Annotated in this window: 60 protein-coding genes (1 of these 60 running past the window's edge); 42 read left to right on the plus strand and 18 right to left on the minus strand. The window is 36.1% G+C overall.

All coding sequences use genetic code 11. The features are described from left to right. Positions 1 to 312 precede the first annotated feature (312 nt). Positions 313 to 1,473: a C40 family peptidase gene (locus tag ACI3K6_RS05735; RefSeq protein WP_435554088.1), complete on the plus strand. Its 1,161-nt coding sequence runs from the start codon at positions 313 to 315 to the stop codon at positions 1,471 to 1,473. A gap of 45 nt (positions 1,474 to 1,518) precedes the next feature. Here ACI3K6_RS05735 and ACI3K6_RS05740 read toward each other — a convergent pair whose 3' ends face one another. The 3 genes from ACI3K6_RS05740 to ACI3K6_RS05750 all read right to left on the minus strand — a co-directional run bounded on the left by ACI3K6_RS05740 (position 1,519) and on the right by ACI3K6_RS05750 (position 3,218). Next, entirely contained in the window at positions 1,519 to 2,091 is a 573-nt protein-coding gene (locus ACI3K6_RS05740) for a hypothetical protein (RefSeq protein WP_435554089.1), read from the minus strand. A gap of 74 nt (positions 2,092 to 2,165) precedes the next feature. Continuing rightward, complete coding sequence (locus ACI3K6_RS05745; RefSeq protein WP_435554090.1) at positions 2,166 to 2,525, minus strand: DUF6114 domain-containing protein; 360 nt, start codon at positions 2,523 to 2,525, stop codon at positions 2,166 to 2,168. A gap of 108 nt (positions 2,526 to 2,633) precedes the next feature. Beyond that, the gene (locus tag ACI3K6_RS05750; protein WP_435554091.1) at positions 2,634 to 3,218 is read right to left on the minus strand and encodes a DUF6230 family protein; all 585 of its coding nucleotides are present in this window, start codon (positions 3,216 to 3,218) and stop codon (positions 2,634 to 2,636) included. A 275-nt stretch (positions 3,219 to 3,493) separates the two neighbouring features. Here ACI3K6_RS05750 and ACI3K6_RS05755 point away from each other — a divergent pair, with 275 nt between their 5' ends. From ACI3K6_RS05755 to ACI3K6_RS05775, 5 genes are all read left to right on the plus strand, one after another. After that, entirely contained in the window at positions 3,494 to 4,681 is a 1,188-nt protein-coding gene (locus ACI3K6_RS05755; protein ID WP_335476005.1) for a helix-turn-helix domain-containing protein, read from the plus strand. A 160-nt stretch (positions 4,682 to 4,841) separates the two neighbouring features. Then, entirely contained in the window at positions 4,842 to 5,087 is a 246-nt protein-coding gene (locus ACI3K6_RS05760; RefSeq protein ID WP_435554092.1) for a hypothetical protein, read from the plus strand. A 2-nt stretch (positions 5,088 to 5,089) separates the two neighbouring features. Next, positions 5,090 to 6,304: a GerAB/ArcD/ProY family transporter gene (locus ACI3K6_RS05765; protein WP_435554093.1), complete on the plus strand. Its 1,215-nt coding sequence runs from the start codon at positions 5,090 to 5,092 to the stop codon at positions 6,302 to 6,304. 170 nt (positions 6,305 to 6,474) lie between these two features. Further along, complete coding sequence (locus ACI3K6_RS05770; protein ID WP_335475994.1) at positions 6,475 to 6,579, plus strand: YjcZ family sporulation protein; 105 nt, start codon at positions 6,475 to 6,477, stop codon at positions 6,577 to 6,579. Positions 6,580 to 6,598: 19 nt separating this feature from the next. After that, complete coding sequence (locus ACI3K6_RS05775; RefSeq protein WP_335475992.1) at positions 6,599 to 6,739, plus strand: YjcZ family sporulation protein; 141 nt, start codon at positions 6,599 to 6,601, stop codon at positions 6,737 to 6,739. A gap of 51 nt (positions 6,740 to 6,790) precedes the next feature. Here the strand turns inward: ACI3K6_RS05775 and ACI3K6_RS05780 are convergent, their stop codons facing one another. The 3 genes from ACI3K6_RS05780 to ACI3K6_RS05790 form a co-directional block, all read right to left on the minus strand. Further along, positions 6,791 to 7,180, minus strand: coding sequence for a YkvA family protein (locus ACI3K6_RS05780; RefSeq protein WP_435554094.1), 390 nt, complete (start codon positions 7,178 to 7,180; stop codon positions 6,791 to 6,793). A gap of 122 nt (positions 7,181 to 7,302) precedes the next feature. Then, complete coding sequence (locus ACI3K6_RS05785) at positions 7,303 to 9,036, minus strand: AAA family ATPase (protein WP_435554095.1); 1,734 nt, start codon at positions 9,034 to 9,036, stop codon at positions 7,303 to 7,305. Between the two features lie 107 nt (positions 9,037 to 9,143). After that, entirely contained in the window at positions 9,144 to 9,404 is a 261-nt protein-coding gene (locus ACI3K6_RS05790; RefSeq protein WP_335475986.1) for a hypothetical protein, read from the minus strand. Positions 9,405 to 9,675: 271 nt separating this feature from the next. Here ACI3K6_RS05790 and ACI3K6_RS05795 point away from each other — a divergent pair, with 271 nt between their 5' ends. The 4 genes from ACI3K6_RS05795 (at position 9,676) to ACI3K6_RS05810 (ending at position 14,509) form a co-directional block, all read left to right on the plus strand. Continuing rightward, positions 9,676 to 11,256, plus strand: coding sequence for a peptide chain release factor 3 (locus tag ACI3K6_RS05795; RefSeq protein WP_435554096.1), 1,581 nt, complete (start codon positions 9,676 to 9,678; stop codon positions 11,254 to 11,256). A 134-nt stretch (positions 11,257 to 11,390) separates the two neighbouring features. Then, positions 11,391 to 12,488: an SDR family oxidoreductase gene (locus ACI3K6_RS05800; RefSeq protein ID WP_435554097.1), complete on the plus strand. Its 1,098-nt coding sequence runs from the start codon at positions 11,391 to 11,393 to the stop codon at positions 12,486 to 12,488. Positions 12,489 to 12,695: 207 nt separating this feature from the next. Further along, a complete protein-coding gene (sigI, locus tag ACI3K6_RS05805) occupies positions 12,696 to 13,442 on the plus strand; it encodes an RNA polymerase sigma factor SigI (RefSeq protein WP_335475980.1) in 747 nt (248 codons plus the stop codon). Further along, positions 13,439 to 14,509 carry an anti-sigma factor domain-containing protein gene (locus tag ACI3K6_RS05810; protein WP_435554098.1) on the plus strand — a complete coding sequence of 357 codons (1,071 nt, stop codon included), beginning with the start codon at positions 13,439 to 13,441 and terminating at the stop codon, positions 14,507 to 14,509. The genes sigI and ACI3K6_RS05810 overlap by 4 nt, the downstream gene beginning before the upstream one ends. A 44-nt stretch (positions 14,510 to 14,553) precedes the next feature. Here the strand turns inward: ACI3K6_RS05810 and ACI3K6_RS05815 are convergent, their stop codons facing one another. Together ACI3K6_RS05815 and ACI3K6_RS05820 are read right to left on the minus strand one after the other, a co-directional pair. Next, positions 14,554 to 14,757 carry an alpha/beta-type small acid-soluble spore protein gene (locus ACI3K6_RS05815; RefSeq protein ID WP_335475976.1) on the minus strand — a complete coding sequence of 68 codons (204 nt, stop codon included), beginning with the start codon at positions 14,755 to 14,757 and terminating at the stop codon, positions 14,554 to 14,556. A 109-nt stretch (positions 14,758 to 14,866) separates the two neighbouring features. Next, a complete protein-coding gene (locus ACI3K6_RS05820) occupies positions 14,867 to 15,214 on the minus strand; it encodes a DUF3905 domain-containing protein (protein WP_435554099.1) in 348 nt (115 codons plus the stop codon). Positions 15,215 to 15,346: 132 nt separating this feature from the next. Here ACI3K6_RS05820 and ACI3K6_RS05825 point away from each other — a divergent pair, with 132 nt between their 5' ends. Together ACI3K6_RS05825 and ACI3K6_RS05830 are read left to right on the plus strand one after the other, a co-directional pair. Next, on the plus strand, positions 15,347 to 15,508 hold the full coding sequence (locus ACI3K6_RS05825; protein WP_335475972.1) for a hypothetical protein: 162 nt from the start codon (positions 15,347 to 15,349) through the stop codon (positions 15,506 to 15,508). Next, a complete protein-coding gene (locus ACI3K6_RS05830) occupies positions 15,509 to 15,667 on the plus strand; it encodes a hypothetical protein (RefSeq protein ID WP_435554100.1) in 159 nt (52 codons plus the stop codon). Here the strand turns inward: ACI3K6_RS05830 and ACI3K6_RS05835 are convergent. Further along, positions 15,657 to 17,399, minus strand: a complete 1,743-nt coding sequence (locus tag ACI3K6_RS05835) for a B12-binding domain-containing radical SAM protein (RefSeq protein WP_435554101.1) — start codon at positions 17,397 to 17,399, stop codon at positions 15,657 to 15,659. The two genes, ACI3K6_RS05830 and ACI3K6_RS05835, sit on opposite strands and share 11 nt — an antisense overlap. A gap of 358 nt (positions 17,400 to 17,757) precedes the next feature. Between ACI3K6_RS05835 and ACI3K6_RS05840 the strand changes: the two genes are divergently transcribed. From ACI3K6_RS05840 to ACI3K6_RS05890, 11 genes are all read left to right on the plus strand, one after another. Further along, complete coding sequence (locus tag ACI3K6_RS05840; RefSeq protein ID WP_335475967.1) at positions 17,758 to 18,771, plus strand: 2-oxoacid:acceptor oxidoreductase family protein; 1,014 nt, start codon at positions 17,758 to 17,760, stop codon at positions 18,769 to 18,771. Continuing rightward, entirely contained in the window at positions 18,771 to 21,065 is a 2,295-nt protein-coding gene (locus tag ACI3K6_RS05845) for a thiamine pyrophosphate-dependent enzyme (protein ID WP_435554102.1), read from the plus strand. Before ACI3K6_RS05840 ends, ACI3K6_RS05845 begins: the two co-directional genes overlap by 1 nt. 364 nt (positions 21,066 to 21,429) lie before the next feature. Further along, the gene (locus ACI3K6_RS05850; RefSeq protein WP_335475965.1) at positions 21,430 to 21,672 is read left to right on the plus strand and encodes an aspartyl-phosphate phosphatase Spo0E family protein; all 243 of its coding nucleotides are present in this window, start codon (positions 21,430 to 21,432) and stop codon (positions 21,670 to 21,672) included. A gap of 528 nt (positions 21,673 to 22,200) precedes the next feature. Next, a complete protein-coding gene (locus tag ACI3K6_RS05855) occupies positions 22,201 to 23,025 on the plus strand; it encodes an electron transfer flavoprotein subunit beta/FixA family protein (protein ID WP_335475963.1) in 825 nt (274 codons plus the stop codon). 33 nt (positions 23,026 to 23,058) lie between these two features. Continuing rightward, entirely contained in the window at positions 23,059 to 24,090 is a 1,032-nt protein-coding gene (locus ACI3K6_RS05860; protein ID WP_335475961.1) for an electron transfer flavoprotein subunit alpha/FixB family protein, read from the plus strand. Then, positions 24,083 to 25,378 carry an FAD-dependent oxidoreductase gene (locus tag ACI3K6_RS05865; protein ID WP_335475959.1) on the plus strand — a complete coding sequence of 432 codons (1,296 nt, stop codon included), beginning with the start codon at positions 24,083 to 24,085 and terminating at the stop codon, positions 25,376 to 25,378. The genes ACI3K6_RS05860 and ACI3K6_RS05865 overlap by 8 nt, the downstream gene beginning before the upstream one ends. Further along, positions 25,378 to 25,662: a ferredoxin family protein gene (locus ACI3K6_RS05870; protein WP_335475957.1), complete on the plus strand. Its 285-nt coding sequence runs from the start codon at positions 25,378 to 25,380 to the stop codon at positions 25,660 to 25,662. The genes ACI3K6_RS05865 and ACI3K6_RS05870 overlap by 1 nt, the downstream gene beginning before the upstream one ends. 581 nt (positions 25,663 to 26,243) lie before the next feature. Then, complete coding sequence (locus tag ACI3K6_RS05875; protein WP_435554103.1) at positions 26,244 to 27,725, plus strand: type I restriction-modification system subunit M; 1,482 nt, start codon at positions 26,244 to 26,246, stop codon at positions 27,723 to 27,725. Next, positions 27,718 to 28,944 carry a restriction endonuclease subunit S gene (locus tag ACI3K6_RS05880; RefSeq protein WP_435554104.1) on the plus strand — a complete coding sequence of 409 codons (1,227 nt, stop codon included), beginning with the start codon at positions 27,718 to 27,720 and terminating at the stop codon, positions 28,942 to 28,944. The genes ACI3K6_RS05875 and ACI3K6_RS05880 overlap by 8 nt, the downstream gene beginning before the upstream one ends. 64 nt (positions 28,945 to 29,008) lie before the next feature. Next, complete coding sequence (locus ACI3K6_RS05885; RefSeq protein ID WP_435554105.1) at positions 29,009 to 29,599, plus strand: hypothetical protein; 591 nt, start codon at positions 29,009 to 29,011, stop codon at positions 29,597 to 29,599. Further along, complete coding sequence (locus ACI3K6_RS05890; RefSeq protein ID WP_435554106.1) at positions 29,596 to 32,535, plus strand: type I restriction endonuclease subunit R; 2,940 nt, start codon at positions 29,596 to 29,598, stop codon at positions 32,533 to 32,535. The genes ACI3K6_RS05885 and ACI3K6_RS05890 overlap by 4 nt, the downstream gene beginning before the upstream one ends. A 35-nt stretch (positions 32,536 to 32,570) precedes the next feature. On the opposite strand, the gene ACI3K6_RS05895 is transcribed toward ACI3K6_RS05890, so the two are convergent. Then, the gene (locus ACI3K6_RS05895; protein ID WP_435554107.1) at positions 32,571 to 33,302 is read right to left on the minus strand and encodes a M48 family metallopeptidase; all 732 of its coding nucleotides are present in this window, start codon (positions 33,300 to 33,302) and stop codon (positions 32,571 to 32,573) included. 1,502 nt (positions 33,303 to 34,804) lie between these two features. Here ACI3K6_RS05895 and ACI3K6_RS05900 point away from each other — a divergent pair. The 10 genes from ACI3K6_RS05900 to ACI3K6_RS05945 all read left to right on the plus strand — a co-directional run bounded on the left by ACI3K6_RS05900 (position 34,805) and on the right by ACI3K6_RS05945 (position 43,803). Then, entirely contained in the window at positions 34,805 to 36,553 is a 1,749-nt protein-coding gene (locus ACI3K6_RS05900) for a hypothetical protein (protein ID WP_435554108.1), read from the plus strand. Positions 36,554 to 36,921: 368 nt separating this feature from the next. Then, positions 36,922 to 37,725: a sce7726 family protein gene (locus tag ACI3K6_RS05905; RefSeq protein WP_435554109.1), complete on the plus strand. Its 804-nt coding sequence runs from the start codon at positions 36,922 to 36,924 to the stop codon at positions 37,723 to 37,725. Between the two features lie 11 nt (positions 37,726 to 37,736). After that, on the plus strand, positions 37,737 to 38,672 hold the full coding sequence (locus ACI3K6_RS05910; RefSeq protein ID WP_435554110.1) for a sce7725 family protein: 936 nt from the start codon (positions 37,737 to 37,739) through the stop codon (positions 38,670 to 38,672). Between the two features lie 12 nt (positions 38,673 to 38,684). Then, the gene (locus ACI3K6_RS05915; RefSeq protein ID WP_435554111.1) at positions 38,685 to 39,773 is read left to right on the plus strand and encodes an RES domain-containing protein; all 1,089 of its coding nucleotides are present in this window, start codon (positions 38,685 to 38,687) and stop codon (positions 39,771 to 39,773) included. Positions 39,774 to 39,804: 31 nt separating this feature from the next. Further along, positions 39,805 to 40,149 carry a lipid II flippase family protein gene (locus tag ACI3K6_RS05920; RefSeq protein WP_435554252.1) on the plus strand — a complete coding sequence of 115 codons (345 nt, stop codon included), beginning with the start codon at positions 39,805 to 39,807 and terminating at the stop codon, positions 40,147 to 40,149. A 250-nt stretch (positions 40,150 to 40,399) separates the two neighbouring features. Then, positions 40,400 to 40,900, plus strand: coding sequence for a YxiJ family protein (locus ACI3K6_RS05925; protein ID WP_435554112.1), 501 nt, complete (start codon positions 40,400 to 40,402; stop codon positions 40,898 to 40,900). Positions 40,901 to 41,300: 400 nt separating this feature from the next. Continuing rightward, positions 41,301 to 41,732, plus strand: a complete 432-nt coding sequence (locus tag ACI3K6_RS05930) for a DUF3888 domain-containing protein (protein ID WP_435554113.1) — start codon at positions 41,301 to 41,303, stop codon at positions 41,730 to 41,732. Positions 41,733 to 42,090: 358 nt separating this feature from the next. Then, positions 42,091 to 42,576: a hypothetical protein gene (locus ACI3K6_RS05935; protein WP_435554114.1), complete on the plus strand. Its 486-nt coding sequence runs from the start codon at positions 42,091 to 42,093 to the stop codon at positions 42,574 to 42,576. A 33-nt stretch (positions 42,577 to 42,609) separates the two neighbouring features. Continuing rightward, a complete protein-coding gene (locus ACI3K6_RS05940) occupies positions 42,610 to 42,753 on the plus strand; it encodes a hypothetical protein (protein WP_435554115.1) in 144 nt (47 codons plus the stop codon). A gap of 210 nt (positions 42,754 to 42,963) precedes the next feature. Beyond that, complete coding sequence (locus tag ACI3K6_RS05945; protein WP_435554116.1) at positions 42,964 to 43,803, plus strand: hypothetical protein; 840 nt, start codon at positions 42,964 to 42,966, stop codon at positions 43,801 to 43,803. A gap of 178 nt (positions 43,804 to 43,981) precedes the next feature. Here ACI3K6_RS05945 and ACI3K6_RS05950 read toward each other — a convergent pair whose 3' ends face one another. Then, entirely contained in the window at positions 43,982 to 44,395 is a 414-nt protein-coding gene (locus tag ACI3K6_RS05950; RefSeq protein WP_435554117.1) for a hypothetical protein, read from the minus strand. Between the two features lie 538 nt (positions 44,396 to 44,933). Here ACI3K6_RS05950 and ACI3K6_RS05955 point away from each other — a divergent pair. From ACI3K6_RS05955 to ACI3K6_RS05975, 5 genes are all read left to right on the plus strand, one after another. Next, positions 44,934 to 45,506, plus strand: a complete 573-nt coding sequence (locus ACI3K6_RS05955) for a tyrosine-type recombinase/integrase (RefSeq protein WP_435554118.1) — start codon at positions 44,934 to 44,936, stop codon at positions 45,504 to 45,506. A 345-nt stretch (positions 45,507 to 45,851) separates the two neighbouring features. Next, positions 45,852 to 46,331: a hypothetical protein gene (locus ACI3K6_RS05960; RefSeq protein WP_435554119.1), complete on the plus strand. Its 480-nt coding sequence runs from the start codon at positions 45,852 to 45,854 to the stop codon at positions 46,329 to 46,331. A gap of 266 nt (positions 46,332 to 46,597) precedes the next feature. Next, on the plus strand, positions 46,598 to 47,743 hold the full coding sequence (locus ACI3K6_RS05965; protein ID WP_435554120.1) for a tyrosine-type recombinase/integrase: 1,146 nt from the start codon (positions 46,598 to 46,600) through the stop codon (positions 47,741 to 47,743). 98 nt (positions 47,744 to 47,841) lie between these two features. Continuing rightward, entirely contained in the window at positions 47,842 to 48,126 is a 285-nt protein-coding gene (locus tag ACI3K6_RS05970) for a ferredoxin family protein (RefSeq protein WP_335475957.1), read from the plus strand. A gap of 137 nt (positions 48,127 to 48,263) precedes the next feature. Further along, on the plus strand, positions 48,264 to 48,512 hold the full coding sequence (locus ACI3K6_RS05975; protein WP_335475955.1) for a hypothetical protein: 249 nt from the start codon (positions 48,264 to 48,266) through the stop codon (positions 48,510 to 48,512). A gap of 19 nt (positions 48,513 to 48,531) precedes the next feature. On the opposite strand, the gene ACI3K6_RS05980 is transcribed toward ACI3K6_RS05975, so the two are convergent. Beyond that, positions 48,532 to 48,807: a hypothetical protein gene (locus ACI3K6_RS05980; protein ID WP_335475953.1), complete on the minus strand. Its 276-nt coding sequence runs from the start codon at positions 48,805 to 48,807 to the stop codon at positions 48,532 to 48,534. Between the two features lie 3 nt (positions 48,808 to 48,810). Further along, on the minus strand, positions 48,811 to 49,011 hold the full coding sequence (locus tag ACI3K6_RS05985; protein WP_435554121.1) for a hypothetical protein: 201 nt from the start codon (positions 49,009 to 49,011) through the stop codon (positions 48,811 to 48,813). A gap of 179 nt (positions 49,012 to 49,190) precedes the next feature. Between ACI3K6_RS05985 and ACI3K6_RS05990 the strand changes: the two genes are divergently transcribed. Then, a complete protein-coding gene (locus ACI3K6_RS05990) occupies positions 49,191 to 49,697 on the plus strand; it encodes a hypothetical protein (RefSeq protein ID WP_435554122.1) in 507 nt (168 codons plus the stop codon). A gap of 18 nt (positions 49,698 to 49,715) precedes the next feature. On the opposite strand, the gene ACI3K6_RS05995 is transcribed toward ACI3K6_RS05990, so the two are convergent. Together ACI3K6_RS05995 and ACI3K6_RS06000 are read right to left on the minus strand one after the other, a co-directional pair. Continuing rightward, on the minus strand, positions 49,716 to 50,102 hold the full coding sequence (locus ACI3K6_RS05995) for a hypothetical protein (protein ID WP_335475946.1): 387 nt from the start codon (positions 50,100 to 50,102) through the stop codon (positions 49,716 to 49,718). Positions 50,103 to 50,264: 162 nt separating this feature from the next. Then, the gene (locus ACI3K6_RS06000) at positions 50,265 to 50,612 is read right to left on the minus strand and encodes a hypothetical protein (RefSeq protein ID WP_335475944.1); all 348 of its coding nucleotides are present in this window, start codon (positions 50,610 to 50,612) and stop codon (positions 50,265 to 50,267) included. A gap of 225 nt (positions 50,613 to 50,837) precedes the next feature. Between ACI3K6_RS06000 and ACI3K6_RS06005 the strand changes: the two genes are divergently transcribed. Beyond that, positions 50,838 to 51,359 carry a hemerythrin domain-containing protein gene (locus ACI3K6_RS06005; protein ID WP_435554123.1) on the plus strand — a complete coding sequence of 174 codons (522 nt, stop codon included), beginning with the start codon at positions 50,838 to 50,840 and terminating at the stop codon, positions 51,357 to 51,359. Between the two features lie 24 nt (positions 51,360 to 51,383). Here ACI3K6_RS06005 and ACI3K6_RS06010 read toward each other — a convergent pair whose 3' ends face one another. After that, positions 51,384 to 52,625, minus strand: a complete 1,242-nt coding sequence (locus ACI3K6_RS06010) for an MFS transporter (RefSeq protein WP_435554124.1) — start codon at positions 52,623 to 52,625, stop codon at positions 51,384 to 51,386. Between the two features lie 110 nt (positions 52,626 to 52,735). After that, positions 52,736 to 54,238: an ATP-binding protein gene (locus ACI3K6_RS06015; protein ID WP_435554125.1), complete on the minus strand. Its 1,503-nt coding sequence runs from the start codon at positions 54,236 to 54,238 to the stop codon at positions 52,736 to 52,738. 185 nt (positions 54,239 to 54,423) lie between these two features. Here ACI3K6_RS06015 and ACI3K6_RS06020 point away from each other — a divergent pair, with 185 nt between their 5' ends. Continuing rightward, the gene (locus ACI3K6_RS06020) at positions 54,424 to 54,864 is read left to right on the plus strand and encodes a MarR family winged helix-turn-helix transcriptional regulator (RefSeq protein ID WP_335475935.1); all 441 of its coding nucleotides are present in this window, start codon (positions 54,424 to 54,426) and stop codon (positions 54,862 to 54,864) included. A 100-nt stretch (positions 54,865 to 54,964) separates the two neighbouring features. Further along, on the plus strand, positions 54,965 to 56,659 hold the full coding sequence (locus ACI3K6_RS06025; RefSeq protein WP_435554126.1) for a M3 family oligoendopeptidase: 1,695 nt from the start codon (positions 54,965 to 54,967) through the stop codon (positions 56,657 to 56,659). Positions 56,660 to 56,700: 41 nt separating this feature from the next. Here the strand turns inward: ACI3K6_RS06025 and ACI3K6_RS06030 are convergent, their stop codons facing one another. Then, positions 56,701 to 57,671: the final stretch of an ATP-dependent Clp protease ATP-binding subunit gene (locus ACI3K6_RS06030; RefSeq protein WP_435554127.1), read on the minus strand. The gene runs 1,180 nt beyond the window's last position; the window shows 971 of its 2,151 coding nt (coding positions 1,181-2,151); its start codon lies off the right edge, out of view; the stop codon is at positions 56,701 to 56,703.

A 57,671-nucleotide genomic window follows, 5' to 3' on the forward strand; every position in this document is an offset into this window, starting at 1 on the left:
GGGTATGAAAGACAAAACCCAGTTGAGCAAGAAAAAAACTGTCTTTCATCAAGGGTATGAAAGACAAAACCCAGTTGAGCAAGAAGAAAACTGTCTTTCATCGAGGGTATGAAAGACAAAATACAGTCGAGCAAGAAGAATACTGTCTTTCATCGGGTAAATAATAGATCTGCATATAAATATGTAACACATAAATGTAACATGGATACTACCAATCTAACAAAAAAAAATGATATACTTTTAATATGATAAATTGGAAAGTTTTGGTTTATTCGTCATTTCATGTTAAACCATAAAGGCAGGGGGTACAGGTTGAAAAAACAATTACTCACTCTTGGCGCGACAACTCTATTGGGAATTGGCACCATTTTGGCAAGTCCAATTGGTAAGGCAGAAGCTGAAAATAGTAAGAACAATCAGGATCAGCAGTCAGATATCAGTAAGGAAATATCTCAAAAAAATGCAGAAATTCTCCAAGTTCAGGATGAAATGATTAGATTAGCTGAACAAATCAAGAGGTTAGAACAAGCAATTATTGATAATAACAATAAAATCATGGAAACAGAAACGAAAGTGAAAGAAACTGAGGCTAGTATTGCCTTTCTTCATCAAGAAGTTACTAACATAAATGAAAAAATCGAAAAGCGTAATGAAATTATCAAGAGACGAGCTCAGTCTCTCCAAGCAAGCGGTGGTAAGGAAAGTTATTTTGATGTTCTGCTTGGGTCGGAAAACTTTAGTGATTTTGTAGGAAGACTCAGCGCTGTAGCAACAATGGTTCAAGCAGATCAGGATCTTGTTAAACAGCACGAGGCAGATAGAACAGCGGTGCAACAAAAACAATCTGAAGTTGAATTGAAGCTTTCTGAATTGAAAGTGATAAAAACAGAGCTCGAGGGTATGCAGACGCAAATACTAGAACAAAAGGATGAAATTGATGCCCTTAAGATAGAATTGCAAAAAAAGGAACAACAAAAGCTCACAGAAAAAGCTATCCTCCAGCAGCAAGGTGAATATCAAGGGACAGGAAATATAACCAGCATGGCAACTAGTGCATACTTAATTCCTGAGTCCTCCAATAAAGCAATCAATATAGTGATACATGCAGGTGAGAAATACATTGGAAATTCTGTGTATGTGTTTGGCGGTGGCAGAAATGCTTACGATGTCGCTAATGGCAGATTTGATTGTTCCGGATTTGTTGCTTGGGCATTTGAGCAGGCAGGGGTAAAGGTAGGGGCTTATACGGAGATGTTAAAAAATACTGGTACAAGAGTACCTTTTAGTGAAGCCAGGCCAGGGGACATCGTGTTCTTCGATACCTATAAAATAGACGGGCATGTCGGTATATACCTTGGTGGTGGGCTATTCATCGGTTCCCAGAGCAAAACAGGAATAGCGATTGCTGACCTTACAAAAGGATACTATGCAGAGAAATTTAATGGTAGGGTTATGAGGATCATCAATGATTAAATGGCCATCATTTACATAGAGTAACACTAAGTTTAAGCGATGCTATCATTCAGCATCGCTTTTTTGTATAGAGGATAATAACTGTTCTAAAGAACCTTTCAATTGGATGAGCTCTTGTTCGCTTTTAGGCTGTAATTCAATTTCCCCGCCTGATTGAAAGTCCATATGAAACAGTGGTAAATTTGAATCAACTGCTGACACATCATGAGCTAACAATTTAACCTTTTTTAGGCCGATATTTCCTTTTTTAGGTAAATAGTATTGTCCGAATTGCGCATTTGTTACCTTAAGGGTTAAATTTTTAAATAGAACAGTGTCCTTTGAAGTAATGTTGGTTGTGATCAGTCCTTTCGGAGATTGTACAAGTTTTTTAATAGTTAGCCCTAAAACGGCAGCTGAATCAAACTTCATTTCGAGCATAGGAACATCCTTTGCATAAGGAGTTTCTCCAGTCGTCATGGCAAGTCCGGTAATGCTACCTTCCATTTGTTCAGCGTCAATTATAAACCCAATCAATTGGGGAGTTTCTGCATTACTATCTTTGGTAACCATAAATAAAGTGCTAACAGTTAGAAATAATATAATTAATAGTTTGTAAGTAATATGAATACGTCTCAATGTGACCACCATTTTTCTGTTTACTAGTAAATTACGGAACACAGCTGATGCTAGTTCCAGTGATGCAAATGTTTTTATTTTTCAGATAGGAGTTCTTTTCCGGAAGCAATTTCTTTTTGTACAGTTTGGTCTGGTTCTATTGAATGAGGGGCATATGTCGGTTTCCAGGCAATGGCTATTGAACCGCCAATAATTCCTAAGATCGTGCCGATTAAAAATCCTCCGAGTGCACCAAAAACTGATAATACAGCCGAGAATATAGCAAGTACACCTAACAGGGTTGAAAGCTTTGGCATAAGATAAGCCAGCACCCCCAATAACAATGTCAGACCTCCCAAGAAAAAGCCAACAACAAGCATATTCCCAGGGACAGCTGAAACTTCATAGAGTTGTACAGGTACATATAAAATAATAAGTCCAGAAAGGATACACAAGGTCGCCCCCCAAAAAGGGCGCCTTGCTCTCCAATTCTTGAACCTTTCACGTTTTGTAGAAGAAGGGTTCATTTTGATCATCCTTATCAATTAATCTATGATGCTTTTTTATTTAATTTTTTCAAAGTATACTTTCATGCCAGGTAAACTTACCTTTTGTTGGAATAAATATAAAGTCTTGAGGTCTCCGTTTTCAATGGTAATCGTGTCAGCACCTTGAGTGAATTCTTTAGCAACTTTTTCAAATGGATCTTTGATATCAGCAACATAGTTTTCTTTCATTTCCATATTTGAGAATGAAGCGTTACCATTGATTAAAGTGGCTTTTTGAATAAGACCATCAATATTAACTGTACTATCAGAAGATATGACTACTCTAATCCCGAGAGCTTTAATTTCTTTTGAAATTTCTAATCCATCAATTTTAGCATGCTTGATAACGTTTACAGCAACAGGGTTATTTTTCGTTTCGGCCCCATCAGCAAGTCCACCATAAAGTTGGAAGCCGTCACCAACCATCTTGTCAAACTTAACGGTAAATTCACCAAATCCACTAAGTGGTGCTGCCACTGCTACACCGGTTATACCAAAAATACTGAGCAGTGTCCCTAAAAACACAAATCCCCCTAATAATGCAAATAATAATTTCTTTTTGACTGTCTGACCTCCAATGATGATGGATTCTGCTGTCATTCAAATTCCTCCCTTTTTTTTGTCAATGCATCAAATTGAAATGAAATGCATCGCTATTCGTCACAATTTTATGATAAATCAGTAAAATCTTTAATCCCTACATTTGTAGGAATTTAATCCAATATTTCCCTAATTTTCAACACGTTTCATCAAAATCTATTAATTGCATAAAAAGAGGCAGGAATTTTAGCTTATATAAAAGAAATAAATATATAAAAATACCTATTGAAAAATGTAAGCATTTACACAACTTAGATGTTTTGAGCGGGGAGTGAGTGTTTTTGTCTAAAACATTAAGTGATCATTTGGATAGCCTGTTGAATGATGCGGTTAAATTGTTAAGTAACTATCAAGATGAACTTTTACAAGAATGGGGGAATACACTCGATTCTCTAAAAAATACAAAAAAGAAATCCGTTTCCGTTTATGAATTTATAAGTGAGTTTCTTGTTACATTTTTAATTTCTGTTCGAGGCGGAAAAGCAGATATTTATCACATGTTAAATGAAATACGAGCAGCATGGCATAGCCATTTTAACCGTGATCCTGAACCCGATTCATTAATATTTCATCTAAATTTAATAGAAAATTCTGCGCACAAAGTTCTAAAAGAGCGAGTAGCTTACTCTTCTAAATTGCATCCTTCGATTCATTATCTATTTTCAAAGATTAATGAAGTAATGCTTTTTGACTCAACTAAGGACCGTTATAGTGTTTGGAAGGATTCAGTTATTCTATTTAATGAATGGATCTTGCGCTCTCAAACTTTAGAGGAATCAGTTGAAAATATCTGTTTTGGATTTGGATATTTTCTGCCATTTAAACGATGCGCCTTATTTAAATTTGCCAATAAGGAAAGTGTGGGTATAGGGCTTTACGGGCATCATATGAATACAGAAGACATACAAGCAATTGCTGAAAAAATTACAAATATTCCAATTTTAAATGAGAGCATTGTAAAATTGAAGTCACAGGGGCATGAAATGAAAAATTTTCAGCCTATCTATATTCCCTATGCAGATAGGGAACTTCCAGAGAAATATGTTCAGAAATTCCAACTCTCTTCTTTAATGATTGTTCCCATTTATGTGCCTGAGGAAGGTAAAATTATTGGAGGAGTGGTATTAGATCAAGGACCAGACAAGTTCTTTACAGTGGACACTAGTCTTTTTCCAGCTTTAATGAAATTTGGGCAAAGTTCGGGGGAACTACTTTTAAAATTTATTAAAGCTGATGTGGATAAACCGGTAACTGCTGCCGTAAGTCCGATTTCCTTAACTCCAAGGGAGATTGAAATCATTAAGCTTTTGGCAGATGGAGCTTCCACCCAAGAAGCAGCTTCTAGACTTTATCTAAGTGAATATACAGTTCGGGATTATATCTCAAATATAATGAAACGATTGAATGCTCAAAATAGAACAGAAGTGGCCGTCAAAGCCATTCGTCTTGGTATTATTGATTAAAAAAAATATTTGGGATATTTATGAATGATGATGCTAACTTGTTAAAAGCATAAAACGCCACTCAAAACGTCAGAAAGTGTTTTGAGTGGCGTTTTTTTTTAGGGGATAAGAACGGTTTTGTTTTGGTAAAATAAGGTTTAACTGTATTGGGGTAGGAAAAATGATCACAATGGCTTTCTTGTTCATCAGCATTTTATTATTTTTACTTCTTGCCTTATTTGATGCACACCTTTTTCATTTATCAATTATAGAATCTTTACGGAACCTCCTCATTTCGGAAATTTCGGCAGGCCGTTATATTGTCTTTGCTGGAGCCATTTTTGGGCTGATTGGTGGTTTTATCATAGATATTCGCCTATTTCTTAATAAAAAAAGAAGTAAAGATATGCAAGGGAACCAGGAGTAGATATGCAAAAGGAAAATATATCCCTAAGCCAGCTTCTCACTCTTTTAATTAATTTTCTGCTAGGAAGTGCCGTTGTCGTAGGTGTAGGAACTGAAGCTAAAAATGATGCATGGATTGCGATTTTTTTGGGAGGATGGCTTGGGTTTGGTGTTCTCTATTTTTATCATTTTTTAATGAGTCGGTTGGATACGGAAAATTTATTTCAATTATTTGAGTATTGCATTGGTAGAAAAGCTACCATCCTACTGTCGTTTCTTTACGTTATCTATTTTCTGTATATTTCCAGTGTGGTAGTCAGGGATTTTGGAGAATTAATAGCTTCCGCCATTATGCCCAATACTCCGATAGAAATCATTTCTTTAACATTCAGCCTATTGATGGCGTATGTTATATATTTAGGAATTGAGGTGTTGGCAAGGACTTCAGAAATATTCACCCCTTATGTGTTACTTTTTTTTATCTTACTGACTATTTTTTTATTTGTCAGCGGTAATGTACATTTTCACCAAATACAGCCGATCCTTTGTGAAGGATGGAAGCCAGCATTAAAAACTTCATTCAAATTATTAATTTTTTTTCCTTATGGAGAAATGATTGTTTTTACAGTATCGTTGACAATTAAAGGGGATCCTGAGAAAGGCGGCAATGTTAATAACATGAATGATGTAACCCCAAAAGCATTAGTTGTCCTGGATTCGTTGGCTATTTTTAAAAAGGATAGGCTTAAAGGCTTTCTTCCTCTCAGTGGTGCTCGTAATTATCTTATTATTGTCGATAAGTTAAAGAAAACAGTAGTATCTGTACCTTGTGGAAAAAATAAATATTTTGGTATCCGCATTTATAATTCGAAAACTAGAACAAGTGCCAAATTAATCAAGGGAATTCCTGTCATTAATTTAAAGATTAGAACAGAAGCTTATTTGGATGGTATGCAATGTGAAGATGATCTGACCAGTCTCGATACCTATGATAAATTTGAAAAAAAATCAGAACAACAACTAAAGCATAATCTTGAGTCAACCATAAATAAGATGCAAAATAAATACAAATTGGACATTTTCGGTTTTGGAGAGGCATTATATAGGCAGGATTATCAGAATTTCAAAAAAGTAAAAAATAAGTGGGATCAAGTATTTCAACATGCGATTGTACATGTTGATATTAAAGTACAATTACGAAGATCAGGCATTAGGACGAAAAGTTTAATTTTAAAATGATATAGCAATATCGACTGCGGTTGGAGGTTCATTTACCAACCGCATATTTTTGTTCTCAAAATATGGGCTAATCCCTTTTTTGGAAAGTTAGGCAATAGGGATAAGTGTCTATTGCACATTTGTATCTAGGTGAATAGGATATATAGAAATTACAAAAGGAGGTAGTAATAATGACTGGTGCTGCAGGTGGCTATGGTGCAGGCTTTGCTCTAATAGTTGTTCTGTTTATTTTGTTAATCATCGTTGGAGCTTCTTGGGTTGGAGGATTTTATTAATAAATAAGGAGGTAAGCATATGTTTGGATATGGTGGATTCGGAGGCTACGGCTTTGGTGGCTGCGGATATGGCGGAGGTTTTGGCTATGGCGGTGGCTTCACTTTAATCGTTGTATTATTTATTCTTCTGATTATTGTAGGAGCAGCTTGCTACTATTAATTAAACAGCAATAAAAGGCAGAATAAAACCCGCTTGAGATTCAAGCGGGTTTTATAAGTTGCTGGAAATTTTCCATTCTTCATATTTATCCAGTTCAGTGGAGAGTCTCTTTATCGTAAAACCAATGACGGCAGAATCATCAAGAATACCTAATCCAAGAATAAAATCGGGAATAGCATCTATAGGAGATACAAAATAAATAATGGCTCCAATCAAAATGAGCATCGTACTCTTCGAGAAATTTTTATATTCACCCTTAGAATAAGAGCTTACTAATTCTATAAGCAATTGCAGCTTATCCCAGGCTCCTCCTAAAATTCCTTTTTGTGACTGTCCCTTTATGATCGCTTTCTCGAGCAGGCTTTCCGTTTTTTGCTGATTCCCAAGGAAACTCTTAGCTTGATTCAAATATTTTTTTTGGTCTTTTTCTAGATTAAACAAATTGACCACTCTCCTTTTTGAGCACTTCTCACTTTAGTTTCTGCAATTAGGAGGAAATCATGAAACAAAAGGTGAAGAAAACCAGATGCCTTCTTGACATCTGGTTTTGATAAATAGACAAATTAAACGGCTTGATTGCTTGGTGCTTTCCCCCAAACAATTTCTTCTACTTCAATGCCCTCTAAGGTTTCATTTTTTAATAAAGCATCCACTAATTGTTGATACTGTAATTGATGGTTTTGAATTAAGTCTTCTGCCTTTTTGAGACCTTTTGTAAATAAATCCTGCATTTTTGCTTCTTTATCCTGTTTATTAAACGTTAACGAAAAACCATCCTCAAGCATTCCGATATCCACCATTTGCTCGATGATTTGTTTAGCTTGTTGGACATCGCCGCTAACACCAATACTATGCTCACCTAGGATCATTCTTTCTGCTACCCCGCCAGCCAATACCATCGCGACACGGTCAAGCAGGTCGCTGGTGGTTGATAAATGAAGTTCCTTAGGTATTGGTGCTACATAGCCTAACGCTTCTCCCCGTGGTATGATCGTGGCTTTTCTTACCGAGCCAGGCTTTGTTAAAGAGGCAATAATGGCATGTCCCGCTTCATGGATAGCAACACGACGTTTTGTTTCTTGATCTTTTAAAGAACGTGAGGTACTGCCTAATATGGTTCGATCAAGCGCATAGTCAAGGTCTTGTTTTTGAATCATTTCATGCCCATTTTGGACGGCACGGCGACTTGCTGTTTCGAATAAAGAATGTAACTCTGCACCTGAAAAACCGGAAGTGCTTTCGGCCAACCCATCTAATGAAGTAAGGACTTCTGGCGCTAATGACTTACCTTTAGTGTGAATATCAATGATTTCTTTCCGACCTTTTGTATCAGGAAGGGGAACTTGGAACGTAAAATCGATTCTTCCCGGCCGAAGAAACGCTTCATCCAACATGTCTTTTCTATTTGTAGCTGCAACAAATAATATACCATCGTTCTTATTGCCACCATCAAGTTGAACAAGCAATTCAGTTAATGTTTTTTCTCCTTCTTCTCCACCATGTGCTTTCCTTCTTCCTGCTAGGGCATCAACTTCATCAATAAAGATGACCGCAGGGGTTTGTTTTCTGGCCGCTTGAAAGAGGGAACGAACACGACTGGCGCCGACACCTACAAATAATTCATTAAATGCTGAACCACTTGATGAAAAGAAGGAAGCATTTAATTCATTGGCAATCGCTTGAGCAAGCAAGGTTTTTCCTGTTCCTGGTGGTCCGTATAACAAAATACCTTTCGGAGGTTTGATACCTAGCTTAGTAGCCCGTTCTGGCTCTTTTAATGTGGATAAAGTTTGTAGAATTTCTTCCTTCATTTCCTCTCCAAGTCCGCCAACATCTTTTAGGGTGATGGACGGAAGCGGACGCGGTTTAGCGACACTGTTTTTCATGGAGTTTAACCCAGTACCGCCTTTTGATTTGTAAAGGGCAAATGCACTTCCAAACATTAATAAGAGTACTCCGCCCATAATCCAAATACCATAACGGCTGCTGGTAGTATAGGAATAGTCAATATTATATTTTTCTACAAGCTTATCTACCATTTGACTATTGGGGGGGACATGTGAAATATAATGAGCATCTCCTGCTGTAATATAAAGGCTGCCATTGGAATGCTCAGTTAATGAAACGGTTTTGCCTTGCTGTTCTTGAACAATTTTTTCAACAGAAGAGAATGGAATGGAGACTTGTGTTTTTGTTGACTGAACCGTCCAAATAATTCCTGAAATTATGATAATAAACGCTGCAACAAGCGGTATAAATTTTGCTACTTTCTTTTTACTTTGATTCAATATTGTCATCCTCCTCTAACAGAGTACGTAACTATTATAAGGTAATTCCCAGAAAAATGGATATGGGAACTGGTGGAAGAATGGTATAAAAAAAGAAGTGCAGCTGCACTTCTGTTTTAGGATAATAATCGGAGATGGGGAATGATTGGCATTAATACACTTTGTGCAAGAACCCCAATGCTAACACCAACACTGGATGCTTTGCTCCATTTAAAAACATGAACTTTTTCGTCGTTTGTTTCATACAAAAATAATAGCTGATCTCCTTCTTCCGCAATACCAATTTTTTTATATGAAATCTTATTTTGTTCAAGGACTATTTCGAATGCTTTTTGCAAATAATTAAGGGTCTCTTGGTCAATTTTTATAACGTCCATAAATCCTCCTAGGCACTTACTATATGGAATATATCTCAGCTATATTATAGTCTTTATGACTCCCTGATAAAAGAAAATTATCAAACTCCTCCACTTGAAATATTGCAAAGTTTGCATTTGCAAGATAAGATTGAACTTATGGACAAAATTTTTTCGTTGGCCGATAGGAAAGTATAAACTTTCCTATCAGGCATAAGTGCAACTACGCCTCTGTCATTGCCTTTTAGGCTTGCCAGTCGGCGAGTTTTCTAATCAAAGAGAGGAAGACATGATGGGTAATAATTTAAAAGAAGAAGTATTATCACGCCGGACATTTGCGATCATTTCTCACCCGGATGCCGGTAAAACCACATTAACTGAGAAATTGTTATTATTCGGTGGCGCGATTCGTGATGCAGGTACCGTAAAAGCGAAGAAAACAGGGAAATTTGCTACGAGTGACTGGATGGAAATTGAAAAGCAGCGCGGCATTTCGGTTACCTCCAGTGTTATGCAATTTGACTATAATGGATATCGGGTTAACATTTTGGATACCCCTGGCCACCAGGATTTCAGTGAGGATACCTATAGAACTTTGATGGCTGTAGATTCTGCAGTTATGATTATCGATTCTGCAAAGGGGATCGAGGAACAAACCCTAAAATTATTTAAAGTATGTCGGATGCGTGGAATCCCGATCTTTACTTTTATGAATAAATTAGATCGTCAAGGGAAACCGCCTCTTGAACTGCTTGCAGAGTTAGAAGAAGTGCTGGGTATTGAATCCTACCCGATGAATTGGCCAATTGGGATGGGAAAAGAATTTTTGGGAATCTATGATCGCTTTTATAATCGGGTCGAACAGTTTCGGGTAGATGAAAATAACCGTTTTATTCCATTAAATGATGATGGAGAAATTGAGGGTGACCATCCACTGAAGTCCTCCGGATTATACGATCAAACCCTTGAAGAGATAATGTTGTTAAATGAGGCAGGCAATGAATTTTCTGCTGAAAAAGTTGCCTCCGGAGCGTTGATACCAGTTTTCTTTGGAAGCGCACTAACAAACTTTGGAGTTCAGACATTCCTTGAAACCTATTTACAATTTGCACCACCGCCAAAGGCACGTAATTCCTCGATTGGTGAAATTGACCCACTTTCAGATCAATTTTCCGGGTTTGTCTTTAAGATTCAAGCAAATATGAATCCGGCACACCGTGACAGAATTGCCTTTGTTCGGATCTGTTCAGGAAAATTTGAACGAGGAATGACCGTGGCGATTCCTCGATTGGATAAGCAACTGAAGCTATCCCAGTCAACCTCTTTTATGGCTGAGGAAAGGAACACGGTTGAAGAGGCAGTCAGTGGGGATATCATTGGTCTTTATGATACGGGAACCTATCAAATAGGCGATACCTTGACAGTGGGAAAAAATAATTTTCAATTTGAACGATTACCACAATTTACTCCTGAACTGTATGTCAGAGTTTCAGCTAAGAACGTCATGAAGCAAAAATCGTTCTATAAGGGACTTCAACAACTAGTTCAAGAAGGAGCTATTCAGCTATTCAAAACTGTGAAAACAGATGAATATTTATTGGGTGCTGTTGGACAGCTTCAATTCGAAGTATTTGAACACAGAATGAAAAATGAATATAATGCTGAAGTATTAATGGAACGCATAGGGTCTAAATTAGCACGCTGGATTGAAAATAATGAAGTGGATGAAAACCTATCAAGCTCGAGAAGCCTGCTCGTAAAAGACCGTTACGATCAATACGTATTCCTATTTGAAAATGACTTTGCATTAAGATGGTTCCAAGAAAAAAATCCAGAAGTAAAACTGTATAACCCAATGGATCAGCATGAGTAGAAAGAGGCAGATTTAGCTCTGCCTCTTTTTTTTCACATAATACAGAAAATTCAGACTAATTACCTATAGACGAATCATTTTTGAGGAACTTACAATGGAAACAACCATGGAAGCTAAATAAGGGGGAGACAAATTTGGAAAAAGGTTATTTTTTCACAGGTTTTCCAGGATTTATTTGCAACCAATTGATTCGTGAGGTTTGGAAGAAAAATCAATTGCAAGGAGAAGTATTTGTTCTAGTCCTTCCAAATATGTTTGAAAAGGCCAATCAGGTGAAGAATGAAATCATCACAGAACTTGGAGTGAATGAATCCGCTTTCACGATTGTTGAAGGAGATATTACAAAAAAAGGGCTCCTGCAACATGTGAATGAGCAGGAACAGCTATCCAAGCGAGTGACACATGTTTTCCATTTAGCCGCTATTTATGATTTGGCCGTTCCGCGGGATATTGCTTACAAAGTGAACGTAACTGGGACGAACAATGTCAATGAATGGGTGCAGAATCTTCCCAAGGTACAACGGTATACTTACTTTAGCACAGCGTATGTTGTTGGAGTACGAGAGGGTACTCTTTATGAAGCAGAACTAATTAGGCCACCGAGATTTAAAAATTATTACGAAGAAACGAAATATGAGGCTGAGGTATTAGTAGAAAAACTGAAAAAGGAAGTCCCGATTACCATCATTCGACCGGGGATTGTGAAGGGGCATTCCCATACTGGAGAAACCATTAAGTTTGATGGGCCTTACTTTATTATGAATTTCTTAGACCGATTAAAATTTCTTCCCATAATTCCCCGAATGGGCAAAGGGGAAGGCTTTGTCAACCTTGTCCCCATTGATTATATAATCCAGGCGACGGCATATCTTTCCTTTTTTGAGCAGGGTGCAGGTAAGACCTATCATTTAACCGATCCAACTCCTTACAGAACTTCAGAACTATATGAAATGATTATGAAAGAGTTACTAAACAAGAAACCGAAGGGAATCATTCCATTAAACTTAGGAAAATGGTTACTTTCGATGAAACCTATGCGGAAATTCCTGGGTGTTGAAAAAGAAGCATTAGATTATTTTACTTGGAAGGGCCGTTTTGATTGCACTCAAGCACAAAATGACTTAAAAGATTCAGGAATTAGCTGTCCTGATTTTAAAGATGGGATTAGGCCTATGGCCAAATTCTATTTACAGCATAAGAATAATCCCAATTATCAGGTTACTATTTTATAATCAATATTCGTTATAGTACTTCCACTAAAATGAGGTGGAAGTTTTTTTGCGGAATAATAAAATAATAACCCCCACAATCAGTTCCGTTGATACGTAATTTTTAAGTGATAGCGAGAACTATCCAATAGTTTCTAACTTTCAAATGCTTATCCCATAAAGACCAAACTAACATCATTATGTTATAATTGGTCGAATAGAGGTGAGCAAATGCTAGGTTTATTGTTTATGGCGAAGAAGACCAAGAGATCATTAGAAGAAACTGTAGCGTTAATCCAGCAGGGTGACCGGTCACTGCTGAACGAACTGATTGAACAATATAAACCGTTCATTGCTAGAACAGTATCTTCTGTTTGTCGAAGGTATATTTATGAAACCGATGATGAATTTAGCATTGGTCTTATCGCTTTTAATGAGGCAATTGAGAAGTATTCAACTGAACGTGGTAGTTCCTTATTAAGTTTTGCTGAAGTGATTATAAAACGCAGAGTAATAGACTATATACGCAAGCAAACTAAAAATCAGCATCTAAGTATTGATATCACAGATTCCCAATATGATGAAGAATCCGCTGGTCTTGCCGTAGTAAATGATTTGTCTCTTGAAGATTACCATAAAAAAAATGACGAACAGTTAATGAAAGAGGAAATCATCCAGTTTCAACAATTACTGGCTAAGTTTGATTTAAGCTTTAGCGATTTGGTTGAAAACTCTCCAAAACATGCTGATGCAAGAAAAAACGCCATCATGACGGCGAAAATGCTAATTGAAAATCAAGATTTAAGGGATGTTCTTTTGGAAAAAAAGCGCCTTCCAATTAAAGAATTAGAGAAATTGGTCCATGTCAGTCGAAAAACGATTGAGCGAAATCGTAAGTATATTATTGCGATTGCCCTTATTTTATCAAGTGATTATATGTATTTAAAGGAGTATTTAAAAGGGGTGTTAGAAGAATGAAAAAAGGCATTGTGATGGAAATAGATGAAGCATTTCTGACATTGTTAACCCCTGATGGAGAGTTTTTGCGAACAAAAAAACTCGAACAGCCCTATTCAATTGGTGAAGAAATATACTTTTTCCCCCTTGAGCAAACTGCTGATGCTAAGGCGCTAAAAGTGAACCGATTTTTTAAGGCAAAACCTATTTGGTTATCGGCTGCTGCTTTATTGGTTTTTCTAAGCACGTTTATTCCATTTTATCAAAATAACAAAGCCTATGCCTATATGTCCATTGATGTGAATCCTAGTATTGAACTTGGATTAAATAAAAAGATGCAAGTAGTGGAATTAACTGGCTTTAATAAGGAAGGGAAGCAAGTTATTTCTCATTTGAAGGACTGGAAAAAAGTGGATGTTTCTTCCTTGACGGAAAAAATCCTGACAGAAATCAAAAAAGAGGGTTATTTGAAAAAAAATAATCACATTATTATTTCAACAGTCAGAATGGAACATCCAGAAACAGAAGTAGAGAAAAGACTTCAAGATAATATCAAAGAAATTAAGACAGCTGTCAATGATGAAGAAGTTAATTTGACCTATGTTTCCGGTACGGAAAAAGAATTAGAAAAAGCCCACAAACTTGGCATCACTGCAGGAAAATTACAAGTAAAAGATTCAGAGAAAACCAAGGACAAAGAGAATTCGAATATAAATAAGAGAAATGAGAATACAAATATAAAGAAAAAGAACTCTGTTCCTAGTTCTACGAACCAAACAGATTCACCAGGAGAAAAGAACAAGAAGCAATCAGGACAAATTAAGGTGCCAGGCACAACAAATCAGTCTGAAAAAACAATCAATAAGGTTCCAGCTGATCAAATGAAAAAAGAAAAACCTTTGGCTCCACAAGATAAAACAAATGGCTTGGCAAAAAGCAATAAGGTATATCACCAGGACGAAAAGGATAAACTAGCCCTTCCACCTAGTCAATCTAAAAAAATGGATGAAGAAAAAGTAAAACATCATCCAGGGAAGAAGATAGAGCCGTCTAAACAACCTTCAAAACACGAGCATATATTTAAATAAGAAAAATAAGTCCGGCAACTGCCGGACTTTTTCCATTATATTCATTATTGTTGATTAGAATTTCCAGATAGTTGAACTTGCGCTTGCTGCACGAGTCTTTTGGTAATTTCGCCGCCTACAGATCCATTTGCTCTTGAAACGGTATCGGATCCCAAATTCACGCCAAATTCTTGGGCAATTTCATATTTAACTTGATCTAAATATTGTTCAATTCCAGGTACCAATAATTTATTTCTGCTATTAGCCATTAGTTTCATCTCCTTTCTATCTACAGAGAATATATAACCCCCTGTACTACTATTATTTAATTTTTTTATTGTTTCATTAATGGTAATCTTTATCGGAAATGGATTTTAATTAGTCGCTGCATTTACTGACATCCTTAGTTGGATGCATAAATGGTGATGCCTGAGGTCTGCGTTTGCTTTCGAGCAGTTCACGATTCTCGGTAGTATTCCAGCCAATATCATTCGTTGGATGGACCCATTCCTCTCCCGCCATGACAGCAGGATCCGTTTCCTTTGACCAATTTTCTAATGGGGAATTGCTAGAAGCATATTGACTGTCTCCAATAATAACTCCATGTTGATTAACAAAAGGAGCTTCCATTTTTATGCCTGTTCCTTTAAAGCTTGGAGCATTGGCTTGATGTGGTATTGTTTCATCTAAAATGACCTCGTCCTTTTCTGGCTTCTCTTGTTTCATCCATTGTCACCCCTGCTTTTTTCTTTATTTTTTACGGTAAATGCTTTTTTAATTTAAGAAAAATAAGGAAGAGAATATTACAGCTGAAATGTTTAAGACTATAAGTGTAAATATTTTTTGGAGGGATGACCAATGGCTAAACGAAAAGCTGAGTTTGATGCAGTAGAAAAATATACAAAAACCCCTAAAAGCAATATTCAGGAAAGCGAATTTTCAGCAGAATTTACTGATAATAATAATGCGATCCGGTTTCAAAATCGTAATTCAAAATTAGGGAAAAAAGGAAGAAGTTAAATGAAAGCCCGTCGAAAAACCCCCCCACGCATACCTGTTGAAGAATTCAGCGTTGAGTTCGGTGATGTAAATGGGGTGCCACTAAAAGAAAAGTATTTGGAAAAAAAGGCAAAAGGATTAAAAATAAGCCGGCTCTGCCGGCTTATTTTTAACCCTTAAAAGGAAAAAGAAGTGTTTGATTATTAGATGGGTCAAAGAAGGCTAATAAACAAGATGCTTGGTTAACGACTTCTCCTGTTAACATGTACTTCGACAAATCAAAGGATAACTCTTCAAGCATGGTATGTTTATATAACTCCTTTTCATCCAACTGTAATTCAAGAAAAGTTGGACCTAACAGTTCAGGTGTTTCAAGTATCTGTTTATATATGGCTGTTCGTTTACCCTTATCGTGGCTTGCTTCCCACCATGGTTTTCTTGGCTTATATTTATGATTTTTAAAATAATCATATTTCATTAAGCCAACAATCACATCCAGTTGTTCAGCGTTTATCTCCTGTAAAAACAAATAGAGTCGACGGAACAAATCCTCCAACTGATGGCCAATCCTTGACCAGCCTTTTTCATCCCAATAAGAACCGAAGTCTTGGAAAAAATCAAACGGAGATGCAAAAGTTTTTGTGACCAAATATTCTACCGTTGCATCCATTCGATGATCATTCCAATATTTTTCCAAAACGTCCTCTACTTGTTTGATCCTTACCATATCACCAAAAGAAAGGACATTATTACTTAAAATCTCATAAGGTGAATGGTCCATATATACATATTCATGTTCTTCAGCACGAAGTCTTACTCCTGTCCCGCGAAGCATCTTTAAAAACCCTAATTGCAATTCCTCAGGCCTCATCTCGAACACATCGTTGAAGGTTTTCTTAAATGATGCGTAGTCTTCCTCAGGAAGCCCGGCAATTAAGTCCAAGTGCTGATCGATTTTACCGCCATCTTTTACCATTGTGACGGTTCTTTTTAATTTTTCAAAGTTTTGCTTTCTTCGAACAAGCTCATTTGTGAAATCATTTGTGGATTGTACACCAATCTCAAAACGGAACAATCCCTTTGGTGCCTCTTGATTTAAAAACTCAATGACCTCTGGCCGCATGATATCCGCTGTGATTTCAAATTGAAAAACGGTTCCCGGTAAATGCTCATCAATCAGAAAACGAAACATTTCCATCGCGTAACTTCTGCTGATATTGAAGGTCCGGTCAACGAATTTAATGGTTTTAGCACCATTTTCCATCAAATAACGAATATCCTCTTTCATTTTTTCACGTTCAAAATATCGAACTCCTACTTCAATAGAAGAAAGGCAGAATTGACAGCTGAAAGGACAACCGCGACTGGTCTCAATATAGGTTACACGCTTACCTAAATGGGCGATATCCTCAGGGAACCGATAGGGTGATGGAATCTCTTTCAGATCCAACTTGTTTCTTTGGAGCGTCATTCGCACCTTCCGATCATGGCGATACGCAATCCCCGGTACTTGATCATAATTTTGATCACTTTGAATTTCAGATAGTAATTGTTTAAAGGTTAATTCACCTTCACCCATAACGATAAAGTCAACTTCTGGAACCTTTTCCATCCACTCGGCAGTATCATATGAGACTTCAGGACCCCCGAGCACAATTAATAAAGATGGTTCTATTTTTTTTAACATGTTTACAACCTTCAAGGTTTCTTCAATATTCCAGATATAACAACTAAAGCCAATGACAGAAGGTTTCTGTTGATATAGGTCTGAAACTATGTTCAAAATCGGATCCTTAATCGTGTATTCCTTTAGTTGAATATTGAATTCTGGAGCGGCATAGGCCTTTAAATAGCGAATTGCAAGGTTTGTATGGATATATTTAGCATTTAAGGTTGCACAAATGATATTCATTAGATTGAACTCCTCATTAAAATTGTACAAATAATTATTATAGCTTATTGTTGACGAAAATGACAGTCTACAAACAGCTTAAGAGATTTTTGCGCAGCAATAAGCACCATAAGGACTTTATCTGGAAAACATCCTGTTATATAACAAAAATATAACTGTTATATGAATGTAAACCGGCATTTTGTTAAGAATTTTCCAGTAATTATTCAATAAATAAAAATGTGTTTCAATATTTTTTTATCGATGTTTGATTTTTGTCACAGCTAAAAGAAATGAAAAGTCTTACAATGATTTTACAAAGTTAAATATTTATGTCGTTTTGATGGAGATTTTTCGAACAAAAAAGGGGAGGGACATTATGTCTATTTTACCAAATAAAAATGAACTGGGATTTTTTGAAATCCGATTAGAGTCTATTGGAGGATTGGGAGCAAACCTGGCAGGGAAAATGTTAGCTGAAGCAGGTGTTTTAGGCCTAGGTTTAAATGGCTCCAATTTTTCATCCTATGGTTCTGAGAAAAAAGGAACACCGGTAAAAAGTTTTATCCGATTCTGCGAACCTGAGACAGCCATTCGCGATCACAGTCCAATTGAACAACCACATATTGTTGGTGTATTTCATGAAGCTTTATATAAAACGGTAAACGTTGTTAGCGGCCTAAATGCTGATGGAATTGTTCTGGTCAACTCCACAAGAGACTTTGATGAAGTTAAGGAAGATTTAAAGTTAGAGTATGGAACTCTTGCAATCGTGGATGCTTTAACGATTGCTGTAGAAGAAAAGACAAAGGTAAATACAGCAATGCTTGGCGCGCTTTTCCGTATTTGCGATTTCCTTGATCCAGAATCAATGAGAAAAGTAATCCGCAAAACGTTTGAGAAAAAGTATCCACATCTGGTAGAACCAAATATCCGGACGTTTGACCGCGGTTATAACGAGGTTCAATTTAAAAACTATCAAGTTCCAGAAAATGCTGAAGGAAAGGGATTTACCCGCCCTACACCAATGCTTGGATACCTAACTCAGGAAATTGGCGGTGTCATTACGGCTCAGGCCAACAGTGTGTTAAAAGATTTAAGCGGATCACGGCAAGGATTCCTTCCTGAATTCCAACAAGAAAAATGCATAAACTGTGCTGCTTGTGATAATGTTTGCCCAGATTTCTGCTTTGTTTGGGAAGAAGGAGAAGATAAACGAGGCAGAAAGCAAATGTTCCTTAAAGGAATTGATTATCAATATTGTAAGGGTTGTTTAAAATGCGTAGAAGCATGTCCGACAGATGCGCTGGGTGACCTCCGCGAAATGATTGGTTATGCCGATGCAAATCGAGTGAAACAGAACTTTCCTTATGTAACAGGGGGGACTTTATAGTGGCAATTTTAGAAGATAAATTAACAGCTCAAGGGATAGCTGAACAAGTTTCTACATTTGAATCAGGTAATGAAATGGCTGCAATGGCGGCTGCGCAAATTAACTATCATATTATGGGGTATTTCCCAATTACACCATCCACTGAAGTTGCACAATTTTTGGACCAGATGAAGGCACGGGGGGAACATGACGTTAAGTTAATTCCTGCTGATGGTGAGCATGGTTCTGCAGGTATTTGCTATGGTGCCGCAGCAACAGGTGCAAGGGTATTTAATGCTACAAGTGCCAATGGCTTCTTATATATGATTGAACAGCTTCCAGTACAAGCGGGAACTCGCTTCCCAATGGTAATGAACCTAGTAACACGTGCAGTTAGTGGTCCTCTTGATATCCGTGGTGACCATTCTGACCTGTATTATGGTTTAAATATCGGCTGGGTAATATTAACGGCAAGAACACCTCAAGCTGTGTATGACATGAATATAATGGCGCTAAAAATTGCCGAGCATTCTAAAGTTCGTTTGCCGGTAATTGTGGCATATGATGGATTCTTTACATCACACCAAAAGAGAAAAGTACAATATTTTAAGGATCGTAATGTTGTTCAACAATTTGTGGGTGAATGTCCAACTGACTACAATTTTATCAGAGATCCGAAAAAACCGGTTACCATTGGTGCCCATATGAATGGCGAGGACCTGATGAATAACCACTTCCAGCAATCAGAGGCCATTTATCAAGCTGGCGAAGTCTTTAAAGAAGTAGCCGAAGAGTATGCAAAACTATCAGGAAGAGAATATTCAGTTTTAGATTTATATAGAATGGAAGATGCTGAGGTTGCGTTATTCCTATTAAACTCTGCTGCTGAATCAGCTAAAGATGTAGTGGATCAGCTCCGTGAGAAAGGTATCAAGGCAGGGGTGATCAGCCCTAACATTATTCGTCCATTCCCAGCAAAAGAAATCCGTGAAGCATTGAAAAATGTTAAAGCACTATTAGTTGGTGAACGTGCTGATTCATATGGGGCAAACGGCCCGAACTTAACACATGAAATTAAATCTGCTCTTCAGGATGACAAGAATAATCAAACGATCGTCCTAAGCCGTGTATTTGGTTTGGGCGGCAAAGATTTCTATGCAAGTGACGCACATGAGTTCTTCCATTTAGCGATTGATGCAATGGAAAAAGGCTATGCTGAAAAGCCATTTGATTATTTGGGGATTGTCCCTGGCGAGCCAGATAAAATCCTTAAGCCTGTTATTGAACCTCAGCAAGGTGATGTCTATAAGTCAGGCTTAATTGAAGTTAAGTTGGATGAAGAAAGCAACAAATTAAAGGTAAAGATCCCGCCGCTTCGCCAATTAACAACAAAGCCAAAACGAATTGCATCCGGTCATGGTGCTTGCCCTGGTTGTGGGATCTTTGGCGGACTAGAACTTTTCTTTAAAGGTATAGAAGGAGATATCGTTACACTTTTCCAAACAGGCTGTGCATATGTAACGACAACTTCGTATCCATATAGCTCTCATAAGCAAACCATGATGCATAACCTGTTCCAAAATGGCGCAGCAACCTTATCCGGTACTGTAGAGGCTTTCATGGAATTAAAACGACGCGGTGAAATCCAAGTTTCTGATGATGCAACTTTTGTTATGATTACTGGTGACGGTGGTATGGATATTGGTATGGGCTCTGCCATTGGTACAGCATTGCGCGGACACAAATTAATCATGCTTGAATACGATAATGAGGGTTACATGAATACAGGATCCCAAATGTCTTATTCGACTCCACTGGGTCATATGACAAGTACATCTGGTGTGGGTAAAGCTCAAAAAGGTAAAACATTCCACCATAAAGATACTGTTCAAATTATGGCTGCTACCAATATTCCATATGTATTTACCGGTTCTGAAGCATTTCCACAGGATTTGGTGAAGAAGGGTGCAAAAGCACAATGGTATGCCCAAAATGTTGGCACGGTTTATGGTAAACTTCTCATTACTTGTCCATTGAACTGGAAGTCTGAAGATCGCTATGGGACCAAAATTCTTGAAGAAGCGGTTAATTCATGTTTCTTCCCTCTTTATGAGATTGAACAAGGTGAAACTACCATTACCTATAATCCTGAGGATAAGAACAAGCGAGTACCTGTTACAGAATGGATTAAATATATGGGCAAGACCAAGCATTTATTAAAAGAAGAAAACAAACATTTATTGAAAGAATTTGAAACAGAAGTGGAGAAGCGCTGGCAACGTCTTAAGGCAAAGCACGAAAATCCATGGCTATAAATTTGAAAACGCAAGGCACAGTGTGATGCTTTGCGTTTTTTGTTGAATGAAAAATGGGGGACTTAACTATAAAAATATATTGAGAAAGTGAAAACGGTTACAAATTTTAGAAAGTCAATTATAATGTATATTTTCAGGAAGGAACAGTGATAAATGGCCGAGGGAAGGTGGTGTATTACATGTAAAAGACTTAAGCGGGAATTTGTCGTTTTATAGTAGAAAACTGGAAAAATATTGTCGAATATAGAAAGTTTTAGATTGTTTTGTCTACTTTTGCGAATGTATTTACTTTTAATAAAAATCTGTCATAATTCATCAAGTAGTCTATTTTTTGAATTACTAGTAAGAGGTAGGAGAGATAACATTGTACGAGTATAGTAATACCCATAGTGACATGATAGAGGAAATAAAGGTTAAAAGAGAGCAAATGATCGAGAGTGCCAATGCACTTGGTTTTACTAGTGAAGAAACAATTAGATGCAGTCAGGAACTAGATGAGTTAATTAATGAATATCACCGGATGATGGGACAAACTCCCAAAAGAAATGAAGAAATAAAATTTGCCTTTAAACAAATGATCATGGTTTGGCCTAAGGTATTAGTATAAAATGATCAATTTCTATCCTGGTAAAAGGATTTTTTATTGCAACTTAAAAAACGTGTTACTGTGAAGGCCTTAAACTAGTTAAAGCAATGCCAAAGGCCTTCTATGTACATGTTTAATCTTATTTAATATTAATCGTAGTACACGCCCCTTGATGCAACCTTCATAATCCTTCGGAATTTGTAACTAAAACAAGATTGAACAATCATTCTACATTATATCATCATAACTGTGATTTTTATCCTTGTTTATATCTCAATATTTCATATAGTTAAATTAATTCAAACTCCACCAAGAATTTGTAAACGAAACCTTGCCTCACTTGTATTTTATTAAACCACCATAAAGAATATGTCCAATCTACCTAAAATATTCCTACATATATTCCTGTCCACATAAATTAAGAGAAAACGATTGTTTTGGGGAATATGCTTCTATGACGATACATATATCGTAAATAAAAGCATTTTTTATAAAGATCGGAAGCAAACGCTTTCAATAGTAAGACAATATAGAGGAGGGAAGTCTTATATGCACATCGTTGTATGTGTCAAGCAAGTACCAGATACAAAGATTATTAAAATCAACCCAAAAACCAACACACTTGACAGAAGAAGTGCTCCAGCAATTTTAAATCCTTATGATGCGCATGCAGTACAGGAAGCGGTAAAGATTAAGCAAAAAGTGGGGGGGACTATTTCAGTATTGTCGATGGGGCCACCTCAGGCAACAGCTGTCATTAAAAAGAGCATCGAAATTGGCGCTGATAGGGGATATTTAATCACTGACCGTGCTTTTGCTGGTGCAGATACTTTAGCGACAAGCTATGCCCTTTCAAAAGCATTAGAAAGAATCAATAAGGAACTTCCTGTGGACATGATTATTTGCGGAAAACATGCTATTGATGGTGATACGGGGCAGGTTGGTCCGGGAATTGCTAGACGGATGGATATCCCCCCTATAACGAACGTCATTGAGACTGTAGAGGTTAATGAAAAAGAAAAAAAAGTTATTATAAAGCGGAAATTAACAAATGGATACGAATTAATCCAATCTGAAATCCCCTGTCTATTAACAGTTGAAAAGGAAATTAATGAAATTGAATATTCGCCAATGCCCAATATGATAAAGGCAGCTAGATATGAGTCGATTATCTGGTCAGTTAACGACTTGGAAAATGTGGATCGCGCCCAGCTTGGACTGAAAGGCTCACCGACTATTGTTGGAAAAATGTTTACACCACCAAGGCCAGAAGGTGGAAAAAAACTTGAAGGCACCTCTGATGAGCAGGTCAAGCAGCTAATGGATATCTTACTGGAGAAAAAAGATCTATTTACAATAAAGTCTTCTAATTAATGAGATCATTCATAGTCACAGGGAGGGATACACATGAATCTTGACGATTTCCGTGGTGTTTGGGTCTTTATTGAACAAAATGAAGGAAAAATTGAAGGAGTATCATTGGAACTACTTGGAGCAGGAAGAAAGCTCGCAGATAAATTAGAAGTTCCCTTAGCAGGATTTTTACTTGGCAATCATATCAAGCAGTTAGCAAATGAAGTGATATATTATGGTGCCGATCTTTGCTATTGTATTGACCATCCAGTATTAAAACAGTATCGCACTGAATCTTATATGAAGGGTGTCATGAAGCTTGCGCAAAAATACAAACCAGAAATCATTCTTTACGGGGCGACACCAAACGGAAAGGATTTAGCCAGTGCTGTAGCAACCGATTTAGTAACAGGACTGACGGCTGATACCACCATGCTAGATGCAGACATCACAAATCGTTTACTAGAAGCGAGCAGGCCTGCATTTGGTGGAAATATTATGGCCACGATTCTCTGTAAAAAGCATCGCCCACAAATGGCAACGGTTCGTCCCAAAGTCATGAAAGCATTAGAGCCCGATTCAAATCGAATGGGTCAAATCATTGAAGAAGAAGTAGAACTACATGAAGATGATATGCGAACAAAAGTGCTTCAAATTGTGAATGACGTAACAAAAAAGACAAATTTAGCCGAGGCACATGTGATTGTTTGCGGTGGAAAAGGAATGGGAGATTATCAAAACTTCCAGCTGATTCATGAATTGGCAGATACGATTGGTGCTAGTGTTGGAGGAACTCGTGATGTGGTAGAGGCAGGCTGGCTTCCGCATGAACAGCAGGTAGGACAAACAGGTGAAACGGTTACTCCAAAAATTTATTTTGCCATCGGTATTTCCGGAGCTATTCAGCATGTGGTCGGTATGAAGAACTCTGAGCTGATTATTGCTATTAATAAAGATCCAAATGCTCCGATTTTTGATGTGGCCACCTACGGAATTGTTGGAGATGCTTTAGAGATTGTGCCTCAATTGATTGAGCATTTTAAAATGCTGAAAGCTGAAAAAGGCGGTGAAATAAGCTATGCCTGAAAAATTTGATGTCATCGTGGTTGGGGCAGGTCCCGCAGGTACCGCTTGTGCCTTTACATGTGCAAAAAATGGGTTGAACGTACTGCTTATTGAAAGAGGAGAATACCCTGGTGCGAAAAACGTAATGGGAGGCGTACTCTATCGTCAGCAAATGGAAGAATTGATTCCGGAATTTTGGAAGGAGGCTCCGCTCGAACGACCGGTTATTGAGCAGCGTTTTTGGATGATGGATAAGGAATCAGTTGTTTCATTCGGCTATAAAGGACTTGAATGGGCAGTTGAGCCCTATAATAACTTTACGGTATTACGGGCACAGTTTGACCAATGGTTTGCATCTAAAGCAGTTGAAGCCGGTGCCCTCTTAATAAACGAAACAGTTGTAACGGAATGTATTGTTGATAACGGTAAGGTTGTCGGTGTTCGTACTGACCGTCCTGATGGGGAAGTATATGCTGATGTAGTGGTCCTTGCTGATGGCGTGAACTCACTGTTGTCCAAACAACTCGGCTTCCATAAGGAATTTCGTCCGGATGAAGTAGCATTAACGGTTATGGAAGTTATTAATCTACCAAAAGACAAGATTAATGACCGTTTTAACTTAGAGGACAACCAGGGCTGTACGATTGAAATTTTTGGTGATTCGACTAAGGGCAATCTTGGGACTGCTTTCCTTTATACAAATAAGGAAAGTCTGAATATCGGGGTAGGTACCACCTTATCTAGTATGATCAAAGCAAAAATGAAGCCATATGAATTGCTGGACTACTTGAAAAATCACCCTATGGTAAAACCGTTCATCAATGGTGGGGAATCGGCTGAGTATCTCGCACATTTGATTCCTGAAGGCGGCTTTCGTTCCGTTCCAAAGGTAGCGGGAAATGGTGTTGTGGTAATTGGGGATGCGGCCCAGCTTGTTAACGCCATCCATCGCGAAGGTTCGAACATGGCAATGCATTCGGGATTATTGGCTGCTGAATCGATTCTTGAAGCTAAGAACAGAGGAGACTACAGCGAATCCAGTTTAAATATTTACCGCGATAAACTATACGATAGCTTTATTATGAAAGATTTAGAGAAATATAAAGATGCTGCTCATACATTTGAAAAGTATCCGCAATATTTTAATGAATATGTCCCTATGATGAATAAAGCGATGAGCAAATTCTTTACTGTCGATGGAACACCTAAACGTGATAAACAAAAGCAAATCATGAAAAGTATAACAGCGGAAAAAGGCACATTACGGGTCATTCAAGATATGTATCGAGCTTGGAAGGCGGTGAAATAATGTCAACGAAGAATATTGAGGAAAAACAGTATCTATTACGTTTTAAGTGTGATACGAAGTCTCATTTAACCGTGCTTGACCATGATGTATGTATGACGCAGTGTCCTGATAAACTTTGTACAGTATTTTGCCCTGCAGAGGTCTATAAGTGGGAAGGAAAGCGGATGCAGGTTGGCTACGAAGGCTGTCATGAATGCGGCAGCTGCCGGATTGGCTGTCCGTACCAAAATATTAAATGGGAGTATCCAAAAGGCGGACATGGGATTGTATTTCGGTTAGCTTAAATCATGAATTGGCTTCAAAATGGAATGTTCTTTAACTAATCCGTGACCATTTTGTGACCAATGTAAATGAAAAAAAAACTCACGTAAATCAACCGTTTTTAGGAATATTTTTGACAATATGTGACCGCTTTTAATAATGTAGAGATGTATATTCAAAAGTGTTAACTAGCAAGGTGACCATATGTGACCAAAAAAACTTTCTGTTAAGGTTTCCTAGGATAAACCAGTTTAAATAGCTGGTTTATTTTTTTTAGATTTTTTGGACTTACAAAATAGGGAATGAAGTAAAAGTGTAAAAATGACAAAAATACCTCACTAATTCCATTTATTGTTAAATTCATTAAGAAGGATGAAGTCACATAGCTAATCACTTTCATTTATGTTTAGCTGAAAATTTAATGAAATATTGCTTTTATTAGGTACTAGGTTAGAAAGTTTTTCAGTGCTTACATTGTATACTATTAACAATGGCTTGGTATATTTAAAGGAAGTCTAGTTGTTGACTGGGTCTTTTGCTATAGTAGAAAGTAGCTAAGTCTCATTAAATATACACATTGATATAGATACATGGAGGAAAGAATATGGAGAAATTAACATTACAACAACTTGAATCCCATTTGTGGGAATCCGCGAACATATTACGTGGAAGTATTGATTCATCTGATTATAAGAACTACATATTTGGCTTACTATTTTTGAAGCGCCTCAATGACGTATTTGTGGAAACAGCAACACGTATTGAAGAGGAAGAAAATGATGATTATGGTTGGTATGACCGTGACGAGCATCAGTTCTTCGTTCCAGAAGGTGCAAGATGGGAAGATATTCGTTCTAAAACACAAGACATTGGCGATGCCATTAATAAGGCTTTTGAAAAGTTAGAAGAAGAAAACGCATCATTACAAGGGGTACTAGCAACAATCGATTTTAACGATAAAGAGAAGCTGCCTGATAACCTTTTACTACAATTGATGCAGCACTTTTCTAAAATCGAATTAAGCAATGAGAGTCTATCTGAGCCTGATATGCTTGGTCGAGCATATGAGTATCTGATTAAACAATTTGCAGATGATGCTGGGAAAAAGGGGGGAGAATTCTATACACCAAGTAAGGTAGTAGAACTCATTGTGAAGCTAATTAAACCAGAAGAAGGAATGCGTGTATGTGACCCTACTGTTGGTTCTGGCGGAATGCTGATTCAGTCAGTGGACTATATCAAGGAACAAGGTGGAAATCCTCGCAATCTTGTGTTACATGGGCAAGAAAGAAATCTTAATACTTGGGCAATTTGTAAGATGAACCTTCTATTACATGGATTAAGCGACCATCGTATTGAAAAAGGAGATACAATTCGTGAGCCTAAGTTATTAGAGGAAGGCGAACTAATCCTTTATGACCGTGTAATTGCTAACCCTCCATTCAGTTTGAAGAACTGGGGACGTGAAGAGGCAGAAAGTGATGAATACGGTCGTTTCCGTTTTGGATTACCACCAAAGACAGCAGGGGATTATGGATTTATACAACACATGATTGCAACGTTAAACCACGAGGGTAAAGCTGGAGTTGTCATGCCTCATGGTGTTCTATTCCGTGGTGCAGCCGAAGGGACAATTCGTAAAGGTCTAATTGAGGAAGACGTAATCGAAGCGGTTATCGGCTTACCTTCAAATTTGTTTTATGGTACAGGAATACCTGCATGTATCTTAGTCATTAATCGAAACAAGTCAGAAGAACGTAAAAACAAAATTCTCTTCCTAGATGGCGCACAAAATTATCAAGAAGGAAAGAATCAAAATACATTACGTGACCAAGACATCGAGAAGATAGTAGCAGCATACGAAAAGTTTGAACAAGTAGAGAAGTATTGTCGTCCTGTATGTATCGAAGAAATTCGTGAAAATGATTACAACTTAAACATTGCTCGTTATATCGACACAACAGAAGAGGAAGAACAAATTGATGTAGCTGCAGCAATAGCTGAACTTCGTAAGTTGGAGAAAGAGCGTGAGGAAATTGAGTCGGTAATGTATGGGTATTTAAAGGAGTTGGGATATGGTGAGTAAACAGGATTGGAATCATGTTTCGATTGGTGACATTGCCGAAATAAATAAAAGTTCATTAAGGAACAACACTCCTAAGGATTTTGAATTTGACTATATAGATATTGCTTCAATTACAAGAACAGGAGTTATCGAGAATACAAAGAAATTGACTTTTGGTGATGCGCCAAGTCGAGCAAGGAGAGTTGTGCGTGAGGGAGATACAATTATTTCAACGGTAAGACCATATTTAAAAGCATTTGCTTTTATCGAAGAAGACTATGACCAGCAAGTGTGTTCTACTGGTTTTGCTGTATTAACTCCTAAAGAAGCAACCGTAGACTCAAGGTATCTATATCAAACAATTTTGAGTGATAACTTTGTCGAGTATACCAAGTCTAAGATGACGGGGTCAAATTACCCTGCAATAAATGCGAGCGATGTTAAAGAGTACATAGTTTACTTGCCTCCATTGCAGGTGCAAAAAAAAATTTCAGCAATCCTTTTCTCTGTCGATGAAGCTATCGAAAAAACAGAAGCTATCATTGCACAAACAAAAGAAGTAAAAAAAGGACTAATGCAGCAACTTCTTACAAAAGGAATTGGACATACGAAGTTTAAGAGAACGGAAATTGGCGAGATTCCTGAGGAGTGGAATGTCGTAGCCTTGGGAGAAATAGCGGAGTTTATTAACGGTAGAGGATTCAAGCCGCATGAGTGGTCGACGAGCGGTTTTCCTATAATTAGAATACAAAATCTAAATGGTGGTCAGGACTTTAATTACTATGAGGGTGAATTTAATCCTAAAATACTAGTTGAACCAGAAACACTTTTATTCGCTTGGTCGGGCAGTAGAGGAACATCCTTTGGTCCACACATTTGGAAAGGTCCAACAGGTGTTTTGAACTATCATACATGGAAAGTAGTAAATCGTGAACATGTTGTAAAGGAATATCTTTATTATGCACTTAGAAAAATTACAACAAAGATAGAGAATGATTCACATGGAGCATCTGCCCTAGTCCATATGCAGAAGAGTGCTATGGAAATCTATAAGATAGCTTTGCCAAGTTTAGCAGAACAAAGAAGAATTGCCGCCGTTTTACTAACTATAGATAGTAAAGCGGAAAATGGGAATGCACAGTTAGAAAAGCTTAAACTTCTAAAAAAGGGTCTTATGCAATCCCTTTTAACTGGTAAAGTTTGTGTAAAAGTCGATGAGGTCGAGGTGACAAAAGTATAACCTCCCATAAGGTGTAGTCAGAAAAGCTTGTGGGAAATATAACCGCTTTTAAGGAGACGCCATTATGAAGAATTATGGGGAAGAACTTGCGTATTGGTATTTACGTTTTAACGGTTTCTTTGTATTAGACAACTTTGTTTACCATAGAACGCCGAATAATCGAGATGGGGATGCTGATTTACTTGCTATACGTTTACCATATGTAAAAGAGGTAATAGGCGGTAGAACGGACGACTGGGATGAGAAGTTGTTTAGTTATTTAGAGGAGTATGAAATAGCAGGGGTACTTTGTGAAGTTAAAACAGGACCTAGGGCAAATCCCTCAAGTGCTTTTAAGGAACGAAAATTGAAGCATGCTCTTAATAGAATAGGATTTTCTAACTTGGAAATCGAAAAAATGTTATCTAAACACGAAAATCGTTGTTTGTTAGAAAGTAACGGTAAGAAATTTTTAAAACTAGTTGTGTCAGAGTACGAAATTGAAAGAACAACAGCTTTCTTAACATTTTCTTTAGAATATGTTGAAGACTTTATTTACAATAGGTTAGAGGCTTATAGGCGTCAAAAGTATAACGCTAGGCACTTTTTTCCATCTTCTTTATTGCAATACATGATGTATAGAAAAGATAAAGAGTTATCGGAGAGATGGCGATGAATAAACAAAGATGGAACGAAAAAGAACTTGTTGAAAATCGCTTGATTACACAGTTACAAAAACTAGGTTATGAACACCTTCATGGTTCTTTTCTTGATACAGAAAGGGAATCAAGAGGTGAGATTGTACTAAAAGAGCGATTAAGCAAAGCTGTTTTACGTATGAATCCTTGGCTTTCGGATACAAATTTAGCTAAAGTCATACGTTCAATTACCCATATAGAATCAACTAGCTTAATGGAAGCGAACCAGAAGTTCCATGAGATGATAGTAAATATGATTTCTGTTCAACAAGACATTGGTAAAGGAAAGAAGAACCAAACAGTAAAACTCATTGATTTCGAGAGACTTGAAAACAATGAGTTTCTTGTGGTAGACCAATTTACCATCAGTTACGCTCAAGGTAATATTCGCCCTGACCTTATCATTTACATAAATGGATTGCCGCTTGTTATTGTTGAATGCAAAAGTCCGATGCTGCCTCCAGATGAACAAGTAGGTGAGGGAGTGCGGCAACTTAACCGTTATCAAAATACACATGAACAGTTATTCCACTACAATCAGTTCATGATTGCCGCTAGTAATGACCGAGCCAAAGCGGGAACGATTGGTGCAAAAGCACAGCATTATGGCGAGTGGAAAGACCCATATCCAAGGACTGTAGCAGAACTTGGAGTTTCTCCAACACCACAGGATATTTTGACAGCTGGAATGCTAACAAAGGAGAACCTACTAGACCTAATTCGTAACTTCATTGTCTATGAGCCAGTAGAAGGTCGTACCATAAAAAAACTTGCTCGCTATCAACAGTTCCGTGCTGTAAACAAAGCAATCGACCGTATTCTCCATGCAGAGGACAAAACTCAACGTGGTGGTGTTGTATGGCATACACAAGGAAGCGGAAAATCCCTTACAATGGTATATCTTGCGGTAAAGTTGCGACGTATCCAAGAGTTGAAAAATCCAACTATTATTGTTGTCACGGATAGAAAAGACTTAGATGACCAAATCTCTAACACGTTTCGGCGATGTGGTTTCCCTAATCCTCAACAAGCAGAATCAGTTACTCAATTGAGAAAGTTGCTTCAGCAAGGTACAGGTTCTACTATCATGACCTTGGTTCAAAAATTCCAAGAGGATGCGGAGACGAAGGAATTCAAGAATCTATCTACTGCTGAGAACCTCTTTGTAATGATTGATGAGTCTCACCGTTCCCAATATGGGGGACTGGCGACCACCATGAAAAGTGCCATGCCAAACGCTTGCTATTTAGCTTTTACTGGTACACCAATAGATAAGGAAGATAAGAGTACCAAGCGTGCATTTGGACCATACATCGACAAATATACTATTGAACAAGCTGTAGAGGATGGGGCAACTGTACCTATTTTCTATGAAGCGAGAATGGTTGACCTTCATGTACAGGGAGATTCGTTAGACGAACTTTTTGAAAGACAGTTCCGTGATTATAAAGAGGAAGACCGTGAACGGATTAAAAAGAAGTTTGTAACGGAAGAAGCAATTATCTCTTCTCGAAAGAGGGTTAAACGTATCGTGTTGGACATGATTGAACATTATGAAACTCACATTCAGCCTAACGGCTTTAAAGCGCAGGTTGTAGCGATAAGTCGGGAAGCGGCAGTAATATACAAAGAGATGTTGGATGAACTTAGCAACTATGAATCCAAGGTTATTATGTCAGCAGGACATAATGACAAGGAACATCTTCAAAAGCATCACATTTCAAAAGATGAAGAAAAAGAAATCATTGCTAGATTTAAGAAGCCAATGTCAGAAGACTCACTTTGTTTCATTATTGTATGTGACAAACTTCTAACAGGGTTTGATGCTCCAATAGAACAGGTAATGTATTTAGATAAACCTATTAAAGAACATAATCTTCTCCAAGCTATTGCTCGTACCAATCGTACGTATGATAAAAAGACATATGGTTTAATTGTCGATTACTACGGGGTTTCGAGATTCCTAGAGCAAGCGCTTCATATCTTTAATGAAGAAGATGTTCAAGGGGCATTACAAAATATTGATACTGAAATACCCAGACTTCAATCTCGTCACCGCTCTGCTATGCGCTTTTTTGATTACATCAATTTAGATAACCTAGAAGCATGCTTACAAGTACTTGAACCCGAGGATGTACGGAATGAGTTCGATACAGCTTTTAAACGGTTCTCACAAAGTATGGATATGGTCATGCCAAGTCCAAAAGCACATGATTTTGTAGGAGATTTAAGATTTTTAGGAAAGATTAGGCAAGCAGCTAAGTCTCGCTATCGTATTATTGATGGGATGGATATCAGTGATTGTGGTGAAAAAGTAAAGCAGCTAATAGAGGAGCATCTTGCCGCAGTTGGTATTGATGTGGTGCATGAACCAATTGATATTCTTTCTAATCGATTCGAAAGACAATTAGAGGAAACGAAGACACCAGAAGGCAAAGCAGCTGAAATGGAACATGCTATCCGTCATGAGATTCGAGTCAAGATAGAAGAGAATCCAGTTTACTATTCATCATTAAAGGAGCGTCTGGAAGAACTACTTCAGAGACGAAAAGACCGTCAGATAGATATCGATGAATTATTAAAAGAATATCATAATCTGGTTAAGGACATGCAAAATGCAGCGCAAAAGGGTGAAGAACAAGGCTTTTCTCGTGAGCAGTTTCCGTTTTATCAGATGTTAGAAAAAGAAATACCTCTATATGATGATATAGAGGACTTAAAAGCATTAACACATCTCATCACGGACACTATACAGCAGGAAGTAGTTGTGGAATGGACAAATAAAGAAGATGTAAAACGTGAGATGCGTAAGAAGATTAAAAAGCAGCTTCGAGTAAGTCCTTGTCCAAAAGAAAAGCTGGAAAGCGTAACACTAAAATTGGTAGACCTAGCTGCAATACATTACAAGAAGTAAAGAAAAAGCCATCTTACCCGAGATGGCATTTCTTTTTATTCCAATGTTAAAGTAGGTCCGTTTATACGTAACCATTCCTTACGTTGTTCATAATCGGGCAGTATAGAGCGTACAAAGTTCCAGTAAGCATCGCTGTGATTCATATACTTTAAGTGTGCTAATTCATGCACAAGTACATAGTCTACAATGGGCATCGGTGACATAATAATTCGCCAGTTTAAATATATATTGCCCTCGGATGTACAAGTCCCCCAACGCATTCTCTGCTCCTTCAATTGCACATCAGTAGGTTTAACACCCATCTTAGCACAATACAGCTTTAATCGTGATTGTATCTTTATATTACCATGTTCAAGATACCAAATCTTGAGCAAACCCGTCAATTGCTCCTTCTTCTCTATGTCATCCATTCCATTTGGAATACTTGCGATGAACCTTCCTCTTTCAAAGGATAGCTTTGCATTCTGTAGTCCTTGTTCCTTGTGTACCTTTAAACGATAATTTCGTCCTAAATATGTAAACTTTTCACCGCTGACAAACTCTTTTGGCAAGGGTGGTTCAGTTATCTCATTTACCTCCTTTAGTTTATGGAGGATAGTAGGTGCTTTCTTATGTACAATACCCTCAATTTGCTTGGTAGTAACACCTTTAGGGGCGATGAGCCGAATGCCTTCCATCCATTCAACAATAATAGATACGTCTTTTTTATCGTCGGCATATTCGATGTCATACTCAATAGCTGTAGTTCCATATTGAAAAGTCGGCATGCTATAACTCCTTCCCTTATATATAATCATTTTACGGAAGGAAGTATACTATGGCAAATATATTTGGAGTTCTCGCTTAGGTACTATGAATACATCATTGCATTTGAGGGTGTTAAGCAGGCGTAGAGGGCGGACCTTTATTCACACATCTTGAAGTAGAAAATCCCAATACGAGAAGGGTTTTGGTTGCCAAATAACAAATAAAAATAAATTATCATTGAGTATTTCTAAATGAATTTTCAATAAGTGTTTACATCATTGATAGAACAAGGTCAATCAAAAATGAGCCATTTAATATCTGAAAACATTAGGAATAAATTAAATGGTATTTAACTGAAAAAATCAAAAAGTTTAGTACATACTATTGATATATAAGGGTTTGTAGGGGATTACTGAGTGATTGGTACACTAGAGTTTGATTATGCTAAGGTAAAACTAGTATGAAATTACCCCATTAAAAAAGCATTATAGAATTAAATTCAAAATGAAGGTGATTGTGATGAACCTTTTATTTAAAATACATTTGTTGCTTGTTGCAGGTACTTTTGGATGTACTATTTCGGCAATAATTTCAATTTTTATTGGCGTCAAACCTACACCAATCACCTACATTTTTCTCCCACTTTGTTGGGTTTTAATGATTAAAACAAATCTTGCTTGGAAAATGCTCTGGGAAAAGTGGAAGAAAAAATAGTGAAAGAAGAATCATATACCATTTGCCTCCTTATCATAAGGAATAATTGAAACTGAATTAGAGAATAGGGTTGGCTTGGCTGAGGATGTAGGGGATATTAGAATTTACGAGATTCACAATAGAGAATATATTTATTAAGAAACACTATAAAAAAGATTAGCAAACTGAATTATGTCCGAATCAGTAATCATTGGAAAGTGTTTAGAAGAAGGAAGAAGTTAGAAAAAATGCTGAATGGTGAAGGATTTGAATAACACTATTTCCAAGTGTAACCTCATGATAATCAAGTGGTAAATAAATGTATTTATATTAATCTATTGCATAGCTTGATTGATAGTGTTAAAATGTTTTTATTTGAAATCTAAAATCGAATAAAGTATCAAAAAATATACTAGTTTGGAGAGTGAATCAAATGCGACAGCCTCATTTGGAGGCACACTAATTCTGTATTCCTATGACGTACTCAATGGGGATAGGCATAATTTTATGCCTATATTGGACAGGGTTAAGTGTGCTTCTGACGAGGTGGGTTGTATTGATTCACTCTTTTTTTGCGTTGTCTAGGAGGAACATGAAACATTTATCCTAAGGTTATAGCGTTACATAAGATTATTTAAACCTAAATTCAAAAAAATAACACCTAAAATGCAAGAAATGAAAGAAAAAGTTTATCGAATCCAAGATGTAAAAACTGTGCAAGATTTGTCCCTAATTACTATATAAAAATAAACTTATATAGAGATAAATCCTGCACAGGAAAGTATGGTTAAAATCAGTAATACAAATAAGGAGAAAGTAGGTGAACAAGGTGTCAAAAAAATGGACACTTGAAAACGCAGTAAAGAAGTTTAAACCAGAAAAGATGGAATCTTTGAAGAGGAATAAAGGTAATTTAAACACACGTGAATTAGAATCTCTTATCAAAGAAATTGTATGTTTTTATGAAGAGGTTTGGTATGAAGGCACTGGTAAGAAACGAATCATTTACACAGATAAGAAGCGAAAAGAAAAAGTTCCGAAAGAAGACAAGCGGCATTTCAATAAAGGAGTAGCACCAGCCCATTCAAAGCACTTAGCTCTTATGGTTATGAACAAGATGAATGATATTGACAACAAGGCAAGAACTCGAAATGGATGGGCAACCTATTTTGGTATTATATCTCCTGCTGAGCAAGATATCATGAAGGGCATATACAGTGAAGAAGCACTTAAGCCATACAAAGAATATATGATTGGATTAGGATTTATTGAGGGTGGAGAAGAGGAGATTTTTCAAGACCTAGCCAACACATTAAAAAATGTTGTTAGGGTTCATTTTAAAACTATACTTGACCAAGCAGAAGAGTTGAATCTGATTAGGATAATTTCTGCATGGAAAGGTAAAGTCAAAAATTCAAAAGAGCCAATTGATATAGACAATGATATTGCAAAAGTAATCAATAGTACTGAAGTAGAGTTACTCAAAAAGCATGGAATTAATAAATGGGAAGCTCTTAACTTTAAGAAATCCCCAAAGACCAAAGAGTTTAAAGCTGAGTGGCTTGAATATATCGAGAATGTTGAAGATGAAGAAGGTAATGCAATGCAATTGCAGTACATTTACGAAGTATTCCAAATTATGGTGATGAAAAATTATGCCTTTGACGAATTTATTAAGGCACATTATCCTTCTGAAATTAATTCATTCAATTTGCTTGAGAATGAGGAGGCATACCATGATAATCTGCTTGATTATGTAATAGAAAATGCAACAAAAAAACATGATAATTATTTGATGAAGAAATTGGACAAGAGAATTCAGAATGATGAAGATTTGAAAACGGTCATGATGGATATTGGTTTAATAGAAGAACAGGCTGCTGCATTTGTTAAAGAAACGGAGGTAGCAGAAGTAAATTTATACGAAACTGAGCCTTCACCTTACTTGGATTTACTAGCAAGCAAAAAATATATTGATTGTGTTAAAAACATTCATATCCGATTGCACAGCATGAACGAAATTGAAATTGAGGAAATCAGAGCAATGCAACAAATGAAGGAAAAACAAATTGAGAAGGAATTGGAACAGATGGGTTTAACAAACCCAGAAAAATCAGATAGTGATAGGAATGTTAAGCATGGAATTAGTATTAATAATAAATTCCATGTGGATATTGAATACCATGAAGAACTGACCGAAAAAGAACAGATAGAACAACACCAAACTAATCAAGTGGCTAAGAGTGCTGCAACTGAAAACAGTCAGGAAGAAAAAGTCACCATTGTAAGTAAGGTGAACCCAGTGGAACATTTTGAATCTATTCGAATGGGGGATTTTTCAGCGTTCAGTGATAATAGTAAAAAAGTTAAGAAGATGCTTAAGAAGCAAGAGTTGATGACTAAAATTGAACAGGAGCAAATTAGACAAGAATCAGAAAAACAGCGAAGATTCGAGGTTGAAAAATTAAAAGCTGAATGGAACAAACGTCAAGCTGAAACAGAAGCATTTAGAAAGAAACAGGAAGCTGAAACAGCAGTGGAAGCCGAAAGGATAATTGCTATTATCAACGGAAATTAACATGGACACCCTACTAAAGGGTGTCCTTTTTGCATTGTAGCGGATAATTGAACATGAGTCGGTATCAAAGACATCGTTTCACAACTATTAATAAAACTCGTCTTTTATATGGTTTGCACATGGGTTGCAACCCTTTTTTGTATCTGTATGATATTTCATTAAGTTCAATAAATAGACAAAAGAGTCTTAGTTCTTTTGTTGTTGATATTTGTCATTTTATGGTTGGATATGGGATAATATACAAGGTGTAGGAGATAGTTTCAAGTGATAAGGATATGTAATTGATATTGAACAATACACACAATTTTTGCAATGATTGCTGAAAATGTTAAACTGAATCGTATTGTATTAAGGAAAGTGTGAATAGTATGAATTACATGTACTTGAATAGATTTTTTAGCAAAAAATATTTAATGGATGCTTTGTTTACTAATGCATTCAATGCAGAAGTCTTTATTGAAGAAATCAAAAAAAATTATAATATTTTGACCAAAGATTATAGGAATGAGTTTTTCTTTAAAAATACTCTATTCAATAAGTTGGTATTAGGAAAGTACAGTTTAACAACTACTGCCGCTTTTAGTGAGATGACAGTTGGAAAATCAAAAGCTGATTTTGTTTTAATAAATCACAATAAAGGTATGGTTTATGAGATTAAAACCGACTTAGATAACCTTGATAGATTAGTGTATCAATTGGATGATTACTCAAGTGCCTTTAGTGAAGTGTATGTTGTAACTTCTGAAAAGAATTACTATCCAGTCTACAAAGTTGTAAAAGAATCAAATCAATCAGTAGGTATCATAGTTTTGACAGACAATGTTACTTTAAGCGTTAGGAAAAAAGCTATTGAAAATAATAGTAATTTGAATCATGAGGTTCTATTTAAGCTATTAAGAAAAAATGAATATGAACAAATTCTATTATTAAAATTTGCATGTTTACCGAATGTAAAACCTGTACAATACTTTAAAACATCTCTTCAATGGTTCAAAACCATTAATATCAAGGAAGCGCAGAAGTTGGTATTTTATCAGTTGAGAAAAAGAATTGATATAGAGGGTGATGAGATATTTAAGGGGTTACCAATGCAAATTAGATGGCTGGTTTACACGGGTAACTTTAAGTACAAAGAACTGTGTGCAATATCTGACAAACTGAATTTATACTAGGGGGAGAGGAAATGTATTTTCCGATTATTAGAGGAAGACAATATGATTTACTAGCTCTTAGGGAATTGCAGGTTAGTGGGCTTTTAAGTGAGAGAGTTATTCCAATTATTGAGCCTATTAAATTAAGTTCTACTTTAATGTCTACTGTCAAAGTATTTGAAGAGAACTATCGAAAATTAATAATAGTGTCGAATCCAAGAGTTGGTTCATTTAAGGGTGAACTAGTATTTCCTAGTGTTTATCAACAATTTAAAGAGTTAATGCTTAATGATTCTGTTATTATTGGACATCATTTGAATAGAGATTCAGATAATCAAATAAAGCAATTGCAACAAGAGTTCAATGTAAAACTAGAAGATATTGTAATTATTCATTCTGAGAGAAACCTCGTACCTTTGTATAGAGAAATTTTTAATGCTTCAAAAGCACAACTTAATGTAATTCCATCTGATAATTCTTTTCGTAGGCAATTAAGTGGTCATGAATTAGCAGGATTAAGTGATAAATTTAATAAACTTCCTAGGAACGTAGACTATTTGGAACAAGAGAATGAGTTTTTTTCAGAGGAACATCTTTTTTTCATAGATGAAGGATATATTGGATTTTCAGACTACTCTGTAGTCGGCGAAGAATATAACGAAAGTGGTTTTGCACCGTATGCAGTAGCAATTCATATTGTTTATCCAAATGCTGAAAATGCCTTAGAGATTACTCATTTTGTTTCAGATTCTAATAGTGACACCAGTGACCCTGCGGGTAAATTTTCAGAAGCCTTGGAAAAGTTGATAGAGTGGTATCAACAATTTATGTCAGATGGAAGAATGAATACTTTAGCTATGCAATGCTTTGTACAGCACTACAAAGAAGGAACATACCCTGGTTTACCAACTCTAAAGAAATTATCTATCATGCATCATCTAGAATTAATCGGTAGATTGTTAGACTAGGAGATGAAATAAATGAATTGTTGCATCAAATGTTTCATTTCATCAGAAATAAAAAGTATTATAAAAAGTTTGGGGAACGTTGGTAATTGCAGCTTTTGTGGTAGTAACAATGTTCATGTATATAACCTTCATACCGATAAAGGACTAGATGAATTGTTTAATGATATTTTAAGCATATTTAAGTTAGGTACTGATTTGATTGTTGACGGTTTTTCACAATACAAACTAATTAGTATAAAAGATGAGTTCGAAAAGAAATGGAATATTTTCACTAACTTTGATGGAAGTAAAATTCATTTATTTTTACATTCGCTTCTTGAGCGAAATCACCCAGATAAACTTCATTTTTTGAATAATCAAGTTGGAATAATAGAATGGATGAATGATAGTTATCTTGAAAAGAAGTCAGTATTGAAAGGATATTCTTGGGATGAATTTTTGAAATACATTAAACATGAAAATAGATTTCACTCGAACCATGTAAATTATGAGGTATTAAAAGATTACATAGAAAGACTTACAACTATTGTTGAAGACGATAATTTTTACAGAGCAAGAATTTCAAATAATAAAGAATTAGATAAAGAAGGGATGGGAGCACCTCCTCCATCAATTGCAACAGCTGGAAGAGCGAACTCAGAGGGGATTAGTCATTTGTATTTAGCAAGTGATATAGGAACTGTAATTAGTGAAATTCGTCCTAGCATAAGTGATACTGTTTATGTAGGGAAATTTCCAATTAGACAAGAACTAAAGGTAGTAGATTTTCGATTACTGAAAAACTTAGATGTTTTTAGATTTACTGACCCCACAATGTTTGCAATCAACTTAGATATATTCAATGAAATGGCTAAAGCTATCTCAAAGCCAGTTCGTAGCGGGGATAGTAAATTGGATTATTTACCTACGCAATTTATTGTTGATTACATAAAAAGCCTAAATGAAACTGAATCAGCAGGTTACCATGGTATTGTCTTTGAGAGCACATTGAGTACTAGTGGATATAATTTAATGGTATTTGACCATGAGCTATTAAGTTGTATAAGGGTAGAAAAAAGAATAATCCAAACTTTAAACTATACGTCCGTTCAATGTGTTTAACACCACTCCTTTACACATGAGTGTTCACTAAATTTCCAAACGTCTCTTTGTGAATAATAATATTATTTCTGCTGTATTTACAATTGGGGTACTATCATTCATATACGCATCAAGGCTAGTTACAGAAGATTATGCTCAGGCAGCATTAATATCATCAGGAATTATAAATGGTATAGCAACTATTTTATTGATATTGTTAATTGACCCAAAAGCTTCCGTATTAGCTGATAGAGTAATGAAAAAACAATGCGATTATATTTACTTAAAGAGTTACTCTTTGAGGATGATTAGTTCTAAATTTTGGGGTACAATTGTTGCTCAACTTCTGTTTATCCTTGCTGCATATTATTTAGCTTGGTTTGCTAAGTGGATTTAATCAATACTTCTCAACAAACGGAATGCGTTTCTCAAATAAGCAGGAACGTTTTTTTTGTGTTGTTCCAAGGATTTAACTGCCTCAGACTCTTAACATGCCTTATTCTACCTTCTAGGAACGAAGTGTAATTTTGGCGACACTCTTGTTTTCGATGTTTGTTAATGTGTGGAAAAGCGCAATAACCTCAGCCCCATCCCTATCTGTATATGGAAGATATGTTATAATTTAAGTAAAAGTTATAGGTGATTTTGTGGTTAAAGATGGGAATCAAAATTCGTTACTTCATTCAGACCCAATAAGAAATGTTAGAAGAAAAAACCTTTCAATTGGGATTATGGTATATTTTGATTATCTTTTAAATTTAGTATATGTCGAAAAATATCCTTATACAATAAACCAGTTGTTAAAGTTAAAAAAGAAATTAACTAAGCCTTACCCTTCTCGGGATACTGATAAAATTCAAAATGATTTTAGAAGTTTCTTTTCAGAAGATGATTGCATCAACGGTGATTTGAATACTTATTGGATGAATATAGTTGCAAGTTCTACAACTATTTCTAAAGGGAAATTCAAAGAAATTACTAATAAACAAATTAAACTGATGGAACAATCCTTTTTTGACTACTTTAAACAATATAAGTTTTTAGAATCACATATTAATAATTATCCTATTTTTTATGAAGAATATCTCAATCACGAAAAAGCACGAATGTTAACATTGTATTACTTATTCCTTGAAAAGAGATATTAAACTTATGCGTTCCTGTTATCATAAGGAACGCTTTTTTTGTTGTGGTAAGGGTGTACCACAGACGCTCAGAATGTCTCGTTGTGGCGGTTTGGGAAGTATCTTCTCTTTCCTGTTCCACTTTCCTCTCCCATTAATTGAAGATGTGCTTAGGATTGAATCTGATGGTAATGTATAAGCTTGATGTGTGTTTATATGGAGATGTTCCTTATCTAAACCTATTTTGGAACGAAGTGTCATTTTGGCGACACTCTGTCCACGATGAATGTTTGGTTGGAACAGGGAGTGATAACCTCAGTCCGTGAGTATCAGTTAAAAATATTTATCAAGACACTGTATTTCCTCCAACCTTTTACAAATGATAGTAAATGACATTTAATTTATTGTAAGGAGAGAATAAAGTATGAAAAAATATTTATGTGTTGGATTAATAGTAGGAATGTTAGCATTAGGAAATTCTACTTTTACAGCTAATGCAAAAGGCTCAAAAGGCAAAGAACCCTCAAATAATTTTATGTTAAGCCTGTTAAGTAAAGATATCCAGTTGGCTGTATCTAACTATTATAAAGAAGAGAATGTAAGCGTAGGTAGTCCTGATTCAATATTTATCAAATATGGACACGATGATAACAAGGGTGTAGTTGAGATATTTCAGAGTGAAAAAGGACATGAATTACCTAATTCTTACGTTGTAAAGGTAAATATTACACCACAGAAAAAAGGTATGTTAGGAAGAGATACAATCACTTTTGGTATTGAACCAGAAAACCAACAAGATAAGGGTATTGAAATTAATATGTTGGATTACAAACATATAGCCATTTCTAAAAAATAATTATTAACTTACTCCAATTGGCAGCTTTTGTTTAAAAGGTTTGTGAAAGCATACTCTTTAAACTGGTGCGTTTCTGTAACTAGACAGGAACGCTTTTTTCGTGTTGGTACAAGGATGGCTAGCGGTAGTATAGTAAGTCTATTACAAACAAGTTATGACGGTTTGAAACACTAATGAAGAGAATGGTATTTGTAATTTACAAAGGTCTTGTGATGTTTTTAAAGATATCAAACTTATTTTTCCCAAAAGTTAATAGAGATAAAAAAAGGATAGTAAATTGACCTCCAAATCAAGAAGGTTTTCTTCTTTTGGTGCAGAATAGTACTATTGTACTGATAAAGAAGAAGGAGGTATTACTATGGAAGATTTATTTAATGAGATTGAAAGAGGATTAGATGCACGAGTATATCATTTGTCTTTAGGTATAGCACTATGTATACCTGACATTTGTGCCGCTTTACAATCGGATGATGGTAAGACAAGTGGTAAAAAATATAAAGAGTGGTATAACAAGTATGTTGGAGATAAAATTATGATGACTGCAGATGATTGTTATTATTTTAGATGCTCTTTCTTACACCAAGGGAGTACTCAACATGAAAAATCGTCTTATAAAAAAGTAATATTTGTTGAACCAAGTTCAAATGTTTTTCATAACAATGTGATAAATGATGTTCTTAACATTGATGTTAGAATCTTTTGTAAGGACATGATAAAATCGGGGAGAGATTGGCTCAAAGATGTTAAAGATAATAAGAACTTTATAAGAAATCATGAAAGTTCATTTAAGAGATACCCCAACGGTTTAGCACCGTATATAGTAGGAATACCTGTATATGGATGATTTAAGATAATCAATCTTTCGGGAGGAATTAATTTGACTGTAAAAGAATTAATTGAACAGTTATCAAAATTGAAACAAGATAATGAAGTTCTTATCTCCTGTGAAGGTGGTTGTGTTGTAGATAATGAGATAAGTGTGTCACAAAAAGATGGAAAAGTAATACTAGAGATAGAATAGTTATATCCTACAATGTTATTTCATAATGAGAGAAATTAATTATCAAAAGGGGCGGTGCTTTAATTTCAAAGTACTGCTTTTTGTGTTGTACGTACACTCAGAATTGCTCATGATTATGTTAAGGAGTATCTCCTTTTCACATACAATACATTTTATTTTTTGAATTTGAAGGCAATATGCTTCGTTCACCCATAAACTGGATGAGGGGTGATGAATGTGTTTCAACGGAATCAAATGGAAAATACCACTTATCATCAACAATATTTTCGCCCATCTTGCTTGCCAGCATTAAATTTGAGATTTGCTACTTCTGAGTTCTATTCACTCTTTTCTGAAAAAACGCATCATGACCAAATCAAATTACCTTCTGAATTGACTATAACCCCCGAAGAAACTCTTCTTAACTATTTTAGCGTCCTACGTGAAGCTGAAAATCTGGGTGGGAGAAGTTGCGGAACGGTTGGTCAGGCACGTACTCCATTTCCAATTGCTTATAATTTTCTGTCCGAAGAGTACCAAAGAAAACTAACTTATGAAGACTATTTTCATTCGTTTGCTGGTGTAGGGCATACGAGTTTGATAAAGCTTTGTAGAGTGCCAGATAGAAAACATGGTATAAGGTTTTTTTATGAAATCGAAACAATTGAAGGGTCTTTGGACAAAAGAGCAGAGTATTTTGGGTATAATTTCGGATTTATCCAGCTTGTTAATGAAAAAGATGGGTATCGAATTTCTGACTTGAGTAAAATTGAAGAAGACTTTCTATGTGCGCCTTATCATGGATGGAGTCATGATGCTGAATCAGTTGTTGAAGTGAAATACGGAAGTTGGTGCAAGCTGATTCAAAAAAGATACCCGACAGTGAAAAATGGTTATGTAAAAAATATATATTTTCGGGGCAATGATAGAGCGGATTATTGCTTGATTTTCTTCACGTTAACGAATGGAACTGACGTGGAAATTGCTCAATTTCGAAAAGTAGGGGAGGGAAAGTGGAAACTGATAAAAATAAAACCCGAAGAAGAATGCTTAACGGAAAAAAGGCGATGAAAAGCCTGTTAAAAATGGTACACCGATTGACTAAAGCATCAGTGCAAACTAAGTGTGTTTCTGTAATCAGCAGGAACGTTTTTTGTGGTGGGGTAAGGATAAATTAGGGAAAGCATAGATAGTTCATATTCACACGTCTACAGACGCTCAGAATGGCTTGTGGTGGCTCTTAAGAGGTCTATAGTTTAAAGTTTAATAATCCTAATAACTTACTTGTACTCCCTTCAATTGTAAAAAAATGTGGTCTGTTTTCATCGTCAAAAACCATTATAAAAGGAATTTCATGACTAGAAAATATGATTGTTACTTCATCTACAAGGTCATCAAACCATTGATTTTTCACCATAACATTAGGTTCTAAAGGAATTCTTATCATAAAACCATTATTCGGAATAGGATTGTATTTAACATATACGCCTGTTATGCCTTCAAGATATTTCTCTACTTCTTGTTGTAAGTCAGTGTTCATTTGTATATTCTTTATTACCTTACCTTTATTTATATCGAATATTTGTACTTGTTTATTAGTTTGAGCAATACCATTTGTTGAAATTATTAGGAGAATAAAAATAAATACTAATACCTTTTTCATCACTTCAACCACCTCAAAGGTATCATCCCCAAAAATAAAAGGCAGTATTAGAAACTAATTGGTTTAAAAACAATAATCTTTACGAAAACAGCTTCAACCTATGGGGAGTTTAAGTTTGAATCTAATGCCATTTTGAAAGCTAGCTGTAAGTTGATTGGTCAATGTGTTGGTAAGAAGCAAAAAACCACTCTCATCCACACAAGCATTCGGTAAATTTCCGATACGACTCAAATTATTGATGTATTTTAATGTAGTGAGTTGGAAAAACGTGTAGTAAAACGCTGCTGTTGTTCGACAGTGAATTTCGATAATAGTGTGTAACTTGTTAAATGTTATCAAAGGGCAGAAATAGCAGTACTTATTATGTTGTTCTCGATAAGCAAAGGACAATGTTATTTGCAAGGTGAATGTAAACTATTACATAAAAGTTTACATTAAAATCATTAATAATATTGGACTTTTATCAATTCAGGTGATAATTTAGAAATATCATACAAAAGTATACATTCAAATCACTGATAATAAAGGAGTCGTGAAAATGAATAAAAAAGAACACTTAATTGATGTACAACCAATCAGAAGCAAGGCACAGATTGATAAAATGAAATGGGCATTAGATAGACATTGCTCAAAGCGGGATTACATATTATTCCTAATTGGAATAAACACAGGATTACGTGTGAGCGACTTATTGAATCTTAAAACAAAACAGATTCTAAAACTAAAAAATAAGAAGGAAAAGGAATTCCAAATCAAAGAAGGTAAAACTAAGAAAGCTAGAATGGTTAGAATAACATCCATCTTCGAAGAAATATTTAATTATGCTTCAGAACTTGAATCAGAGTGGTTGTTTCCCTCTCGCAAGGGTGACAAGCCTATAAGTAAAATTCAAGCCTATAGACAGCTTCAGAAAGCGGGAGAATGGGCAGAGATTGAATCAATTGGAACACACACAATGCGGAAAACATTTGGATATCATCTCTATAAGCAGACAGGAAATGTCGCAATGCTTCAGGAAATACTGAATCATTCACATCCAAAAATTACACTCACTTATATCGGTATCAACAAAGAAGAGACAGATAATGAACTAGATAACTTTAGTTTATAGGGACTCCCAAGGAGTCTCTTTCTTTATGTTGATTATATGGGGGCGGTATTTTCAACAAATCCCCTAGGTAGGTTTTGAGGAATAAAGGTAGGTAGGTAGAGGTTTACACCACGGTTTTTTACGATTCCATCCATTCGAATATTTCCACTATTTAAATTTTAAATTAATAAGTTAAGTTAATTGAATAATTAGCCAATCTAAATGAATTAGTAATTAACTTGAACACCTTATCGCCTAAGTTGACAGAATGGTTAATATATTGAAAATATTATATTTAAGTTGAAGGTAAAAATAGCTAATATGTGGAATATATTGTTAAGTTAAAAAAGAAGGGGATGGTTTAGAATGCCTTTGTCTGAGGTAAGAAACTCTAAGCGAAAGATAAATAATAACTATTATGGTAAAGATGGATTGTTTAAGCGAATTTATACAAAGGAAGAGGTAAAAGATGATGGAGTTGTAATTCATGCAAGTGTCAATGATGGAGAACTCGTGGTTCACGAATTTTTAGTTGAACAAGTTGGAAACAAAGCAATAAAATTTAAAGAAAAGGGTATTCTAGGAAAACAAATTCCACTTACATCCATAGGATTTGTTAGTCCTCCTAAAATAAAGGGATTAGTAATTTCAATAGAAGGAACAGCTTTATCAAGAGATTTTAATCAACTAGTTAATACAATTTTGGCAGAGTTAAGTGAATTTATCAACGAACAGAAGTCAATACTTTCTAAACAATATAAAGTAGCTGAGAAATCATTTTTACATTGGCAACTTGATTGTGAGGTAAGCGAGGAGCAAAAAAAGGATGAGGAAGTACATGCCTAGTAATTATGCTTTTTATCTCTTGAATAATTTATGTTCTTAACAATAGAAGCAGTTGTTGCTGACAAGCTTTTAAAATAATGCAATAATGCTTAAAAAATTGTATTCCATCCTACTCCCTCATTGGAAGTAGGATTTTTTGTGTAATAATAATAGGGGAATTTCTTCGGAATTGAAAGATTTGGTTATAAACATGCCACTTAATCTTATGTAAGATGTATAATCCAAAGTAAGGAAACCTTTTACAGAAGGAACTAGGAGGTTCTATTGTGAAAGGTAGTATTAAAAAAAATCCACAAACAGGGAAATGGGATATAGTTGTTGATATTGGTAAAGACCCATTCACTGGAAAAAGGAAACAAAAGAAGAAAAGAGGTTTTAATACTAAGCAAGAGGCGGGAAAAGCTTTAACAAAGATTTTAAATGAAATTAATGAAGGAACTTTATTTGAACCAGCAAATATGACAGTAAATCAATTTATGGACATTTGGTTTAATGAGAGAAGGTTATCTGTAGAAAGAACAACATATCAGAATAATAAAGCTTTCTTTAAAATTTATATTTCTCCACAAATTGGGTCATTAAAGATGTTTAAGGTTACACCACTTATCCTTCAGCAATTCGTTAATGAACTCGTCGAAAAAACGAATCTTGCTTCAAGTACAATACACAAAATTTTTGATGTATTAAAAGTATCCTTTTCCAGAGCGGTTAAACTTAAGATTATTAAGGAAAACCCTGTTGTTTTAGTGGATTTACCGAAAGTAAAAAAAGCTGAAATGAAAGTATGGGATATTAACCAAGTAAATTTCTTTTTAGAAAATGTTGTTAATGTCAAACGACCTAGCAAATATATTACAGCATACTTATTGGCAATCTTGACAGGTATGCGGCAGGGTGAAATATTGGGATTAAGGTGGAAAGATATTGATTTTCAAACTAAACAGATATTTGTAACACAGACATTATCACATGATGGCAAGGAACTAAGAAACTGGACCAAAACTAAAGCAGGTAAGCGAGCCATTCATATTCCAGATGTTCTCAATAATCACTTAACAGTTGAACGAAAAAGATTTCTTGAGAACAAGTTAATGTATGGGAATGAGTTTGAAGATAATGACCTAGTCATTTGCACTAAAATGGGGAAACCAGTACAGTCAACAAACCTTTTAAGAGCATTTAAGAATGATGTCAAAAAGGTTGGCTTACCGATTATCCGTTTTCATGATTTACGTCATACCCATGCCACAATGTTGATTCAACAAAACATCAATCCAAAGGTTATACAAGAACGGCTTGGACATTCAAGAATTGGTATTACTCTTGATATTTATAGTCATGTACTTCCAAGTATGCAGCAAGAGGTTGCGATGAAATTAGACGAAATGTTAGGGACTAACACAATCTTGTGACCATAGATGTGACCAAAATGTTCATGTAATGCAATAATCCTGTTAACATAAGGGAGTATTTCACTTTTATGCCCTCGAGCTTGGAAGGCGGTGAAATAATGTCAACGAAGAATATTGAGGAAAAACAGTATCTATTACGTTTTAAGTGTGATACGAAGTCTCATTTAACCGTGCTTGACCATGATGTATGTATGACGCAGTGTCCTGATAAACTTTGTACAGTATTTTGCCCTGCAGAGGTCTATAAGTGGGAAGGAAAGCGGATGCAGGTTGGCTACGAAGGCTGTCATGAATGCGGCAGCTGCCGGATTGGCTGTCCGTACCAAAATATTAAATGGGAGTATCCAAAAGGCGGACATGGGATTGTATTTCGGTTAGCATAAATATGATTAAAGGTATGGTTTGCTCAAGGCAGCCATACCTTTTTATAACAACAGCCATGTAACCTTCTTCACCGAATAAAAAATGTAACATAAGATGGATTACAAAATGGAAAGAAAACGAAGGAGAGGAGTAAGAGGTGCCTTCTGTAATCAATTTAGGAGTTCTGAATATAAACTCCCCACAACCAAGCTCTGCCATTTTTGTTGGGGAAGCTGTTGTTACTGGGATGGATGCTAACAGGAAATATAATCTTGGCTTTGGCGGTATCTATGGCTGTTTGAATGCTGTCACAGGAAATATTACCAATAATGCAGATAGCTTTGAATTCATGGATGGACTTATCTTCGACCAGGATTTTAAACCGAGTATTGGAGGAAATGCTTAACAAACAACAAACCCTTTATTTATGCGAGGGTTTGTTGTTTGTTTTTCAGATCTATATTATGTTGTTTATCTGCTTTCTGACTGATTGATTCTTGTTCATAATCTGACAGAGAAGCGCTAGTATGGGCGAAGTTGTTTCGATCACCGTGAATATTCCCTAATCCCTGGTTGTGTTTTTTTGTATTTTTAAAGTCTTCGATAAAATTGTTCCCGATACTAAAACAAGAAGCACCTTCTATACTTCCAATTTTAATCGTACCGATATGGAAGACGGGAGATAAGATTGGAGAAGCCATAAATTATTGTACTCCCCCTTTTTCCTTGCTAAGCATCCACTGGTTATAACTTATCCTATTTTCATTACCAAGCAGAGTGCCGACAGTCTCATGAGTGATTTTATCGAATTGAAAGTTCTTAAGTTTATTTTGATGGGCAATGAAAATACCAGATGATTTTCCCAGACTGTCAACTGAAATATTTCCAAATGAAATGTCAATCATTTTACCCTTTCTCCTTTCCCTTCATTACAGCCTATTCAATTATTGGGCGATTGACACAATTGATGTATTTTTAATAGGCATACATCACAATCCTTAATGTTGAGACATAGGGTACAATATCAAGAAATAAGTCCTTAAGAAAGCGATGAAGATAATAACTAAAGTGTGGTGAGCAAAGTATGTTAAAATCCTCCCAATTTCATTTTGCAGGGAATATTAATGTCCAAACCATGCAAAGGCAATCAGGCATCTTTATTGGGGAAAAGAATCATGCGATTGGCTGGAGTGCACATGGGAAAGAAAATAGTGTCATCGGTAAAATTAGTGGTCAATCTAATTTTCTTTTTCATAACATCTCGATATTAAATGATCCTGATTTTATTGATACTCCAATCGATGACCGTGATATAAATATATCGTTTGAGACACCTGATAATGGGAATACTTCGAGCCTCGACCTTGAAAGCATTAATGTTAATGCTATGTTCCAAAATAGTGCTGTATTTGTTGGAAAAGGTCATGTGACGGGGATGGATGGAAATGAAAAAATTAATTATGCGCAAGGCAGTTTGTTTGGAAATCAAAATCAATTTGTTCATAACGTAAATACCACAAATGATCAGGATGTTTTTGATGCCATTATTGAAGATCAGGATATTAAAATTGCGGATATCAAAGGTGAGTAAAATGTCTAGCTCACGACACTATTTGAAATTATTTTTTAAACAGAAACCCTTTGCCGTTTTTGAAATATTCGGTTGGAGATTCGATGCTTCTGATCGTGAATCCATTTTTACTTTTTCTTTATCCATTTTAAAGATATGAGAGTCGGATAGATCTCCGTTACTCCCAATATTATTTCCAATTATTAATTTCCCGCTTAATTCATCAATTTCCAAATTGTCTAATTTAAACACAATGTTTTCCAAATGATCAATTTGGACATGATCAATATGAATCTTCTTTTCATTGTTTTCCTTTTGGTTTTGCTCCAGTAACTCGATAATACGATCTAATTTAGTAAGAATTTGGGAGTCTGTTTTCATTTCTTTTTCAAACAACCTTTTTTTAGTAGAAAAAAATTTAAACATAAACTCCCCCCTGTTACTAAAATTTATGCGGGGAAAATACTTCATAGGCATTATTTAATAAAATTCTAGATTTGAACTTAAAAATTGCATGATTCCTATATGTACGTTTTTTCACATGAGAAGTTAAAAAGAAGGTGAAGCTGAAGGGGAATGTTTTCAGGACTAGCTAATTCTTTCTAGCTTTGTAGTGGAGGCTAAATGATCAAGTTTACTAAGATCGTAAAGGGTAGATGCAAGTGAGATGGCATCGTCCATTTTTTCCATATTTGCTGAACAGAAGTAAGGTTTTTTCCAATCAAAATCTCCTTCTTTGTCAGCAGGATATATACTCACTTTCCAGTGATAATAAATCATTGCTTGCGGAAGCTGGACACCTTCAACAGCAATCAGCCAATGTGAGGCGGCTAAACTTGGTGAATAGTCATCCGCTTTTTTTAATGAACATAAATCATTTACTCCAATTGGGACTAATTCCTTTGGATAAAAATCATGGTGATTCGGTGTTTTCAATAAATATTCCCTCCCTTGTTATAGTCTTGATTTTATTATATTAAACTTTACAACCTTTTTTGAATATAAATGTTAAAATTTTTTGAAAAATGGAAGATTTTTATAAAATTGTTATGATCCGGTCAAACTAAATAAATATTTCACTTGAATGTGACTTTCCTCACTACATTGGCTGATAGCAGATTTTATACTTAGAGGCAACAAATCGATCAAGAGGTGAAAAAAATGAGCGGATGTATGAGTGCCTTCAGCGGCGGCCCGGATATTGAATTAAGCAAAGGCCTGAAACAATTGAAAGAGGAGCATCCTCCTTTATTAGCTCAATTGGAAGAATTGTTTCAATTGACTCAAAGGATTGAGCAGGAACAGGATATTGATCCTAATTTTGAATTATTGATTGCGAAGGTACAGCAATTTAAGGCGGATTTGGACCCACATTCAGAACGGGAAGAAGGCGTGCTATTCCCAATGTTAGGTGTTTATATTGGAACCACTTCCGGTCCTATTGCGGTAATGGAGTATGAACATGATCAAGCAAAAGCGAATATCAAGGCGTTTTTAGAAGGAGCAACTAATGGCGAGACCTCTGAAGAAAAAAAGGAGCTTGGTCAATTAGTTCAAAATGCATATTTTATCTTAACTGAGCACTTTGCCAAAGAAGAAAATGTTCTGTTCCCAATGGCGCAAAGAATGTTGACCGATGAGGAAAAAGAAGAATTATATCAAAAAATCCAAGAAATAAAATAAAGGATGGGCACACCCATCCTTTTTTCATGCCTTTTTATTCCATTCCCACACTTTCTGATCTGATGGCAGCAGAAACGAGATTAATCCCAATAATGGAAGAACCCCCAGCCATTTGATCATGGATTGTAAGCTGATTAAGTCGGCGATATACCCTAGTCCAACCGAACCAATAGCCCCCATACCAAATGCAAGACCTACCGTTAATCCAGACATCAACCCAATTTTTCCGGGGACTAATTCCTGTGCATACACAACCGTTACCGAAAAGCTGGTCATTAATATAAAGCCAGATATTATTAAGAATGCAAATGCCAGCATTTGGGGCATATGCGGGATTAGAATGGAAAAGGGAACTGTAGACAGCATGGAAAATGAAATAATCTTTTTCTTTCCAAACCGGTCTGCAAGGGGACCGCCAAAAAAGGTCCCAAATGCCCCAGCAACTAAAAAAGCGAATAAGAATAGCTGTGATTCTTTAATTGTCAAGGCATACGCCTTCATTCCATAAAAGGCGTAGAAATTTGTCATTCCCGATATGTACCAGGATCTTGCAAAAATCAACAATAAAATAAACCCGAGGGCACGGATAATCTCTTTTGATAATCCAGGTTGATCTTGAAAGGTGGAAGCTTTTTTCTTTCTAAGATTAGGTGTTGATAATAGTCTCTGATTATACCATTTAGCAATATAGATTAATAATATAACGGCAAGAGCAGCAACAATAGAGAACCAGGAAGCTCCTAATTGCCCTAATGGGACTAAAATTAAGGCGGTTATCAGTGGAGCCAATGCCTGGCCTGTGTTGCCTCCTACTTGGTAAATGGATTGAGCAAGACCTCTGCGATTTCCTGCAGCCATGTAGGCAACCCTAGAGCCTTCCGGATGAAATACAGCAGAACCTAGTCCAATGAAAATAACGGATAAGACGATGAAACTAAAATTAGAAGCGAAACCTAATCCAAGCACACCCACCAAGGTAAAAGTTAGCCCAATGGGTAAGGCAAAAGGCATTGGTTTTTTATCTGTGAAGATCCCAACAATAGGCTGCATAACGGACGAAACCATATTAAGAGCAAAGGCAATAATGCCCAACTGCGTAAATGATAAACCCATGGTCTTTTCCAAAATTGGAAACATCGCAGGTACTACTGCCTGAATGGCATCATTCAATAAATGGCATAGACCAATAATCATCAGAATTTTGTATATAGTTCCTTCTGTTTGTCTTGGAGTGGATGTAGGTAAGGCTGCTTGCTGATTACTCATGGTACCCCCCTTTTTACAATTTGATATTCTTATCTTACTACCTCAAATCCAATTTGAGAAACAAATTGTTTCTATTTTCGAAATATATGAAAAAAGAGACCGTTTCGGCCTCAATGGTTTAATTTTAATGGCAATATAATAGTAACGGTTGTACCAACAAACTCAGTACTCTTTACTTCAATCGTACCACCAAAAGAGTCAACAATACGTTTACAAATAACTAGGCCAAGGCCAGTTCCAGTCTCTTTTAAAGTAAAGAAAGGCTGAAAGATCTTATCTAAATTTTCTTTTGAAATTCCTTTTCCGTTATCGGTAATTTCCAATATACAACATTTTCCCTTCGACTCAAGGTTGATCTGTAACATCCCTGTCTCTTCGATGGATTCAATTGCATTTTTCGTTAAGTTGAGTATTACTTGCTTTAACTGATCCTTTATACACTCAACCATAATGGAATTTTGTGAAATGGTCCAGACACATTCAATATTCCGTGAATTTGCCTCTGAAATGATAATGGGTTTTAACTCATTCAGTGTTGCGGTTATGTTAACATCTTCTCTTAATTGTGCTGTGGGTTTACCTAAGATCAAAAATTCACTTACAATTTCATTTATACGATTTAACTCGGAATTAATCACTTCGAAATAGTAGCTGTCCTGTTTATCTGTATATTTTTCACTTAAGAGCTGTATCAGGCCTTTTACACCGGTTAATGGGTTACGAATTTCATGGGCCGTGCTGGCAGCTAGTGTTCCTACCAATTCGAGCTTTTGAAGTTCATTCTGTTTTCGTTCTTTTAAAGTTTGAATTTTTAATAGAATATATTGAATACACAGGTAAAGCAAATGGGCAACAATGAATATCATAATAAATAATTGAAGAAACTTGGCTGACACTTTTCTAGGGCTAATATCAGCAATTTTTACTTTTATGCACCAGGGGAGATGATCCATAGGCTGAGTAACCCAGTTTTCGGTCTGGTTTGTTTCAATATTATTAGTATTCAATTGAATAATAGGTGTACTTTCATCGTTTATAACCATTAATTTTGTATCTGGAGTCAGTACTCTCATTAAATTTTTCATATAATCCATACGTAAGTCAGCTACAATTATAGCTTGTAACTGGTGGTTTTCATCAAGCACGGGAGTAGCCAACCCTATTATTCTCTGGTTGTTTTGAAGAATCTCGACTTGGTTGGAAATAACTGTATCCTTGGTTTGGATCACTTCCTGGATAAATTTCAAGTCTGTAAAATTCCGTTCTCCGCGAAGAGGTGCAGTACCAGTCATTAGATTCCCGTTAGGATCGAGTAAAAATAATCCTCCATATCTAAGATCATCCTGATAGACTTTAATCAACAGTGGCTGCATTTTTTGGGGAGAATCCAAATTTTCTTTTGCAGATAACGAGAGAATTTTTAAGCTTGTTGTTGTTTCGCTGATAAATTGATCCCAGTTTTTTTGGTAAACCGAGGCAATCCATAGTGCATCATTTTTTCTGTTAACTTGATTATCATGTAAGATTTTAAAAAAAGAAGATAAACTTAAAATAATGACTGGTATGATGACAATAATTATATAAATAGGGATATTCCCTTTACGTATTTTCATGTGAATACCTCATAATAAAGTCTGTTCCGTCGAACCCTTCCTATTTTATAACATATTTTAAAAATATTCTTGCCTTTTCCTGAAAAATTGACATAAAGGTGTTTTTTTTTTATAATAATTTTGAAATCGAGATAATTTCAGATGAGGGATCAAATTCAATTCACCACCAAAAAGGATGAAATAATATGGAAAATGCTTCTATAGAAAAATCTTTAAAACTTTTTATTGTTTTATCAAGGGCCTTTAAGGCGATTAATGAACATGTAAATAAAGTCATTCAAGCAAATGGGCTAAATCCAACTGAATTCGCGGTATTGGAACTGCTTTATCATAAAGGAGACCAACCGTTGCAGCAGATAGGAGCAAAAATCCTGCTCGCAAGTGGCAGTATTACTTATGTTGTTGATAAATTGGAACAAAAGGGGTTATTAAAGAGAATTGCTTGTCCGAATGATAGAAGAGTCATCTATGCGCAAATTTCCGATGAAGGCAAAGAGTTGATTATGGAGATCTTCCCGGATCATGCCAAACAGATTGATAAGCTTATGTCTAGTCTGAATGATGAGGAAAAATCACAAGCAATCGACCTTTTAAAAAAGTTAGGAATTCCAGCAGGTAAATTTTAAACGGCTTAAGAGCCGTTTTTTTTATGTGAAAAAAGGCTAAAAAATAGTGTATAATAAACATTGGTTGAAAAATTTGGTAAATCCAAAAGGGGGAGTTACATTGAGCTTTGAAAGTTATACATATAAACGGCCTAATCTCGATGAAATAAAAGAGGAATTTGAAACCATTTTAGATCGCTTTAAGAATTCAACTACAGTTGACGGACAAAGCAAAGCAATGGATGAAATAAATCAACTGCGCAATAGTGTTGGCACAATGTTTACCCTTTGTTCCATCCATCACTCCATTGATACAAATGACGAATTTTATAAAAATGAACAGGATTACATGGATGAAATTGGGCCTGAAGTGGAAGGGTTAGTCACCAGTTATTACCAAGCCCTTGTTGATTCCAAATTCCGCCCTGAATTGGAGAAAAAATGGGGGAGCCAGCTCTTCGCCTTGGCAGAAGGTCAGCTAAAGACATTTAAACCTGAGATTGTGCCCTTACTCCAAAAGGAAAATCGTTTAGTAACGGAATACACAAAGCTGGTTGCATCAGCGAAAATCGAGTTTGAAGGCGAAGAGCGGACACTGGCGCAAATCGATCCATTTATTGAATCTACTGACCGGGAGATGCGCAAGCGGGCAAGTGAAGCTAAATTTGGCTTTTTTGGCCAACGCGAAAATGAACTGGATCGGATTTATGATGACCTAGTAAAGGTTAGAACAGAAATTGCCCAAAAGCTTGGCTACCAAAATTTTGTAGAACTTGGATATTACCGTATGATGCGGACCGATTATAATGCTGAAATGGTGGCAAATTTTCGTAAACAGGTAAAAGACTATATCGTCCCGATCGCGACAAAATTAAAAGAGCGTCAGCGGGAACGTCTTGGCTTGGACCAATTAAAATTCTATGATGAGTCCTTTTCATACCAATCTGGCAATGCTATTCCAAAGGGAAGCCCGGAATGGATTATAGAAAATGGTCAAAAAATGTATGAGGATTTGTCTAAGGAAACAGGAGAATTCTTTAGATTCATGCAGGAAAACAACCTGATGGATCTCGTTGCCAAAAAAGGGAAAGCAAGCGGCGGTTATTGTACGTATATTGAAAATTATAAAGCCCCGTTTATCTTCTCTAATTTTAACGGTACTTCAGGGGACATCGATGTGCTTACCCATGAAGCAGGGCATGCTTTTCAAGTCTATTCAAGCCGGCATTTTGAAATACCGGAATATAATTGGCCGACGTATGAGGCATGTGAAATTCATAGCATGAGTATGGAATTTTTTACTTGGCCTTGGATGGAGCTTTTCTTTAAGGAAGATACGGATAAATATAAGTTTTCTCACTTAAGTGAAGCTTTGCTATTCTTGCCATATGGTGTTTCTGTGGATGAATTCCAACACTGGGTATATGAAAATCCAACCGCAACACCAAAGGAACGTAAAGCGCAATGGCGAGAAATTGAACGAAAATATTTGCCTCATAAAGATTATGATGGAAATGAATATCTTGAGGGTGGCGGCTTTTGGCAGCGCCAAGGGCATATTTATAATTCTCCATTCTACTATATTGATTACACATTGGCACAGATCTGTGCGTTCCAATTCTGGAAACGATCAAGAGAGGACAGAGAAACAGCTTGGGGAGATTATGTAAAGTTGTGTAACCTTGGCGGTAGCCTGTCGTTTACGAAGCTTGTGGAAGCGGCCAATTTAATTTCTCCATTTGAAAACGGCTGCGTGGAATCGGTCGTCGATGTCATTGAGCAATGGTTGAATTCCATTGATGATAAGAAATTATAAAAAAAGCGAAGCTGCTGATATAATGCAGCTTCGCTTTTTTATTAGTGAATAGACACAGCCTCGGAAACAACTTTCAATTCATGTTCCTTTACAATCGTGATTAATTTTTTCACATCAGGCTGTTCTAAAATGTAATCGGCAATTTTGTCCTCTAATTGTTCTTGGATGATTCGGCGGAGTGGGCGTGCCCCGAATGCTGGGTGATAGCCAAGCTCAGCTAATTTTTCTTTTGTTTCATCATTGACAACCAGTTCGATACTTTGCTCATGTAAAGTTTCTTGCAATTCATTCAACATGAGATCAACGATTGTTAAGATGTGTGTTTTATCTAGTGAGTTAAACTCAATAATCGCATCAAAACGGTTTAAAAATTCTGGTTTAAAGAAGCTGCCAAGAGAATCTATAATACTTGTTTCTTCCACTGTGTCACTTGCCCCGAATCCTACATGGATAGGCTTTAATCCGACTCCTGCGTTACTTGTCATAATGATAACTGAATCCTTGAAGCTGACCACTCTACCTTGGCTGTCGGTCAGACGGCCGTCCTCAAGAATTTGCAGGAACATATGCTGCACATCAGGATGTGCTTTTTCAATCTCGTCCAACAGAATAATACTGTATGGATTACGTCGGACTTTTTCCGTGAGTTGTCCTGCTTCATCATGACCTACGTAACCAGGAGGTGAGCCAATTAATTTGGAAACACTGTGTTTTTCCATATACTCACTCATGTCGAGACGAATCATCGATTCTTTGGTGCCAAATAATTCTTCAGCAAGTGTTTTTGTTAATTCAGTTTTACCAACACCGGTAGGACCCACAAATAAGAAGGAACCGATTGGGCGATTTTTTGGCTTTAATCCGGCACGGCTGCGACGGATCGCCTTAGCAACCTTTTGTACAGCCTTTTCTTGCCCAATTACTTTTCTGTTTAGATGTTCTTCGAGGCTTTTCATTTTTACTTGTTCATCTAGCTGCAATTTTCCGACTGGTATCCCTGTTTTTTGTTCGA

Origin of the sequence: Neobacillus solisequens, assembly GCF_051233465.1 — a bacterium.
In the GTDB taxonomy this organism is placed as follows: domain Bacteria; phylum Bacillota; class Bacilli; order Bacillales; family Cytobacillaceae; genus Neobacillus.

What these genes read in the sequence shown, in the direction of transcription:
- sigI (WP_335475980.1), top strand. Translation starts at nt 12,696, where the DNA reads ATGCTAGGTTTATTGTTTATGGCGAAGAAGACCAAGAGATCATTAGAA.
- ACI3K6_RS05950 (WP_435554117.1), bottom strand. Translation starts at nt 44,395, where the DNA reads ATGAAAAAGGTATTAGTATTTATTTTTATTCTCCTAATAATTTCAACA.
- ACI3K6_RS05955 (WP_435554118.1), top strand. Translation starts at nt 44,934, where the DNA reads ATGAATAAAAAAGAACACTTAATTGATGTACAACCAATCAGAAGCAAG.
- ACI3K6_RS06020 (WP_335475935.1), top strand. Translation starts at nt 54,424, where the DNA reads ATGGAAAATGCTTCTATAGAAAAATCTTTAAAACTTTTTATTGTTTTA.
- ACI3K6_RS05910 (WP_435554110.1), top strand. Translation starts at nt 37,737, where the DNA reads ATGTATTTTCCGATTATTAGAGGAAGACAATATGATTTACTAGCTCTT.
- ACI3K6_RS05995 (WP_335475946.1), bottom strand. Translation starts at nt 50,102, where the DNA reads ATGTTTAAATTTTTTTCTACTAAAAAAAGGTTGTTTGAAAAAGAAATG.
- ACI3K6_RS05840 (WP_335475967.1), top strand. Translation starts at nt 17,758, where the DNA reads ATGTCTATTTTACCAAATAAAAATGAACTGGGATTTTTTGAAATCCGA.
- ACI3K6_RS05895 (WP_435554107.1), bottom strand. Translation starts at nt 33,302, where the DNA reads ATGCCGACTTTTCAATATGGAACTACAGCTATTGAGTATGACATCGAA.
- ACI3K6_RS05855 (WP_335475963.1), top strand. Translation starts at nt 22,201, where the DNA reads ATGCACATCGTTGTATGTGTCAAGCAAGTACCAGATACAAAGATTATT.
- ACI3K6_RS05990 (WP_435554122.1), top strand. Translation starts at nt 49,191, where the DNA reads ATGTTAAAATCCTCCCAATTTCATTTTGCAGGGAATATTAATGTCCAA.
- ACI3K6_RS06015 (WP_435554125.1), bottom strand. Translation starts at nt 54,238, where the DNA reads ATGAAAATACGTAAAGGGAATATCCCTATTTATATAATTATTGTCATC.
- ACI3K6_RS05795 (WP_435554096.1), top strand. Translation starts at nt 9,676, where the DNA reads ATGGGTAATAATTTAAAAGAAGAAGTATTATCACGCCGGACATTTGCG.
- ACI3K6_RS05835 (WP_435554101.1), bottom strand. Translation starts at nt 17,399, where the DNA reads ATGAATATCATTTGTGCAACCTTAAATGCTAAATATATCCATACAAAC.
- ACI3K6_RS05915 (WP_435554111.1), top strand. Translation starts at nt 38,685, where the DNA reads ATGAATTGTTGCATCAAATGTTTCATTTCATCAGAAATAAAAAGTATT.
- ACI3K6_RS05785 (WP_435554095.1), bottom strand. Translation starts at nt 9,036, where the DNA reads ATGACAATATTGAATCAAAGTAAAAAGAAAGTAGCAAAATTTATACCG.
- ACI3K6_RS05765 (WP_435554093.1), top strand. Translation starts at nt 5,090, where the DNA reads ATGCAAAAGGAAAATATATCCCTAAGCCAGCTTCTCACTCTTTTAATT.
- ACI3K6_RS05750 (WP_435554091.1), bottom strand. Translation starts at nt 3,218, where the DNA reads ATGACAGCAGAATCCATCATCATTGGAGGTCAGACAGTCAAAAAGAAA.
- ACI3K6_RS05865 (WP_335475959.1), top strand. Translation starts at nt 24,083, where the DNA reads ATGCCTGAAAAATTTGATGTCATCGTGGTTGGGGCAGGTCCCGCAGGT.
- ACI3K6_RS05830 (WP_435554100.1), top strand. Translation starts at nt 15,509, where the DNA reads ATGAAAGCCCGTCGAAAAACCCCCCCACGCATACCTGTTGAAGAATTC.
- ACI3K6_RS06005 (WP_435554123.1), top strand. Translation starts at nt 50,838, where the DNA reads ATGAGCGGATGTATGAGTGCCTTCAGCGGCGGCCCGGATATTGAATTA.
- ACI3K6_RS05930 (WP_435554113.1), top strand. Translation starts at nt 41,301, where the DNA reads ATGAAAAAATATTTATGTGTTGGATTAATAGTAGGAATGTTAGCATTA.
- ACI3K6_RS05815 (WP_335475976.1), bottom strand. Translation starts at nt 14,757, where the DNA reads ATGGCTAATAGCAGAAATAAATTATTGGTACCTGGAATTGAACAATAT.
- ACI3K6_RS05820 (WP_435554099.1), bottom strand. Translation starts at nt 15,214, where the DNA reads ATGAAACAAGAGAAGCCAGAAAAGGACGAGGTCATTTTAGATGAAACA.
- ACI3K6_RS06010 (WP_435554124.1), bottom strand. Translation starts at nt 52,625, where the DNA reads ATGAGTAATCAGCAAGCAGCCTTACCTACATCCACTCCAAGACAAACA.
- ACI3K6_RS05775 (WP_335475992.1), top strand. Translation starts at nt 6,599, where the DNA reads ATGTTTGGATATGGTGGATTCGGAGGCTACGGCTTTGGTGGCTGCGGA.
- ACI3K6_RS05860 (WP_335475961.1), top strand. Translation starts at nt 23,059, where the DNA reads ATGAATCTTGACGATTTCCGTGGTGTTTGGGTCTTTATTGAACAAAAT.
- ACI3K6_RS05935 (WP_435554114.1), top strand. Translation starts at nt 42,091, where the DNA reads ATGGAAGATTTATTTAATGAGATTGAAAGAGGATTAGATGCACGAGTA.
- ACI3K6_RS05760 (WP_435554092.1), top strand. Translation starts at nt 4,842, where the DNA reads ATGATCACAATGGCTTTCTTGTTCATCAGCATTTTATTATTTTTACTT.
- ACI3K6_RS05885 (WP_435554105.1), top strand. Translation starts at nt 29,009, where the DNA reads ATGAAGAATTATGGGGAAGAACTTGCGTATTGGTATTTACGTTTTAAC.
- ACI3K6_RS05985 (WP_435554121.1), bottom strand. Translation starts at nt 49,011, where the DNA reads ATGATTGACATTTCATTTGGAAATATTTCAGTTGACAGTCTGGGAAAA.
- ACI3K6_RS05875 (WP_435554103.1), top strand. Translation starts at nt 26,244, where the DNA reads ATGGAGAAATTAACATTACAACAACTTGAATCCCATTTGTGGGAATCC.
- ACI3K6_RS05970 (WP_335475957.1), top strand. Translation starts at nt 47,842, where the DNA reads ATGTCAACGAAGAATATTGAGGAAAAACAGTATCTATTACGTTTTAAG.
- ACI3K6_RS05890 (WP_435554106.1), top strand. Translation starts at nt 29,596, where the DNA reads ATGAATAAACAAAGATGGAACGAAAAAGAACTTGTTGAAAATCGCTTG.
- ACI3K6_RS05905 (WP_435554109.1), top strand. Translation starts at nt 36,922, where the DNA reads ATGAATTACATGTACTTGAATAGATTTTTTAGCAAAAAATATTTAATG.
- ACI3K6_RS05825 (WP_335475972.1), top strand. Translation starts at nt 15,347, where the DNA reads ATGGCTAAACGAAAAGCTGAGTTTGATGCAGTAGAAAAATATACAAAA.
- ACI3K6_RS05790 (WP_335475986.1), bottom strand. Translation starts at nt 9,404, where the DNA reads ATGGACGTTATAAAAATTGACCAAGAGACCCTTAATTATTTGCAAAAA.
- ACI3K6_RS05945 (WP_435554116.1), top strand. Translation starts at nt 42,964, where the DNA reads ATGAATGTGTTTCAACGGAATCAAATGGAAAATACCACTTATCATCAA.
- ACI3K6_RS05960 (WP_435554119.1), top strand. Translation starts at nt 45,852, where the DNA reads ATGCCTTTGTCTGAGGTAAGAAACTCTAAGCGAAAGATAAATAATAAC.
- ACI3K6_RS05980 (WP_335475953.1), bottom strand. Translation starts at nt 48,807, where the DNA reads ATGGCTTCTCCAATCTTATCTCCCGTCTTCCATATCGGTACGATTAAA.
- ACI3K6_RS05770 (WP_335475994.1), top strand. Translation starts at nt 6,475, where the DNA reads ATGACTGGTGCTGCAGGTGGCTATGGTGCAGGCTTTGCTCTAATAGTT.
- ACI3K6_RS05810 (WP_435554098.1), top strand. Translation starts at nt 13,439, where the DNA reads ATGAAAAAAGGCATTGTGATGGAAATAGATGAAGCATTTCTGACATTG.
- ACI3K6_RS05870 (WP_335475957.1), top strand. Translation starts at nt 25,378, where the DNA reads ATGTCAACGAAGAATATTGAGGAAAAACAGTATCTATTACGTTTTAAG.